General features: G+C 69.4%; 56 protein-coding genes and 1 pseudogene (1 of these 57 only partly in view). 29 read left to right on the top strand and 28 right to left on the bottom strand.

What is annotated here, in order from left to right; translation table 11 throughout:
- Positions 1-11: 11 nt before the first annotated feature.
- From KUTG_RS07530 to KUTG_RS07500, 7 genes are all read right to left on the bottom strand, one after another.
- Positions 12-710 (bottom strand): S1 family peptidase, encoded by a 699-nt coding sequence (locus KUTG_RS07530; protein ID WP_043715922.1) that lies wholly within the window; start codon positions 708-710, stop codon positions 12-14.
- Complete coding sequence (locus KUTG_RS07525) at positions 710-1,417, bottom strand: S1 family peptidase (protein WP_043715920.1); 708 nt, start codon at positions 1,415-1,417, stop codon at positions 710-712. The genes KUTG_RS07530 and KUTG_RS07525 overlap by 1 nt, the downstream gene beginning before the upstream one ends.
- 108 nt (positions 1,418-1,525) lie before the next feature.
- A complete protein-coding gene (locus KUTG_RS07520) occupies positions 1,526-1,981 on the bottom strand; it encodes a pyridoxamine 5'-phosphate oxidase family protein (RefSeq protein WP_043715918.1) in 456 nt (151 codons plus the stop codon).
- Positions 1,945-3,033: an NAD(P)H-dependent flavin oxidoreductase gene (locus KUTG_RS07515; RefSeq protein WP_043715915.1), complete on the bottom strand. Its 1,089-nt coding sequence runs from the start codon at positions 3,031-3,033 to the stop codon at positions 1,945-1,947. Before KUTG_RS07515 ends, KUTG_RS07520 begins: the two co-directional genes overlap by 37 nt.
- On the bottom strand, positions 3,020-3,694 hold the full coding sequence (locus tag KUTG_RS07510; protein ID WP_043715913.1) for a CoA-transferase subunit beta: 675 nt from the start codon (positions 3,692-3,694) through the stop codon (positions 3,020-3,022). The genes KUTG_RS07515 and KUTG_RS07510 overlap by 14 nt, the downstream gene beginning before the upstream one ends.
- The gene (locus KUTG_RS07505) at positions 3,691-4,536 is read right to left on the bottom strand and encodes a CoA transferase subunit A (RefSeq protein ID WP_043715910.1); all 846 of its coding nucleotides are present in this window, start codon (positions 4,534-4,536) and stop codon (positions 3,691-3,693) included. The genes KUTG_RS07510 and KUTG_RS07505 overlap by 4 nt, the downstream gene beginning before the upstream one ends.
- 1 nt (position 4,537) lies before the next feature.
- Positions 4,538-5,278 (bottom strand): enoyl-CoA hydratase family protein, encoded by a 741-nt coding sequence (locus KUTG_RS07500; protein WP_043715908.1) that lies wholly within the window; start codon positions 5,276-5,278, stop codon positions 4,538-4,540.
- A gap of 68 nt (positions 5,279-5,346) precedes the next feature.
- Here KUTG_RS07500 and KUTG_RS07495 point away from each other — a divergent pair, with 68 nt between their 5' ends.
- The 3 genes from KUTG_RS07495 (at position 5,347) to KUTG_RS60880 (ending at position 7,965) form a co-directional block, all read left to right on the top strand.
- Entirely contained in the window at positions 5,347-6,105 is a 759-nt protein-coding gene (locus tag KUTG_RS07495) for an SDR family oxidoreductase (RefSeq protein WP_084579013.1), read from the top strand.
- On the top strand, positions 6,102-6,956 hold the full coding sequence (locus KUTG_RS07490; RefSeq protein ID WP_043715905.1) for an SDR family oxidoreductase: 855 nt from the start codon (positions 6,102-6,104) through the stop codon (positions 6,954-6,956). Before KUTG_RS07495 ends, KUTG_RS07490 begins: the two co-directional genes overlap by 4 nt.
- A gap of 112 nt (positions 6,957-7,068) precedes the next feature.
- Positions 7,069-7,965, top strand: a complete 897-nt coding sequence (locus tag KUTG_RS60880) for a hypothetical protein (protein WP_043715903.1) — start codon at positions 7,069-7,071, stop codon at positions 7,963-7,965.
- Here KUTG_RS60880 and KUTG_RS07480 read toward each other — a convergent pair whose 3' ends face one another.
- From KUTG_RS07480 to KUTG_RS07450, 7 genes are all read right to left on the bottom strand, one after another.
- On the bottom strand, positions 7,966-8,811 hold the full coding sequence (locus KUTG_RS07480) for an SDR family NAD(P)-dependent oxidoreductase (protein ID WP_043715901.1): 846 nt from the start codon (positions 8,809-8,811) through the stop codon (positions 7,966-7,968). It abuts the gene before it with no gap.
- Between the two features lie 60 nt (positions 8,812-8,871).
- Entirely contained in the window at positions 8,872-9,510 is a 639-nt protein-coding gene (locus KUTG_RS07475) for a class I SAM-dependent methyltransferase (RefSeq protein WP_043728598.1), read from the bottom strand.
- Between the two features lie 60 nt (positions 9,511-9,570).
- Positions 9,571-10,515 (bottom strand): erythromycin esterase family protein, encoded by a 945-nt coding sequence (locus KUTG_RS07470; RefSeq protein ID WP_043715899.1) that lies wholly within the window; start codon positions 10,513-10,515, stop codon positions 9,571-9,573.
- A gap of 93 nt (positions 10,516-10,608) precedes the next feature.
- Positions 10,609-11,682 (bottom strand): ABC transporter ATP-binding protein, encoded by a 1,074-nt coding sequence (locus tag KUTG_RS07465; RefSeq protein WP_043715897.1) that lies wholly within the window; start codon positions 11,680-11,682, stop codon positions 10,609-10,611.
- Positions 11,679-12,509 carry an ABC transporter permease gene (locus KUTG_RS07460; protein WP_052394170.1) on the bottom strand — a complete coding sequence of 277 codons (831 nt, stop codon included), beginning with the start codon at positions 12,507-12,509 and terminating at the stop codon, positions 11,679-11,681. The genes KUTG_RS07465 and KUTG_RS07460 overlap by 4 nt, the downstream gene beginning before the upstream one ends.
- Positions 12,506-13,357 carry an ABC transporter permease gene (locus KUTG_RS07455; protein ID WP_043715894.1) on the bottom strand — a complete coding sequence of 284 codons (852 nt, stop codon included), beginning with the start codon at positions 13,355-13,357 and terminating at the stop codon, positions 12,506-12,508. Before KUTG_RS07455 ends, KUTG_RS07460 begins: the two co-directional genes overlap by 4 nt.
- Before the next feature lies 1 nt (position 13,358).
- Positions 13,359-14,495 carry an ABC transporter substrate-binding protein gene (locus KUTG_RS07450; RefSeq protein ID WP_043715892.1) on the bottom strand — a complete coding sequence of 379 codons (1,137 nt, stop codon included), beginning with the start codon at positions 14,493-14,495 and terminating at the stop codon, positions 13,359-13,361.
- 163 nt (positions 14,496-14,658) lie between these two features.
- Between KUTG_RS07450 and KUTG_RS07445 the strand changes: the two genes are divergently transcribed.
- Positions 14,659-15,402: a GntR family transcriptional regulator gene (locus KUTG_RS07445; RefSeq protein WP_043715890.1), complete on the top strand. Its 744-nt coding sequence runs from the start codon at positions 14,659-14,661 to the stop codon at positions 15,400-15,402.
- On the top strand, positions 15,399-16,037 hold the full coding sequence (locus tag KUTG_RS07440; protein ID WP_043715888.1) for a hypothetical protein: 639 nt from the start codon (positions 15,399-15,401) through the stop codon (positions 16,035-16,037). Before KUTG_RS07445 ends, KUTG_RS07440 begins: the two co-directional genes overlap by 4 nt.
- A gap of 42 nt (positions 16,038-16,079) precedes the next feature.
- On the opposite strand, the gene KUTG_RS60875 is transcribed toward KUTG_RS07440, so the two are convergent.
- Entirely contained in the window at positions 16,080-16,970 is an 891-nt protein-coding gene (locus KUTG_RS60875) for a TauD/TfdA family dioxygenase (protein ID WP_198047053.1), read from the bottom strand.
- A 47-nt stretch (positions 16,971-17,017) separates the two neighbouring features.
- Entirely contained in the window at positions 17,018-18,136 is a 1,119-nt protein-coding gene (locus KUTG_RS07430; protein ID WP_043715886.1) for a steroid 3-ketoacyl-CoA thiolase, read from the bottom strand.
- 129 nt (positions 18,137-18,265) lie between these two features.
- Between KUTG_RS07430 and KUTG_RS07425 the strand changes: the two genes are divergently transcribed.
- The 4 genes from KUTG_RS07425 to KUTG_RS07410 all read left to right on the top strand — a co-directional run bounded on the left by KUTG_RS07425 (position 18,266) and on the right by KUTG_RS07410 (position 22,319).
- Positions 18,266-19,480 carry a cytochrome P450 gene (locus KUTG_RS07425; RefSeq protein WP_232240696.1) on the top strand — a complete coding sequence of 405 codons (1,215 nt, stop codon included), beginning with the start codon at positions 18,266-18,268 and terminating at the stop codon, positions 19,478-19,480.
- 138 nt (positions 19,481-19,618) lie between these two features.
- Positions 19,619-20,176: an RNA polymerase sigma factor gene (locus KUTG_RS07420; protein WP_043715881.1), complete on the top strand. Its 558-nt coding sequence runs from the start codon at positions 19,619-19,621 to the stop codon at positions 20,174-20,176.
- 340 nt (positions 20,177-20,516) lie between these two features.
- Positions 20,517-21,458: a CU044_5270 family protein gene (locus tag KUTG_RS07415; protein WP_043715879.1), complete on the top strand. Its 942-nt coding sequence runs from the start codon at positions 20,517-20,519 to the stop codon at positions 21,456-21,458.
- Between the two features lie 9 nt (positions 21,459-21,467).
- Positions 21,468-22,319 carry a phosphotransferase gene (locus tag KUTG_RS07410; protein WP_052394168.1) on the top strand — a complete coding sequence of 284 codons (852 nt, stop codon included), beginning with the start codon at positions 21,468-21,470 and terminating at the stop codon, positions 22,317-22,319.
- Here the strand turns inward: KUTG_RS07410 and KUTG_RS07405 are convergent.
- The 5 genes and pseudogenes from KUTG_RS07405 to KUTG_RS07385 all read right to left on the bottom strand — a co-directional run bounded on the left by KUTG_RS07405 (position 22,302) and on the right by KUTG_RS07385 (position 26,791).
- The gene (locus KUTG_RS07405; protein WP_043715876.1) at positions 22,302-22,736 is read right to left on the bottom strand and encodes a nuclear transport factor 2 family protein; all 435 of its coding nucleotides are present in this window, start codon (positions 22,734-22,736) and stop codon (positions 22,302-22,304) included. The genes KUTG_RS07410 and KUTG_RS07405 overlap by 18 nt on opposite strands.
- Entirely contained in the window at positions 22,733-23,608 is an 876-nt protein-coding gene (locus tag KUTG_RS07400; RefSeq protein WP_043715873.1) for a TIGR03619 family F420-dependent LLM class oxidoreductase, read from the bottom strand. The genes KUTG_RS07405 and KUTG_RS07400 overlap by 4 nt, the downstream gene beginning before the upstream one ends.
- Positions 23,605-24,768 carry a thiolase domain-containing protein gene (locus KUTG_RS07395; RefSeq protein WP_043715871.1) on the bottom strand — a complete coding sequence of 388 codons (1,164 nt, stop codon included), beginning with the start codon at positions 24,766-24,768 and terminating at the stop codon, positions 23,605-23,607. The genes KUTG_RS07400 and KUTG_RS07395 overlap by 4 nt, the downstream gene beginning before the upstream one ends.
- Positions 24,768-25,819: pseudogene (locus tag KUTG_RS07390) on the bottom strand (thiolase domain-containing protein). Before KUTG_RS07390 ends, KUTG_RS07395 begins: the two are co-directional and overlap by 1 nt.
- A gap of 9 nt (positions 25,820-25,828) precedes the next feature.
- Positions 25,829-26,791 (bottom strand): Zn-ribbon domain-containing OB-fold protein, encoded by a 963-nt coding sequence (locus KUTG_RS07385; protein ID WP_043715868.1) that lies wholly within the window; start codon positions 26,789-26,791, stop codon positions 25,829-25,831.
- Between the two features lie 41 nt (positions 26,792-26,832).
- On the opposite strand from KUTG_RS07385, the gene KUTG_RS07380 reads away from it, so the two are divergent.
- Both KUTG_RS07380 and KUTG_RS07375 read left to right on the top strand, forming a co-directional pair.
- Positions 26,833-27,891 (top strand): LLM class F420-dependent oxidoreductase, encoded by a 1,059-nt coding sequence (locus KUTG_RS07380; protein WP_043715866.1) that lies wholly within the window; start codon positions 26,833-26,835, stop codon positions 27,889-27,891.
- Positions 27,892-27,896: 5 nt separating this feature from the next.
- Entirely contained in the window at positions 27,897-29,441 is a 1,545-nt protein-coding gene (locus KUTG_RS07375; RefSeq protein WP_043715863.1) for an acyl-CoA synthetase, read from the top strand.
- A gap of 120 nt (positions 29,442-29,561) precedes the next feature.
- Here the strand turns inward: KUTG_RS07375 and KUTG_RS07370 are convergent, their stop codons facing one another.
- Complete coding sequence (locus KUTG_RS07370; protein ID WP_043715861.1) at positions 29,562-30,362, bottom strand: crotonase/enoyl-CoA hydratase family protein; 801 nt, start codon at positions 30,360-30,362, stop codon at positions 29,562-29,564.
- A gap of 51 nt (positions 30,363-30,413) precedes the next feature.
- Between KUTG_RS07370 and KUTG_RS07365 the strand changes: the two genes are divergently transcribed.
- Positions 30,414-32,060 carry an acyl-CoA synthetase gene (locus tag KUTG_RS07365; protein ID WP_052394167.1) on the top strand — a complete coding sequence of 549 codons (1,647 nt, stop codon included), beginning with the start codon at positions 30,414-30,416 and terminating at the stop codon, positions 32,058-32,060.
- Complete coding sequence (locus tag KUTG_RS07360) at positions 32,041-33,135, top strand: NAD(P)H-dependent flavin oxidoreductase (protein ID WP_043715859.1); 1,095 nt, start codon at positions 32,041-32,043, stop codon at positions 33,133-33,135. Before KUTG_RS07365 ends, KUTG_RS07360 begins: the two co-directional genes overlap by 20 nt.
- On the opposite strand, the gene KUTG_RS07355 is transcribed toward KUTG_RS07360, so the two are convergent.
- From KUTG_RS07355 to KUTG_RS07345, 3 genes are read right to left on the bottom strand one after another with little or no spacing between them, the layout of a single operon-like run.
- A complete protein-coding gene (locus KUTG_RS07355; RefSeq protein WP_157494380.1) occupies positions 33,132-33,548 on the bottom strand; it encodes a hypothetical protein in 417 nt (138 codons plus the stop codon). The genes KUTG_RS07360 and KUTG_RS07355 overlap by 4 nt on opposite strands.
- An 18-nt stretch (positions 33,549-33,566) precedes the next feature.
- Positions 33,567-34,592: an acyl-CoA dehydrogenase family protein gene (locus KUTG_RS07350; protein WP_052394166.1), complete on the bottom strand. Its 1,026-nt coding sequence runs from the start codon at positions 34,590-34,592 to the stop codon at positions 33,567-33,569.
- Between the two features lie 13 nt (positions 34,593-34,605).
- Positions 34,606-35,787: an acyl-CoA dehydrogenase family protein gene (locus KUTG_RS07345; protein ID WP_043715855.1), complete on the bottom strand. Its 1,182-nt coding sequence runs from the start codon at positions 35,785-35,787 to the stop codon at positions 34,606-34,608.
- Between the two features lie 96 nt (positions 35,788-35,883).
- Here KUTG_RS07345 and KUTG_RS07340 point away from each other — a divergent pair, with 96 nt between their 5' ends.
- The 15 genes from KUTG_RS07340 to KUTG_RS07270 all read left to right on the top strand — a co-directional run bounded on the left by KUTG_RS07340 (position 35,884) and on the right by KUTG_RS07270 (position 49,022).
- On the top strand, positions 35,884-36,075 hold the full coding sequence (locus tag KUTG_RS07340; RefSeq protein ID WP_043715853.1) for a ferredoxin: 192 nt from the start codon (positions 35,884-35,886) through the stop codon (positions 36,073-36,075).
- An 80-nt stretch (positions 36,076-36,155) separates the two neighbouring features.
- The gene (locus KUTG_RS07335) at positions 36,156-37,016 is read left to right on the top strand and encodes a 3-oxoacyl-ACP reductase (RefSeq protein WP_043715850.1); all 861 of its coding nucleotides are present in this window, start codon (positions 36,156-36,158) and stop codon (positions 37,014-37,016) included.
- A gap of 9 nt (positions 37,017-37,025) precedes the next feature.
- A complete protein-coding gene (locus tag KUTG_RS07330; RefSeq protein ID WP_043715848.1) occupies positions 37,026-37,778 on the top strand; it encodes a glucose 1-dehydrogenase in 753 nt (250 codons plus the stop codon).
- A complete protein-coding gene (locus tag KUTG_RS07325; protein ID WP_043715846.1) occupies positions 37,775-38,536 on the top strand; it encodes an MlaE family ABC transporter permease in 762 nt (253 codons plus the stop codon). Before KUTG_RS07330 ends, KUTG_RS07325 begins: the two co-directional genes overlap by 4 nt.
- 1 nt (position 38,537) lies before the next feature.
- Positions 38,538-39,344 (top strand): MlaE family ABC transporter permease, encoded by an 807-nt coding sequence (locus KUTG_RS07320; protein ID WP_052394165.1) that lies wholly within the window; start codon positions 38,538-38,540, stop codon positions 39,342-39,344.
- Positions 39,341-40,612, top strand: coding sequence for an MCE family protein (locus KUTG_RS07315; protein WP_043715844.1), 1,272 nt, complete (start codon positions 39,341-39,343; stop codon positions 40,610-40,612). The genes KUTG_RS07320 and KUTG_RS07315 overlap by 4 nt, the downstream gene beginning before the upstream one ends.
- Positions 40,609-41,643 (top strand): MCE family protein, encoded by a 1,035-nt coding sequence (locus tag KUTG_RS07310; protein ID WP_043715841.1) that lies wholly within the window; start codon positions 40,609-40,611, stop codon positions 41,641-41,643. Before KUTG_RS07315 ends, KUTG_RS07310 begins: the two co-directional genes overlap by 4 nt.
- Positions 41,640-42,650 carry an MCE family protein gene (locus KUTG_RS07305; protein WP_043728586.1) on the top strand — a complete coding sequence of 337 codons (1,011 nt, stop codon included), beginning with the start codon at positions 41,640-41,642 and terminating at the stop codon, positions 42,648-42,650. Before KUTG_RS07310 ends, KUTG_RS07305 begins: the two co-directional genes overlap by 4 nt.
- Positions 42,647-43,789, top strand: coding sequence for an MCE family protein (locus tag KUTG_RS07300; RefSeq protein WP_043715839.1), 1,143 nt, complete (start codon positions 42,647-42,649; stop codon positions 43,787-43,789). Before KUTG_RS07305 ends, KUTG_RS07300 begins: the two co-directional genes overlap by 4 nt.
- On the top strand, positions 43,786-44,838 hold the full coding sequence (locus KUTG_RS07295) for an MCE family protein (RefSeq protein WP_084579007.1): 1,053 nt from the start codon (positions 43,786-43,788) through the stop codon (positions 44,836-44,838). The genes KUTG_RS07300 and KUTG_RS07295 overlap by 4 nt, the downstream gene beginning before the upstream one ends.
- Positions 44,835-45,995, top strand: coding sequence for an MCE family protein (locus KUTG_RS07290; RefSeq protein ID WP_043715838.1), 1,161 nt, complete (start codon positions 44,835-44,837; stop codon positions 45,993-45,995). Before KUTG_RS07295 ends, KUTG_RS07290 begins: the two co-directional genes overlap by 4 nt.
- Complete coding sequence (locus KUTG_RS07285; protein WP_043715836.1) at positions 45,992-46,474, top strand: hypothetical protein; 483 nt, start codon at positions 45,992-45,994, stop codon at positions 46,472-46,474. The genes KUTG_RS07290 and KUTG_RS07285 overlap by 4 nt, the downstream gene beginning before the upstream one ends.
- A complete protein-coding gene (locus KUTG_RS07280) occupies positions 46,471-46,944 on the top strand; it encodes a hypothetical protein (protein WP_043715834.1) in 474 nt (157 codons plus the stop codon). Before KUTG_RS07285 ends, KUTG_RS07280 begins: the two co-directional genes overlap by 4 nt.
- A gap of 87 nt (positions 46,945-47,031) precedes the next feature.
- A complete protein-coding gene (locus KUTG_RS07275; protein WP_043728581.1) occupies positions 47,032-47,604 on the top strand; it encodes a PadR family transcriptional regulator in 573 nt (190 codons plus the stop codon).
- On the top strand, positions 47,604-49,022 hold the full coding sequence (locus KUTG_RS07270) for an FAD-dependent monooxygenase (RefSeq protein ID WP_043715833.1): 1,419 nt from the start codon (positions 47,604-47,606) through the stop codon (positions 49,020-49,022). The genes KUTG_RS07275 and KUTG_RS07270 overlap by 1 nt, the downstream gene beginning before the upstream one ends.
- A 147-nt stretch (positions 49,023-49,169) precedes the next feature.
- Here KUTG_RS07270 and KUTG_RS07265 read toward each other — a convergent pair whose 3' ends face one another.
- Positions 49,170-49,796: a DUF4360 domain-containing protein gene (locus tag KUTG_RS07265; RefSeq protein WP_043715831.1), complete on the bottom strand. Its 627-nt coding sequence runs from the start codon at positions 49,794-49,796 to the stop codon at positions 49,170-49,172.
- Positions 49,797-50,115: 319 nt separating this feature from the next.
- On the opposite strand from KUTG_RS07265, the gene KUTG_RS53065 reads away from it, so the two are divergent.
- Positions 50,116-50,472 (top strand): hypothetical protein, encoded by a 357-nt coding sequence (locus tag KUTG_RS53065; protein ID WP_052394163.1) that lies wholly within the window; start codon positions 50,116-50,118, stop codon positions 50,470-50,472.
- On the opposite strand, the gene KUTG_RS07255 is transcribed toward KUTG_RS53065, so the two are convergent.
- Together KUTG_RS07255 and KUTG_RS07250 are read right to left on the bottom strand one after the other, a co-directional pair.
- A complete protein-coding gene (locus KUTG_RS07255) occupies positions 50,462-50,740 on the bottom strand; it encodes a DUF3052 family protein (protein WP_198047052.1) in 279 nt (92 codons plus the stop codon). The two genes, KUTG_RS53065 and KUTG_RS07255, sit on opposite strands and share 11 nt — an antisense overlap.
- A gap of 543 nt (positions 50,741-51,283) precedes the next feature.
- Positions 51,284-51,463, bottom strand: the end of a protein-coding gene (locus tag KUTG_RS07250) for a glycoside hydrolase family 5 protein (protein WP_043715829.1). It continues 1,560 nt past the right edge of the window; the window shows 180 of its 1,740 coding nt (coding positions 1,561-1,740); its start codon lies off the right edge, out of view; its stop codon occupies positions 51,284-51,286.

The raw sequence follows: 51,463 nt of genomic DNA, 5'->3' as shown, positions 1-51,463 counted from the left end.
CGTCGACGTTCTCACACTCCGGTCGTCGACCGGATCCAACTGCGGCTGGACGCGATGGAGGCGTAGTTCTGCGTGCCGTGGGTGTTCGACCCGCTGTTGCCCGCCGTCGACGCGACGCCGACCTCCGCCCCGTTGTAGACCTCGGGCCCGCCGGAATCACCGTGCCAGGCCGCGCCGTTCACGCCCTGGCTGGCGATGGCCCGCCCGCCGTAGGCGTCGGTGCTGCGCCCGGTGACCCGGACGTTCGCCGTGCGCAGCACCGAAGCCGGCGGGCTCTGGTTCAGCGTCCGGCCCCAGCCGTAGATCTGGTTGGTCGACCCGGTGGGCGGATCGGCCGACGCCAGCGGCATGTACGACGTCTGCACGGCCGTGGCCAGGTGCAGCAGTGCGATATCGCCGTTGGGCGAGGTGTACTGCCGGTCCACGGCCACGTTCGTGCCCTGGTCGAAGTTCACGTTGCCGATCTTCACGTGCATGCCGGAACTGCTCTGGCAGTGGTGCGCGGTGACCACCCACTGCGCCGCGATGATCGTGCCGGAGCATTCGAATCCGTCGAATTCGCTGCCCCCGCTGTTCCAGTAGATCTGCGCGCCCCACGGGGCCGAACTCACCTGCGTGCCGCCGATGATGTTCGGGCTCGCCGACGCCGCCGCCGGCGCGACCGCCATGGCCACGCCGACGAGTGCGGCCGCCACCGCACTGCCGCGCATCAGACCCCCGCGGTGCTGCGGATGAAGGAGCGGCTGGTGGCCACGCTGGCGTAGTTCTGGGTGCCCTGCGGGTTGGAGCCGCTGTTGTTGCCGGTCGAGCAGACGCCGACCTGCTGGCCGTTGTAGACCTCGGGGCCGCCGGAGTCGCCGTGCCAGGCCGCGCCGTTGATGCCGGTGCTGGCGATGGCCCGGCCGCCGAAGGCGTCGGTGCTGTGGCCGGTCACCCGCACGTTGGCCGTCTTCAGCACGGGGGAGGGCGGGTTGCTGCCCTGGGTGCGGCCCCAGCCGTAGATCTGGTTGGTGGTCCCGGTCGCCGGGTCGGCGCTGGCCAGCTTGCTGAACGTGGTGTTGATGGCGGTGCTCAGGTGCACCAGCAGGATGTCGCCGTTGGGCGAGGGGACCTGGCGGTCGACGGTGGCGCGCGTGCCCTGGCCCAGGTTCAGGCTGCCGACCAGGACGTACATGCCGGGGTTGTTCTGGCAGTGCTGCGCGGTCAGCACCCACTGCGGCGCGATGATCGTGCCGGAGCACTCGAAACCGTTGCCGGAGCCGGCGTTGGTCCAGTAGATCTGGGCGCCGTAGGGGATGTTGCTGGCCGCTCCGCCACCGATGATGTTCGGGCTGACGTCGGCCTGGGCCGGGGCCGCGACCAGGCCGGCCGCGAGGGCGGCACCGGCGATCGTGGCCGCGACAAGTGACTTGCGCATGGGAAATACACCTTTCGGCGACTGGCAGGGACAGTCGTGCGTAACCGAAAGCTAGCCCTGTGCGCACACCGGGAACACCCGACGATCGTCGGTACCTTTTCCGCCGTTTTACCCCAGTTTGCGGAAGTCCCAGGAGACTACGGTGTGCGGCCGCAGCCGCATCCACCCGTGCCGGCCGTCGTGGAACATCTGCTCGCCGCCGAAGTACTTGCGGGCGAACAACTTCTCCGGTTCGACCAGCTCAGCCACGGGTTCGCCGGTGCGCGGCGCCTCGCCGACGAACTCGACCTCGCCGCGCAGCTCCACCCCGTGCAGCTCGCCGTATTCCCGGCCGCCGTCGACCAGAACCGCCACCTTGGGATCCCGCTTCAGCTGGGCCCACCGCTTGGCCCGCGTGATCGAGGTGAGCCAGAGGGTCTTGTCGTGCCACAGAAACCACAGCGCCGTCAGGTGCGGGCCGTCCGGGCCGGCCGTCGCCACCCGACAGGTGCGTTCCGCGCCGAGGAACTCGTCGAGTTCCTCGGCGCTCAGGGCGATGCGTCGGCCACGCCGCTGTTCTGCCATCGTCGTCCTCCGGCCAGTCCGTCGATCACCGCGGTCGCCTGCGCGACGATGCCGGTGATCAGTTCCTCGCAGCTTGGCAGATCACTCAGCACGCCGACCACCTGTCCGGCGGCCAACACGCCGGCGTCGGTGTTGCCCTGCACCAGCCCGGACCGCAGCAGCATCGGCGTGTTGGCCGCCATGATCACCTGAGACCAGCTCAACTCGCGGCCGTGCTTCATGCGCAGGCCGTCGCCGATCATGGTCTTGAGGCTCATGCCGGTCAGCGCCTTGAACTTGCGGGCATTGGCCAGCGCGCCGAGCAGCGACCGGAACCGGCCGGACCGTTCCAGCTGGTTGACGAGATCGGTGCGCAGCACCCGGTGCGGCATGCCGTCGACCTTGGTCGTGACGACCGTGCCGTCCAGACCCCCTGCCAGGTAGAGACGTTTGACTTCCTCCGGCACCGGACTGTCGCTGGTCAGTAGAAACCTTGTGCCCATGGCGATGCCGGCCGCGCCGTAGGCCAGCGCCGCCGCCAGGCCGCGCCCGTCGTAGAAGCCGCCGGCTGCCACGACCGGGATGTCCACGGCGTCGACCACGCTCGGTAGCAGCAGCGTCGTCGCCACCGCGCCGGTGTGGCCGCCGCCCTCGCCGCCCTGCACGACGACGGCGTCGACACCCCACGCGGCGACCTTCTCGGCGTGGCGGACCGCGCCGATCGACGGCATCACCACGATGCCGTGGTCCTTCAGCTTCGTGATCAGGTCCTTCTTGGGGGCCAACGCGAAGGACGCCACCTTGACACCGTGCCTGATCAGCAGGTCCACCCGGTCGGTCGCGTCGGAGGCGTCCGAGCGGAGGTTGACGCCGAACGGATTCTCGGTTCGCCGCTGGGTTTCCGTGATCGCGTGGTCGAGCTCTTCGAGGGTCATCGTGGCCGAGGCGATGATGCCGAGGCCGCCCGCGTTCGCCGTGGCCGACACCAGGCGTGGGCCGGCGACCCAGCCCATGCCCGTCTGCACCACCGGATGCCGCACGCCCGTGAGGCGCGTGAGCTCAGTCTCGAGCATGATCCGGGTCCAGCTTGTCGATCAGCTCCAGCTCCTGTGGCGACGGCTCGCGGGTCGTGCCGACCTGGTCGGTTTGCAGCGGGAAGCCGGTGTTGTCCAGGACTTCCTCGACCGTCACGCCGGGATGCGTCGACACCAGCCGCATCGAGCCGTCCGGGGTGGCGAAGTCCAGCACGCACAGGTTGGTGACCACCCGGTGCACGTGGTGGAATCCGCGGTCGTGGCCGACACCGCTGACCACGTCCACCTGGGGCACGAAGATTCGCTTGCTGTGCTTGGGAACCCAGTAGCTGGTGCGGTGGTTGACGGTGTTGCCCGGTGCCCCGCGGAAGCCCAGCAGCTGCCGGGTCGGCTTGTCGTGGTCGCCGATGCACGAGATGTTCTGGTTGCCGAAGCGGTCCAGCTGGTTGGCGCCCATCACCACGTGCCGGCGGCCGCCGGCGACCACGTCGAACACCTTGCGGTAGGGCAGCCAGCCCTCAATCCCGTTCTCCCCCAACAGGTATGCCTCGCCATCGGACATCAGCAGGTCCGGCTCGGCCGTGAGGCGGGCCAGCTTCGCGCCCAGCTGGGGGATCAACCCCATGGGGCTGGCCAGGATCTCGCCTGCGCCGAGGAACAGATCGGCGCAGGCGGCCACGCACACGTCGATGCGGCTCATGACGACAACCCCTGCACGGCGAGTTGGTATCCGGTCTCGCCCCGTGACAGGAACTGGTCCACGAAGGACGGCCAGAGTTCCTCGTCGGCGGCGGATTTGGCGTAGTGGCGCTGGAACTTCTCGTCACGGCCGTAGTCGGGCACGCAGGAGGTGAAGTGCGCGCCGTTGGGCGTCTCCACCACGCCGTCGACCATCATCCGGTTGGTCAGCAGCGACTGCGGCGGCCCGTCCAGCTCGGAGGTGTCCACGATCCGTTCGCACGACAGGAAACGGCGCTTGGCCGCGAGGCAGAACAGGTCGTCGAAGTACGGGTCGGGGCCGAGGTACTGGCCGTTGCCGTGCCGGTCGGCCCGGTTGAGGTGGACCAGCGCCACGTCGAGGTTCAGCGCCGGCATGGCGACCAGTTCCTCGTCGTCGTAAGGGGATCGCACGGTCTTCAGCTCAGGGTTGACCCGCATGACGTCCGAGCCGAGGCCGGCGCGGATGGGCAGGAACGGCAGCCGGTGGGACGCGGCGAGCAGTCCGCTGTAGAACATGCCCTCGTCGTACTCGCTGACCTCGATGCCGCCCTGCTGGCGCACCCGCTGGAACCACGGGTCGTAGGCGATGCTGTCCAGGGAGACGAAACCGAACACCAGGCGGCGGACCTTGCCGGCGGCGCACAGCAGGCCGACGTCCGGGCCGCCGTAGGAGACCACGGTCAGGTCGCGCACCGGCGAGTCGAGAATGGCCCGCACCAGGGCCATCGGTTTGCGCCGCGAGCCCCAGCCGCCGATGCCGACGGTCATCCCGTCGGACAGCTCGGCGGCCACCTCGGCCGCGCTCATCCGCTTGTCCCGCATGTCATCCCTCCAGGAAGGCCCGACGCGCCTCGTCGGAAACACCGGACAGGTTCAGCTCGAAGGTGAAGCCCTGCTCGTAGCGGTAGCTGCGGTGCACGTGCTGCGGGTCGATGCCGTTGAGCGCCTCCTTGGCGCAGCGGATCACCCGGGTGTCCTTGGCGGCGATCTCCTCGGCCAGCGCCATCGCCGCCGCGTCGAGCTTGTCCGGCGACACCACCTCGTACACGGAACCGTGGTGGTGCAGCTGTTCCGCCGAGATCCGCCTTGCCGTGTAGTACAGGGTCCGCATCAGATGTGGCGGCACCAGCCGGGCCAGGTGGGTGGCCGCGCCCAGCGCCCCTCTGTCCACTTCGGGCAGTCCGAAAGTGGCATCCGTTGCGGCGACGACGATGTCCGCGTTGCCGACCAGTCCGATGCCGCCGCCGAGGCAGAAGCCGTTGACCGCGGCGATGACCGGCACCTCGCAGTCGTAGACCGCGGAGAACGCCGCCGCGCAGCCGCGGTTGGCGCCGATCAGCGCGTCGAAGCCCTCGGTGGCCTGGATCTCCTTGATGTCCACGCCCGCGTTGAAGCCGCGGCCCTCGGCGCGCAGCACCACGACGTGGGTTTCCGGCCGTCGTCCGGCGGCGACCAGCTGGTCGGCCAGGTCGAACCAGCCCTTCACCGGGACGGCGTTCACCGGGGGATAGTCGATCGTGATCACCGTGACGCCGGATCCGGTGTGGCTGCTGGAGATGCCCATCGGCACTCCTTCCCAACCTAGCGGTTGCTTGGTACGTTAACAGGCATCCGCTGACCTTGGAAGTGCCGATGAGACTGATCGATGAGGCCATGGGCGACCGTGTGGCTCTCGTGACCGGCGGCACCAGGGGAGTAGGGGCCGGGATCACGCGGGTTTTCCGTGACGCCGGCGCCACCGTCATCACCTGCGCCCGCCGCCCGCCGGACGTCCCCGATCCCGACTTCGTGGCCTGTGACGTGCGCGAACCGGCCGAAGTGGCGGCGCTCGTCGCCGGCATCGTCGATCGGTACGGGCGACTGGACGTCCTGGTCAACAACGCCGGCGGGGCGCCGTCGGTGCCGGTCTCCGAGGCGTCGCCGCGCTTCCACGCCAAGGTCGTCGAGCTCAACCTGCTGGCGCCGCTGCTGGTCTCGCAGGAGGTCAACCGGGTGATGCAGGAACAGCCCGGCGGCGGCGCGATCGTCATGGTCAGCAGCGTCAGCGGGCGGCGGCCGTCGCCCGGCACCGCCGGATACGGGGCGGCCAAGGCCGGGTTGGACAGCCTGACCGGCAGCCTGGCCGTGGAGTGGGCGCCCAAGGTGCGGGTCAACGCCCTGGCGGTGGGGCCCGTGCGCACCGAGCTGTCCGACCTGCACTTCCCGGACCTGGCGGCGGTGGCCAAGACCGTGCCGCTGGGGCGGCTGGCCGAGCCCGAGGACGTCGGCCACTGCGCGCTGTTCCTCGCCTCGCCGCTCGCTTCGTACGTGTCGGGCGCGACCCTGCTCGTGCACGGCGGCGGGGAATGGCCCGCCTTCTATACGGCCCAATCGGATCAGGGAGCACGATGAGTCGCGTAGCCATCGTCACCGGGGCCGGGCGCGGTCTGGGCCGCGCCCACGCCCTCGCCTTCGCCGCCGCCGGCTACTCGGTGGTCGTCAACGACCTCGATGACGCGGCCTCCGCCGTGGTGGCCGAAATCGGCGCGCAGGCCGTGGCCAACCGGGACGACGTCGCCGACTGGGACGGCGCCGCCCGCCTGGTCGACACCGCCCTGGACACCTTCGGGCGCTTGGACGTGTTGGTCAACAACGCCGGTTTCGTCCGGGACCGCATGCTGGTCAACCTCGGCGAGTCCGAATGGGACGATGTGGTCCGCGTGCACATGAAGGGCCACTTCGCGCCCCTGCGGCACGCCTCGGCCTACTGGCGTCAGCAGCACAAGGCCGGGCATCCGGTAACGGCACGCGTGATCAACACGACGTCAGGGGCAGGACTGCTCGGCAGTGTCGGCCAAGGCAACTACTCGGCCGCCAAGGCCGGCATCCTCGGCCTGACCTTCGTCGCCGCGGCCGAGCTCGATCGCTACGGCGTCACCGTCAACGCGATCGCCCCCGCGGCACGGACCCGCATGACCGCCGACACCTTCGCCGCCCAGATGGCCGCGCCTGTCGACGGTTTCGACGCCATGGCCCCGGAGAACGTGTCGCCTTTGGTGGTGTGGCTGGGAAGTGAGGACGCCGGCGACGTCACCGGCCGCGTCTTCGAGGTCGACGGCGGCCGCATCTGCCTGGCCGACGGCTGGCGTCGCGGGCCCACCGTGGAACGTGAAGAACGTTGGCCTGTCGACGAAGTCGGCCCCGCCGTGCGAGCACTGCTCGACAAGTCCGTGCCGCCCGAGCCCGTCTACGGTGCGGGGTGAGCCGGTCACGCACCGGCATTCGGCCTAACGAAGCGGCAACGAAACTGTCCATTGTGGTCGCAGCGGCGCATTCTCCGAGTGGAACTCCACTTCGCCGCCGCTGGAGGCTGCCATGGCCAGGTCGGTCATCCGCTTCTCACTCGCCGCCGCGCTGATCGCCGGCGGTGTGGCGCTGTCCTTCGCCGGGGCCGCCTTCGGCGCGCCCCCGACGCCGCCCCAGTCCGGCGACCCCCGTGCCGTCGTGCACGCCGGGAACGTCACCACCTGCGCCGCCGCCGGCCTCGCCGGCGGGATCATCAGCGTGACTGCCACCGTCGTCTCCAACACCTACATCACCATCACCGCCGTGCCCGCCGGCACCACCGTGACCGGCGTCGTCGTCAAGGGCGCGCCGGCCTACAACGTGTACCTGCCCGGCTCGCTCGGAGCGCTGCCGTGGACCGCCCTGCACCCGCCCCTGGCCGGCAACAGCGGCATGCCCGCGACGCTCAGCCACTGGTTGGTGTGCGGCACCGAGACCACGACCACTCCGCCGCCGACGACCACCACGACGGTCCCGACCACCACCACGACCACCACTGTGCCGACGACGACCACGACGACGTCCACGACCACGACGACCACCACTGTGCCGACCACGACCACCACGAGCACGACCGTGCCGACGACGACCACTACCACCACCATGCCGCCGAGCACGACCACCACGACCAAGAAGCCGCCGGTCACCACCACGACGACGCCGTGCCCGACCACGACGACTACCACCGTGCCGATGACCACCACCGGGACCACCACGACCACGATGGTTCCCACCGGCACGACGCTGCCGCCCACCACGACCGCCGCCCCGGTCGTGCCGGTCGACGTCCCGCCGATCGACACCGGCGGCCAGGCGCTGGCCTACACGGGCTTCAACGGCGGCTGGCTGATCGTCCTGGCCCTGGTCCTGATGCTCGCCGGACTGTCGCTGCTGACGATCCCGAGCCTGCTGGTCCGGCGGCGCTGATCAGCCGATCTGGGCCGACAGCGGCGGCGTCGCGCCGTCCACGTCGGTGAACCCGTAGCGCACGGCCAGTCCGGCGGTCGTCTCGATGCCGCCGGACCGGTCGAGCCGGGTCGGGTCGGTGGCCAGGCCGACGATGCCGCGGCCGATGAAACGCGGCGTCTCGGCCTGCCCCACCTCGAACATCCGGCCGTCCGGGAAGTCCAGCACCTTGCGGCCGTCGGCGGTGGTGCGGGCGGCGGCGAGCAGGAACTCGGTGCGGACCAGGCCCGGCCAGATCGAGAACACCGACACGCCACGGTCCTTCAGTTCGACGGCCATGTCCGAGGACATCTTGTCGGTGGCGGCCTTGCCCACGCCGTAGGCCACGTTGTTCTGGTACACGGCCGCGCCCGGCGACGACAGGTTGGCGATCACACTGCCGGCCGGCATCAGCGGCACGGCGTGCACCGCCGCCACGTAGTGCGCGCGGGTGCCGAGGCCGACGATCTGGTCCCACACGCCGACCGGCAGGTCCCAGAACGAGTGGCCCATCGTCGGCGCCATGTCCGGCGCCGAGAAGACGTTGTTGACCAGGATGTCCAGCCCCGACTGCTCGTCGGCGACCCGGGCGAACAGGGCCGCGATCTGCTGGTCGTCCCGGTGGTCGCAGGCCACCGCGATGCCCGTGCCGCCGGCCTGCGTCACCTCGTCGGCCGTGTCGCCGATCGTGCCCGGCAGCCGGCCCGGCTTGGTGCTGCGGCCCGTCACGTACACCGTCGCGCCGGCCGCGCCCAGCTCGATGGCGATGCCCTTGCCCACGCCCCGGCTCGCGCCGGTGACCACGGCGACCAGGCCCTTGAGATCCATCCCGCCACGCTACCCCGATCGGTGTGGACGATGCGGACGACGCTGTCCACAAGGGAAAGCTCACTTGCGCGCCCGCACCGAGAACGTGATCGGGGCCGCCTCGCCGCCCTCGCCGAAGCGCTCCATTCGCAACCCCGCGTCCGTCACCGCGTTCAGGAGCTCGTGCAGCGGATAATGCTTCGCCCCCACCCGGTTGCGCACCCCCTTGTCCGTCCACGACTTCTTCGTCCAGCTGCCGTCGTGATAGCCCGGCGTGATCACGATGCTGTCCGGATCCGACCGGTCGGCGAAGTGCCCGCAGAAACAGGGATGCACCCCGACGTGGACAAAAACCCCACCCGGCCGCAGAACCCGGCGCACCTCCCGCAGCACCTTCGGATAGGCCGGCATGTCCGTGTGCACCATGACCGAGACCACCGCCGGCACCGAGTCGTCCGCGAACGGCAGGCGCTCGGCATTCGCCCTCGCCACCGGCAGCCGCTCAATGGCGTACCCCAGCATGCCGGTCGACAGGTCGATGCCGACCGGCGTCCAGCCGAGGCCCCTCACCGTCTCCGCATGCGCCCCGGTCCCGCAGCCCACCTCAAGGCACACGCCGTCACCCGCGCCCAGCAGCTCCCCGAGCTGCCGGTACAACCCGGGCAGCGGCTCGAAGTCCTGCTCGTACCAGTCAGCGATCTCGTCGTAGGCAGCTTCCACCCCGTCCACGCTGGCGTGAACGGGGTGGAAGCGGCAAGCCTGTTCGCTACCGGATGACCATCACCGGTAGCGGGCGGGCGTGACCTCGCGCCAGTGCACGATGACGTCGAACCACTCGGCGAGCGAGCCGCCGGACAGGTGGTAGGCGGCGTTGTCGTCGGGGTCGTAGCTCGGGCCGATCAGCCGGGTCATGGTCGGGCGGTCGAGCCAGGTTCGAACCTCGGCCGGGCCCGGGTCACGCAGATCCAGCAGAAAGGCGTCCAGGCCGGCGGCGCCGAGCGTGGTCTCGGCGAACTCGGCCGGTGGCGCGGGAATGTCGTACGACGTCGAGCCGTGGTGGAAGGTCAGGCCGACGGAGAGGTGACCGGATCCGAAGGATTCCCGGAGGTAGCTGCCGGCGCTTCGATGGACGGCCGGCGGCGTCGATGGTGAGACGGTGCGGGTACGGCTGTTGGCGGTATGCCCGATGCCGCCCCAGTAGACGATCTTGTGCCCGGTCTGCTCGTGCCACCGGATGACGTTCTCGGCCAGCAGCCGCTCGATGTCCGCAAGACTGTCCTGTGTGGACACAGCTCGCCCGCCGGCCGGGTGGACGATGCGGACCGCGTCGGCCGGATGCCGCTGATTGTGTCGACGAACCCAGTTGACGGCATCGAGCAGCTCCCCGGTCCGCAAGAACGGCCGCGCGTTGGCCAGTAACGCTCCTGGATCACGGGTGCCCGTGACCACGTACTCGTCGAGCAGGGCGCTCGTCGCGTCGTCGCCTTCGATCGCCAGCGACCGGAAGCCCAGCTCCTCGACGAGAAACCTCAGTATCCGGTGGGAGACGCCCGCGAGCTCATGCGTGTCGCGGAGCGAGACACCGAGGACGGCCAGGCTCGCGTCACCGACCATCACCCGCAAAGGTGACAGATCAGTGAGCGCGCTGCCGGGATCGGCGGTGGTCAGCGGGTGGGCGTGGTCGTTGATCCACTGTGTCAGGGTGTCGGTGGTCGAGGCGGGCATGTGATCACTCTCGCGCCTCCACCTTGCTAGAGGTCAAGCGAATATGCCGGTACCCCGTCCACACCGGCGTGGACGGGGTACCGGCGTGCAGCGCTACCGGATGACCATCACCGGCTCGGGGGCGAAGCGGATGTCGGCGAGGGCGCCGGGGCGGAGGTCGACGGCGGCGGAGCTGGGCAGGTCGCTGTCCACCTCGGTGCCGTCGGGGAGCTCCACGGTGACCCGGGTGACGGGCCCGCGGAAGCTGCTGCGGGCCACGCGGACGGTGCCGGCGACGGCGGGCGAGATCAGCACGGACTCGGGGCGCACCAGGGCGGTGACCTTGGAGCCGGCCGGGACCTCGGGCGGCTGGGTGACCGACAGGCGCTGGCCGAGGATCTCGACCTCGGTGCCGGAGGCGATGCCGCCGATGCGGTTCATGGCGCCGACGAAGGCGGCCACGAAAGGCGTGGCGGGGCGGGTGTAGACCTCGTCGGGGCTGGCGCACTGCTCCAGGCGGCCGTCGTTCATCACGGCGACGCGGTCGGACATGCTGAGCGCCTCCTCCTGGTCGTGCGTGACGAACAGGGTGGTGATGCCCAGACGCTGTTGCAGGCCACGGATCTCGTCCCGCAGCTGCACGCGGACCTTGGCGTCCAAAGCGGACAGTGGCTCGTCCAGTAGCAGCACCTTGGGCTCGATGGCCAAGGCCCGGGCCAGGGCCACGCGCTGCTGCTGACCGCCGGACATCTGGGTGGCGTAACGGTCGTAGTGCTGGTTGAGGCCGACCAGCTCCAGCAGCTCGCCGGACCGCTTGCGCCGCTCGGCGGGGGAGACGCCGCGCAGGCGGAGGCCGAAGGCGACGTTCTCGCCGGCCGTGAGGTTCGGGAACAGGCTGTAGGACTGGAAAACCATGGCCATGTCCCGCTTGTTGGCCGGCACCTTGGTGATGTCCTGGCCGTCGACGAACACCGCGCCGGCGTCGCTGTGCTCCAGCCCGGCGACGATGCGCAGCGCGGTGGTCTTGCCGCAGCCGGACGGCCCGAGCAGGCTGACCAGCTCGCCGGGCGCGATGTCCAGGTCGAGGCCGTCCAGAGCGGTCACCTGGCCGTAGCCGCGGCGCAGCCCGGCCAGCCGGACGGGACTGCCGGGCCGGGCCTCGGTGCTGGTGTCGATGGTCGCGGTCATGAGGACCTCCCGGTGCGGCGGGCGCCGCGCTGACCGAACACGGACATCAGCAGCAGCAAGGCCCAGGTGACGATGAGGATCAGCATGGAGGCCGCGGTGGCGACCTCGCCGTCCTGCTGACCGGCCTGGACCGTCCAGACCGGCAAGGTGTTCAACAGCAACAGGTTGGCGATGGTGAACTCGCCCAACACCATGGCCGCGCTGAGAATGGACGCGTTCAGGATGGACGTGCGCAGGTTGGGCACGACCACCCGCATCAGCACAGTCAGCCAGCTGGCCCCGAGGTTGCGGCCGGCCTCGACCAGCGTGGTCAGCGGGATCGAGGACAGGCCGGCGTCGAGCGTGCGATACGTGAACGGCAGCGCCAGCACCACATACTCCAGCGCCAGGATCACCGGGCTGCCGGTGATCCAGCTCGGGCCGCCGCGGAACGCCACCAGCACGCCGTTGGCCAGCACCACGGCCGGAATCACCAGCGGCAGCACGCAGATCGCCTCGATCAGGCGGCGCATCCGGGGCAGCCGCAGGTGCACCCACGCGGTGGTGGGCACCATCAGCACCAGCGTGATCACCACGGTGCCGGCGGCGAGCTCCAGCGAGGTGATCAGGTTGTCCAGGAAGCCGGGCTGCCCGAACAGATTCTCCCAGGTGGACAGATCGTGCGTGTCGTGCACGCCGCGCAGGCTGAACTCCACCGACGCCACAATGGGAATCAGGAAGAACAGCGCGGAGACGATCAGCACCAGCCACGCGACGACACGGCTGCGACCCAGCTTGCGGCGGGTCGCGGCGCGCGGCGCGGTGGTCAGGTCGACAACTGCGGTCATCGCAACCACCTCGACGTCCGGCGCTGCATCCAGGCGTAGCCGGCCAGCGCGAGCCCGACGATCAGGATCATGCCCAGCCCCAGCGCGTTGCCCAGGTTCTCCTGGCCCACGGCCACGTTGCCGGACATCACGGCGGCAATCTGGATCGGCACCAGCGGAATGATGCCGTTGGTCAGCGCGGCGGCCGTCGCGTAGGCGGCGAAGGAGTTGGCGAACAACAACATCAGCGCGCCGAGGAACGGCGGCAGCAGTAGCGGCCCGCCGACCAGGCGCCAGTACTGCCAGCGGCTCGCGCCCAGGTTGCTGGCCGCCTCCTGCCACTGTGGGCGCAGCCCCTCCAGCGCCGGGAAGATCACCAGCACCATCAGCGGGATCTGGAAGTACAGGTACACCACCGTGATCCCGGCGAAGCCGAACAGGCTGAAGCCGGAGATGTCCAGACCCAGCGCGCCCAGCCACCGGGTCACGAGGCCCTGGCTGCCGATGGCCGCGATGAAAGCGAAGGCCAGCGGCACACCGGCGAAGTAGGCCAGCACACCGGACGCCGTCGACACCACCTGGCGCAGCACGCCGCCGGGCGGCGACGCGCTGACCGCGAAGGCGATGGCCAGCCCGACGAGCGCGCCGATCACCGCCGTCAGCGCGGAGATCTCCGTGCTGACCACAAAAGCGTGCAGATACGGGTCGCCGGCAGCGGCGCCGATGTTGCTCAGCGTCCAGCCGCCGGTGTCGTCCTGGAACGCGCCGACGACCACGGAGACCGTCGGCACGCCCAGGAACACCACGACATAGGCCAGAAACGGCAGCAGCCCGAGCACATCGAGCCGCTGCCGGTTCCGGAACTTCATGTCAGCCAACGGTCTTCGCCCAGCTGTCGGCGATGACCTTCTTGGCCGCGTCCAGCTGCGCCTCGGTCGGGAACGGCGACTTGCCGTCGACCTGCGGCAGTGCGGCCAGCTCGGTCTTGTCCACCGTGCCGGCGGCCTGCATGGCGGCCAGCTCGACCGGGCGGGCCCAGCCCTTCAGGAAGCCGTTCTGGCCCTCGGCGGAGTACAGGTACTCCTCCCACAGCCGCGCGGCGGCCGGGTGCGGGGCGGTGGCGCTGATGGCCTGGTTGTAGTAGTTGGCGTACAGGCCGTCCTTGGGCACGACGACCTTCCAGTCCACCTTGCCCTTGAGCGTGTTGGCCGCCGACACCTGGAGGTAGTCCCAGTCGATGGTGATCGGCGTCTGGCCGGACTGGATGGTGGCCTGGGTGGCGCCGACCGGGATGAAGTTGCCGGACTTCTTGAGCCCGCCGAAGAAGTCGATGCCCGGCTGGATGTTGTCCACGCTGCCGCCCTTGGCCAGCGCCGCGGCGTACACGCCGGCGAAGGCCGCGCCGGCCTTCTGCGGGTCGCCGTTGAGCGCGACCATGCCCTTGTAGTCGGCCTTGGCCAGGTCGGCGATCGAGGTCGGCGGCGTCTTCACGCGCGCGGCGTCGTAGCCGATGGAGATGTAGCCGCCGTAGTCGTTGAACCAGCGGCCCTGGGCGTCCTTCTGCGCGTCCGGGATGTTCTTCCAGGTCGCCACCTGGTAGGGCGCGAGCAGGTTGGACGCGGCGGCCGACAGCGCGAAGGAGGAGCCCAGGTCGAGCACGTCCGGGGCACGGTCCTGGCCCTTGAGCTGCTTGACCGCGTTGATCTCGTCCTGGCTGCTGCCGTCCGGGTTGGCGTCGTTGATCTTGATGCCGTACTTCTTGGTGAAGCCGTCCATCAGATCGCCGTAGCCGGCCCAGGTGCGCGGCAGCGTGATCACGTTCAGCGTGCCCTCGGCCTTGGCCGCCGCGACGAGGGCATCCATGCCGCCGAGGTCGGCGGCGCTTTTCGCGGTGGCGGCCTTGGTGTTGGACGCGCTGTTCGCGCCCGACGAGGAGCCGCATGCGGTGGCGGCCAGCGCGACGACGGCCAGCAGACCGGCCGCGAGGGCGGTACGGCTTCTGTTCACGGGGTGACTCCAGGGAGTGCGGGGAACGACTGTCGGCAGACTTGTTCACCGAGACGACCACTTGGCCAGATAAGTCGGAACATGGTCGGACACCAAGGTGAACTCCCGATGTCTTGTTCCCCTCACACCGGGTGACCGACCGGTTGCGGGTTACGGTGCTGGCATGGGGACGACGCTCTACCGCCGAGTGGCCGAGGACATCAGGGCAGCCATCGTTTCCGGCGCCTACCAGGCGGGGGCCCGGCTTCCGTCGGAGGCGGAGCTGGCCGCGCGGTACAGCGCGTCGAGGGGAACGATCCGGCAGGCCTTCGCGGCGCTGGTGGCCGACGGGGTGATCTCGTCACGGCAGGGCGCGCGCCGGGTGGTGCTGGGCGGGCCACGCCTGCAGACGTTCAACGAGCTGGTGAGCTTTTCCCGCTGGGCCAGGGCGATCGGCGAGGAGCCGGCGGGCCGGGTGGAGCGGCTGGAGCTGCGCGCCGCCAACGAGGACGAGTGCGCGCACCTGGAGGTGCCGCTGGGCAGCCGGGTCTATCACCTGACCCGCGTGCGCTACCTGTCCGGCCGGCCGGTGATGATCGAGCGGACGGCCTATCGCGAGCCGGTGGGGGCCATGGTCGCCGGCATGTCGCTGGACGTCGTGTCGATCACCGAGCGGCTGGAGGACCTCGGCGTGATCTTCGCTGACGCCGAGCACCAGATCGACGCCGTGGCCGCCTCGTCGGAGGACGCGCGGCTGCTGGACATCCGTCCTCGGGTGCCGCTGCTGCGGGAGCGGCGGCGCACGGCCGACCCCAACGGCCTGCTGCTGGAGTGGTCCGACGACCGCTACGTCGGCAATGCCGTGGCGTTCACGGTGCGGAATTCCGCGGGCGCCAAGGCATTGTCCCGGCTACCGTCGCAACGGTGAAGAACTGGGTGGAGTGGCACGCGGCGTACGACGATCCTTCCTCCGGCCTGACCCGCCGGCTGGCCCACGTGCGGCGGCGGGTCCTGACCGCCTTGCGGCAAGCGCCTTCCGGCGAGATCCGGCTGATCAGCATGTGCGCCGGGCAAGGCCTGGACGTCTTCGGCGCGCTGGCGGAGTTCGACCGGGCCGCCGATGTGGTGGGCCGCTTGGTGGAGCTGGATCCGGCCAACGTCGCCGCCGCGCGGGCGCAGGCCGTCCCGGGTATCGAGGTCGTGGAGGGGGACGCCTCCGTCACCTCGGCCTACTACCCGGCGGATGTCGTGCTGGCGTGCGGGGTTTTCGGCAATGTGCCCGACGAGGACGTTCACCGCACGGTGTCGCTGCTGCCGATGCTGTGCCGTGAGGGCGCGACCGTGGTCTGGACCCGCCACCACGAGGCCCCGGACCTGACGCCGACCATCCGGAAGTGGTTCGCGGAGGCCGGTTTCGAGGAGCTGGGCTTCGACACCGAGCCCGGCTACTGGTACTCGGTCGGCACCCACCGCCTCGTCGGAAAGCCCTTGCCCTTCGAGGATCGGAAGATGTTCGAGTTCCTGGGCCAGCCCTTCGACGGCCGCCGCAGCCCCAAGTCGTAAACCCCCCGCGAGTCACGCTCTCCGGCACACCGAAATGCGGTTTCAGGCAGGCAGCGTCGGCCGGATCACCCGCTCCAGCAGCGGGGCGAAACGTGAAAAGGCTGGTACGGCGGCGTCGGGGTCCTTGGCGGCCTCATCCCAGCGGCGCACGGTGACGGCGTCCTCGGCGTAGGGCCCGGCGGCGAACTCTTCTGCCTCGTCAGGGGTCATGGGCCCGCCCTGGAAACCCAGGGTGCGGACGGAGGCGGGGGAGAGGGCCTCCAAGTACCCCGGTTCGGTGGCGCACAGGTACCGCTTGGCGGTGTCATGGTGCTTCTCGTTGGCGACCAGGTGCCCGATGTCGTGCAACAACGCAGCGGCGACAAGGTGATCGGGGGCCTGCGCCCCGTAGAACTCTGGCCCGTGCTCGCGGCCGGGCTGCATGGACCGATTGTTGTTGCGGACCTCGCGGATGCGGCCGGCGGGGTCGACATCGATGATCGGCCGGAACGCGCTCAGGAACGTGGTGGCGTCGGAGAAGGAGAACGTCACGGGTATGCGGGTTAGCACCTCGAACGCCCCGGGATCCACGGTTCGCAGCTTCGACGCCACGGCGAAGCCTTCGACCACGTTGGTGTCGCCGCCGGCGGTGGCGTTCTCCAGGCAGTGCAACAGCTGTAGCGTCGGCACGGGATCGCGATACGGGTTGTCGGTGTGCGGGGAGATCGCCTTGCTGGTGAAGGCCAGGTTGTTGGGGGAGTTGACCACCCGCACGTCAAACAGCCGCCCATAGTTGTTCTCCCGCACGAACCCGAACGTCTCGGCGACCTTCAGTACCGTGCGGGGCCGGGTGGGCACGTCCCGGAGCAGGACGAAGCCGTTACGCAGCAAGGAGTCGAGGCACCGCAGCCACTCGGCGGAAACTCCCAGACTTGTCTGCGCAAGTCCCAACATGGTCGGACAGGGTGGCTACCGGCCGACCGCAGCGCGAACGTGGGATGTCAGATGCGTTCCAGGATGCTGCCGGTGGCCAGCGCACCACCCGCGCACATGGAGATCAACGCCGTCGAGGCGTCCCGCCGCTCCAACTCGTGCAGGGCGGTCGTGATCAACCGCGTTCCGGTGCTGCCGACCGGGTGCCCGATGGCGATCGCGCCGCCGTTGACGTTGACCTTCGCGGGATCGGGCTGGTGCACCGACTGCCACGACAGCACCACGGAGGCGAAGGCCTCGTTGACCTCGAACAGGTCGAGGTCGGCGATTCTCATTCCGCTGCGCTCCAACACCCGGTTGGTGGCGGCGACGGGACCGTCGAGGTGGTAGTACGGCTCCGCGCCGACCAGGCACTGCGACACGATCCGGGCGCGGGGAGTGAGCCCCAGTTGCCGGGCCCGTTCCTCCGACACCAGCAGCACCGCGCTGGCCCCGTCGGAGATCTGCGACGAGGTGCCGGCGGTGTGCACGCCGTCCTCCAGCACGGGCTTCAACCGCGCCAACGCCTCCATGCTGGTCTCGCGCAGACCCTGATCGATGTCGACACCCTTCACGGGCACGACTTCGTCCCGGAACCGCCCGGCATCCCAGGCGGCACGGGCGAGTTCCTGCGAGCGCAGCCCGAACCGGTCCACGTCCTCGCGTGTGATGCCGCGCCGCTGGGCGATCCGCTCCGCAGCCAGGTACTGGTTGGGCAGGTCGATGTCCCACGACTCCGGCCGCGGCGTGCCCGCGTCGGCGCCCACGTTGCTGCGCAACGGAACCCGGCTCATCGCCTCCACGCCGCAGGCGATGCCGACGTCGATCGCGCCGATGGCGATCAGGCCGGCGATCAGGTGCGTCGACTGCTGCGCGGAGCCGCACTGGCAGTCGACGGTCGTGCAGCCGGCGCCCTGCGGCAGGCCCGCGTGCAGCCAGGCCGTCCGGGTGATGTTGTTGGACTGCTCGCCCGCCTGCGTCACGCAGCCGCCGATCACCTGCTCCACCAGCGCCGGATCGATGCCGGCGCGGTCCACGACGGCCTGCTGCGCGGCGCCGAGCAGTTCGGCGGCGTGCAGACCGGACAGCCAGCCGCCGCGCTTGCCGATCGGCGTCCGCGCCGCTGCCACGATCACCGGGGTGCCCATACCCCAAAACTAGAACAGGTTCTCGTTGGTCGCAATGGCCAGTTGAGCAGCAGGGTTCCGCAAGTTAACGCCGTATGCTAGGAATGCCGTAGAACCCGTTCCACGCACGACGAGGTGCTTGGAGGCAACGTGGTACCCGACGGCTACGACTTCACCGATCCCGACATCTACGCCAATGGCGTGCCGTACGAGCACTTTGCCGAGCTGCGCCGCACCGCGCCCGTCTGGTGGAACGCGCAGGACGGCCACTGCGGCGGCTTCCAGGACGGCGGCTTCTGGGTGGTCACCCGGCACTGTGACGTCCGCGAGATCTCGCGGCGCAGCGATGTGTTCTCCTCGTGGGAGAAGGGGGCCATCGTCCGCTTCGGGCAGGAGATGCCCCCGGAGCGCATGGAGGCCCTGCGGCTGATCATGCTCAACCAGGATCCGCCGCAGCACACCAAGGTCCGCGGCATCGTCTCCCGCGGCTTCACGCCCAAGTCGATCAACTCGCTGCGCGAGACGCTGCGCGACCGGGCCGAGCGCATCGTGTCCGAGGCGATCGCCCGCGGCCAGGGCGACTTCGTCACCGACGTGGCGTGCGAGTTACCGCTGCAGGCCATCGCCGAGCTGCTGGGCGTGCCGCAGGAGGACCGGCTCAAGATCTTCGACTGGTCCAACCAGATGATCGCCTACGACGACCCCGAGTACGAGATCGAGCCGGACGTCGCCAGCGCTCAGCTGCTCGGCTACGCCTGGAACATGGCCGAGCAGCGCCGGGCCTGCCCGATGGACGACATCGTCACCAAGCTCGTGCAGGCCGACGTCGACGGCGAGTCCCTCGGCTCCGACCAGTTCGGCTTCTTCGTGCTGCTGCTGGCCGTGGCCGGCAACGAGACCACCCGCAACGCCATCACCCACGGCATGGCGGCGTTCCTGGACCACCCCGAGCAGTGGGAGCGGTTCAAGGAGGAACGCACGGCCACCGCCGCCGACGAGATCGTGCGCTGGGCAACACCTGTTGTCGCCTTCCAGCGGACGGCCACTCAGGACGTCGAGCTCGGCGGCGTCGAGATCAAGCAGGGGCAGCGGGTCGGCATGTACTACAGCTCGGCCAACTTCGACCCCGAGGTCTTCGACAACCCACACGCGTTCGACATCGGCCGCGACCCCAACCCCCACCTCGGCTTCGGCGGCAGCGGCACGCACTACTGCCTCGGCGCCAACCTGGCCCGGCTGGAGATCGAGCTGATCTTCAACGCCATCGCCGACCGCATGCCCGACATCCACAAGCTGGCCGAGCCGGAGCGCCTGCGCTCGGGCTGGCTCAACGGCATCAAACACTTCAAGGTCGCCTACGCCTGACCCTTGAACCCCCGCGAGTCCCGTCCAGCGTCACACCGAATGCGTGAATCGGATTCGGTGTGACGCTGAGCGGGACTCGCGGGGTTTGTTCTACTGGGGCGTGAACACGAGTGGGGGCAGCGACCAAGTAGAGATGTGATGACAGCAATCGACGAGGCGGCGCCACCAGGCAGCCTCGCGGATTTCGAGCAGCTGTTCGAGGCGCACGCCGACGATCTGCACCGCTACCTGGGCAGACTCGTGGGCGGCGTGGCCGACGACCTGGTCGCCGACACGTTCGTCGCCGCCCTCAAGGGCCGCGACGGCTTCGACCCGGCCCGGGCCTCGGCCCGCGCCTGGCTGTTCGGGATCGCCAACAACCTCGCCCGCAACCACCTGCGTCGACGTCAGCGTGAGCACGCGGCCACGGCCCGGCTCACCGACGCCTCCCGGGCCGAGAGCCACGAGAACCGCGTCGTCGAGCAGGTGGACGCGCAGCTGCGCGCCCGTCAGCTGGCCACCGCCATCGCCGAGCTGGACGACGCCGACCGCGATGTGCTGCTGCTCACCAGCTGGGCCGGCATGGACTCGAACGAGATCGCGGAGGCGCTGGGCGTGCCGGCCGGCACCGTGCGATCCCGCCTGCACCGTGTGCGCCGACACCTGCGCGTGGCCGCGCCTCAGATCGATCTTGGGGGTACCGAGGATGTGGACTGACAGCGAGCTCGACCAAGCCCTGGCCGACCAGCCGGCCGGCCCCGCCTTCAGCCCGGAGGCCCGGGCCCGCGCGCTGGCCGCGAAAGGATGGCGCGCAACGAGCCTACTACGCCCCAGACGTCGAACAGAGAGTATTATAGTATCGAGAATTGACACACCCGAGTTAGCTTGGGGGCTGAGGCCGAGATGAGTAGAGAGGACTTAGTACTGATCTGATTATATGCCCTTCGAAAATCTCATCACATGTTGAAGGCCCTCGACACTACATATGAAGATTGTAGGAACAGTTGGCTTGCAAATGTAAGCATAATCCTGCATACGGGCGGACCAGCCGAGATTGGTGTTGCGCACCGGCAAGGCCTGGTGGCTGGCCGCCGCGGCGGCGGTCGCGGTCGCCACCGGCGTCTCGGCCACCTTTCTCACCGGCGGACCGGCTCCGCAGGCCAGCGCCGCGGCAGTGCAGAGCCTCGAACAGGCGTCCACGGTAGTCGGCGACGTGCACGTCGGCCCCGGCCAGTACTACTACACCGCCTCCCATGACTGGAGCCTCGGCGCGGCCCAGACCCGCACCGGCAAGCAACTGGACGCGATGGAGGAGAACGTCAACGAGGAGTGGATCCCGGCCGACCGTGCCGACGACTGGCTGCGCCGCAGCGGCTACACCGGCCGCCACACCTGGATCGTCGGCAGCGACGAGCTGGTCAAGGCCGAAGGCGACGGCGGCCTGTTCGAGTCGACCAAGGTGTCCGAGCAGCGCGGGGCCTGCGGCGACTGGGGCGGCCGGCAGACGCCCGAGCTGGGCGGTTCGCCGGACGACGGCAAGCCGTGCGACCAGCGGATCGGGAACTTCTACGAGCCGACGCCGCGGTTCATCGCCCAGATGCCGACGGATCCGGCCCAGCTGTACGACAAGCTGCTGACCGCCGCCCACGGTGACAAGTCCACCGTGCTGAAGGAGGCCGCCGGCGTCCTGGCGTCGGCCGACGCCGACCACACCGTCCGGTCCACTGTGTACAAGGCGCTGATGTTGATGCCCGGCCTGGACGTCACCGACAACGCGGCCAATCTGGACGGTCAGCGCGGGGTGGCCCTCGGGGTGTCCAACGGCACCCTGCGGCAGGAGATCGTGATCGACCCGGGCACCGGCCGGTACATCGGCGACCGGCTCACGCTCGTGGTCGACGGCAGCGAGTACTGGGCCGGCGTGAAGGCCGGCAGCGTCGTCGAGTTCAACTCGATGCGCATCGGCGTGGCCGAGAAAATCGGTGTCGCGCCTCGGTAATCTGTTCTCATGGTGACGGAGCGACTCACGCGGGCGATCGGCAGGCCGGTCGCCCGCGTGATGCCGTTCGTCGGTCGGGGTTACACGCCGGCGCGGCGGATGATCGTGGAACTGGCCGACGGCAGCAAGGTCTTCGCCAAGCAGGGCATGAACGAGTACACGGCCGGGGAGCTGCGCCGCGAGCACGAGAACTACCTGCGGCTGCACGGATCCTTCATGCCGCGGCTGCGGGGCTGGGACGACGACGGCGGTCTTGAGCCGATCCTCGTGCTGGAAGACCTGTCCGGCGCGCACTGGCCGCCGCCGTGGCGGCTGGACCAGGTGCACAAGGTGCTGGACACCATCACGGCGATCGCCGAGCAGCCGGTCCCGGACGACATGCCGGCCCTGATGGTGGAATGGGTCGGCGGCGGCTGGAATGCCGTCGCCAAGGACCCGGAACCCTTTCTGTCACTGGGATTGTGCACGGCTCGGTGGCTGGACCGGGCGCTGCCGCCACTGACCGCGGCCGCCGAATCGGCCCGGTTGAAGGGCGATTCCGTGCTGCACCTGGACGTGCGCAGCGACAACCTGTGTTTTTCCGGCGACCGCACGGTGTTGGTCGACTGGAATCACGCCTGCCTGGCCAATCCGGAGATCGACCGGGCGTTCTTCCTGCCCAGCATGCACGCCGAGGGCGGGCCCGCGCCTGAGGAGGTGGCGACGATCGACCCCGCCATGGTCGCGGTCGTGGCCGGGTTCTTCGCCTGCCGGGCCGGGTTGCCGCCGGTGCCGGACGCGCCGGGGGTGCGACCGATCCAGCGCACGCAGCTGGAAGTCGCGCTGCCGTGGGCGATTCGGGCGCTAGGCCTTGGGGCGTAGCGTCTTCATCGCGCGTTCCATCTCCCAGTGCGCACGGACCGACTTGACCAGGCCGTCCTCGTTGATGCGATAGACGAAAACGCCGTCGGTGTCCATGATGTTGTTGCCGGGCAGGTGAATCGTGATGGTGCCGACGTTGGCGCACTCCAGGCCGTTGGCGTACGAGTCGGTCATGGTGAAGTCGAAGCCCTCGGCCAGCGCGATCGCCTTGTCCCAGAACGCCGCGATGGCCTCGTGCCCGTGATGGCCCACGCCCTCGGGATCGAACGGGGACGGCCCTACGGGATCCTCCACGCTGCCGTCGAGGGCGAACAGCGAGATCCACTTCTCCTTCTCGCCGGCCACCACGGCCTCCATGGACCGCCAGGAGGCCATCCGTGCCGGGTGCTCGACCTTGGACGCCCGCCAGTCGATCATGCCGTCACCTTCTCGATCACCTCGTGCTGGAAGCGCCGCAGCGCGTCCTGCTTCGCGGCCAGCTCGCCGTCGAAGCCGACGCCGTAGAGCAGCCACGGCATCACGATGGCGTCGGTGACGCCGGCCCCGGCCAGGTCCTGGTAGCCGTCGACGCCGAACTTGTCGATCGACACCGCCTGGATCTCGAACGGCTCGTCGGCCCGCCCGTACTCCTCGCGCAGCTCGCCCAGCCGGCCGACGATCTGGCCCAGGTCGCCGAACTTGATCACCGCCGAGGTCCAGCCGTCGCCGATGCGGGCGGCCCGGCGCAACCCGGCCTCGGTGTGCCCGCCGACATAGAACGGCACCGGTTGCCGGGGCGCCGGACTCATCTGGAGCCGGTCGAAGTCGTAGTACTTGCCGTGATACTCGACCATGCCGCCGCCGAGGATCAGCTTCAGCACGTCGATCATCTCGTCGCTGCGAGGCCCGCGGTGCGCGTATTCCGTGCCGCACCAGGCGAATTCCTCCGGCGACCAGCCGAGACCGACGCCGAGCCCGAACCGGTCGCCGGTCAGCGCGGCCACCGAGCCGACCTGGCGCGCCAGCAGCACGGGGTTGCGGGAGCCGAGCTTGAGCACCTGGGTGTAGAACCGGATCGTGCTGGTGCCGGCGCCCATCGCCGCCGCCGCGATCAGCGGATCGGCCCACGGCGTCTCGGCGTTCCAGAACCGCGAACCGTCCGGCGTGTACGGATAGTCCGCCGACACCTTTTCCGACCAGAACAGGGAATCCGGCAGCGCGATGGACGCGAAGCCGCACTCCTCGGCCGTCTTGGCCAGCTCGACCAGCTGGTCGAGCGGGTTCATGGCAATCGCCAGCGTGAACTTCACCGCGCACCCGGCCTTTCCGATCCGACCACCCAGAGCGAGAAGTACTGCGAGCCGCCGCCGTAGGCGTGGCCGAGAGCGACCCGGGCCCCGTCGACCTGGTGGTCGCCGGCCCGGCCGAGCACCTGCATGGCGGCCTCGGCGTAGCGGAGCAGGCCCGAGGCGCCGATCGGGTTGGACGACAGCACGCCGCCCGACGGGTTCACCGGCAGCCGGCCGCCGATCGCGGTCTCGCCGGCCTCGGTGAACTTCCAGCCCTGCCCCTCCTCGGTGAAACCGAGGTTTTCCAACCACATCGGCTCGAACCAGGAGAACGGCACGTAGATCTCGGCGACGTCCACCTCGGACACCGGGTCGGAGATGCCGGCCTGCTTCCACAGCGCCGCCGCCGCGTCCTTGCCGGCCTGCGGGCTCACCTGGTCGCGCCCGGCGAACGTCGTGGGCTCGGTGCGCATGGCCGTGGCGTGGATCCACGCCGCCGGGCGGCCCTTGGCCGTCTGCTCGTCGGCGATCACCACCGCGGCCGCGCCGTCCGAGGACGGGCACGTCTCGTCGTAGCGGATCGGGTCCCACAGCATCTTCGACGCCTGCACCGATTCCACCGTGATGTCGGCCTGTTGGAGATGCGCGTACGGGTTGAGCGCGCCGTTGCGGCGGTCCTTGGCCGCGACGATCGCGCCGATGTGGTTCGGTGCGCCAGAACGCCGGATGTAGGACCGGACGTGCGGCGCGAAGTAGCCGCCCGCGCCCGCGCCGACCGGCATGTGGAACGGCGGCATGACCGACAGCGCCCACATGGCGTTGGACTCGGACTGCTTCTCGAACGCCACCGCCAGCACCCGGCGGTGCACGCCGGACTGCACCAGACTGGCCGCGACATTGCCGGTCGAGCCGCCGACCGAGCCGGCGGTGTGCACGCGCAGCAACGGTTTCCCGGTGGCGCCCAACGCGTCGGCGAGGAACAGCTCGGGCATCATGACGCCCTCGAACAGATCGGGCGCCTTGCCCAGGACCACCGCGTCGATGTCCGCCCAGTCCGTGCCGGCGTCGGCCATCGCACGGTCGATCGCCTCCCGGCACAGGCCGGCCATGGACACGTCCAGCCGTTTGGCGGTGTGATGCGTCTGGCCGGTCCCGATCACGGCCGCGAGTTGCCCGCCCATCAGCGTCCCTCCAGCACACACACGAGGTTCTGTTGCAGCAGCGGGCCACTGGTGGCGTGGGCCAGGGCCTTGTCGGCCCGGCCGGCGCTGATCTCGGCGGCCGCGGCGCCGATGCGGATCAGGCCGGCGGCGAACATCGGGTGCCCGGCCAGCACACCGCCCGAAGGGTTCACCCGCACCTCTTCCCGAGCCCGAGCGCTTGGCGCAGCAGGATGTTCTGGTGCGTGAAGGGCGCGTGCAGCTCGGCCACCTGGACGCCGTCCACGCCGGCGGCCTTGGCCGCCGCGATGGTCGACGGCGAGGTGGTGAGATCGCGCGCGCCGATCAGGGGAGTGTCGACCCGGTGCTCGAAGCCGGTGATCCACGCCGGCCGCTCGCTGAGCTCACGAGCCTTGTCGCCCGAGGCCAGGATGATCGCCGCCGCGCCGTCGGTGATCGGCGCGCAATCGTGTGCGCGCAACGGATCGGCCAGGTACGGCTGTTTGAGCAACTCCTCGGCCGTGGTCTCACCGGACAGCTGGGCGTCCGGATTGGACAGTGCCGCGCGGCGGCTGCTCGCCGCCACCTCGGCCATGTCCGCCTCGGTCCACAGCCCGGCGTCGATGCCCAGCCGCGCCTGCAATCCCGCCACACCGACGGAATCCGGCCACAGCGGTGTCGTCAGGTACGGGTCCATCTGCATGGCCATGATCCGCCGCAGCTCGCCGGCCGAGGACTTGCCGAAGCCGTACACCAGCGCGGTCTCCACCTCGCCGGTGCGGATCTTCACCCACGCCTCGTACAGCGCCCACGCGGCGTCCATCTCCACGTGCGACTCCATGATCGGCGGGAACGCGCCGATCGCGTCCACCGCCGCGATGAAGGAGAACGCCCGCCCGGCAAGGTAGTCCGACGATCCCGAGCACCAGAATCCGATGTCCTGTTTGGACAGTCCGGTGTCGGCGAGCAGCCGGTGGAACACCGGAACCAGCATCTCGACGCCGTTGGTGGTGCCGGGTGTGCGGCGCACGTTCGGCGCCTGCGCGAAGCCGACGACCGCCACCTCGCTCACGAGGGCCTCCTACAGGTGCTGGCTGAAGGTTTCATAAGCCGCGTCCGGCTCCCCGGTCGGCTCGAAGTGGTCGATGTTCTCCAGCGTGGTGCCCCACTGGTCGCGCGGCCGCCACTGCGCCCGCACCCGCATGCCCATGCGGACCTCGCTGGCCTCACAGCCCAACACGAGGTGGAGGAACGGAATGTCCGCGCCCTCCAAGAGGATGTACGCGGCCACGTACGGCGGCTTGATGCGCTGGCCCAGGAACGGCACGTTGACCACGCAGAACGTCGTCACGATGCCGTGGTCGGGCAGCTCGATCTCGTCCTCGGTCGGCACGCCGTCGGTGGGGCAGGAGCCGCGCGGCGGGATGTAGACCTTGTCGCAGGCCGGGCAGCGCTGGCCGACCAGCTTGCCCTCGGCGAGCCCACGCAGGTAACGGCTTTCCTCCGGCGACGCCGTGTGCTGGTAGGTGAGATGGATCGGCGTCGTCACCATGGTGACGGGATCGCCCTCGCCGGGCGCGCGTTCGGTCGGCTCCACGTCCAGCGGCTCGAAGCACTCGATGTCACGGATGCTGCCGACCGGCTCGGCGGCCCAGCGGACGCGGACCCGCATGCCGGTGCTCATCCGGTCCGGCGAACCGGCGTCGACGGCGTGCAGCAGACCCGTGTCCGCGCCGTCTAGCTTGACCAGGGCCCAGGCGAAGGGGTGCTGGAGTGGTTGCCCGGCAAGCGGTTGCGCGATCCAGGACCACGTCTGCACGACGCCTTCCGTGCCCACGTCGACGAACTCGGTGAGCTTCTCGGCGGTCACCGGGTCGTATTCGGCCGGCGGCACCAGAACCCGGCCGTCCGAGCCGCGGATGCCGGCGATCGTGTGCGCGCGCAGCCCCGTGGCGAACCGGCCCAGCACCGGCCCGAGCGAGCGGGTGTAGTCGAACCCCACGTTCAGCGGGGCGCTCAACGGTTCCGAGCTGATCGTCACCATCGAAGTGAAACACGTTCTCGTTTTTGCGGCAAGATGAGGGCATGAGGCTTGGACTGCAACTCGGCTACTGGACCCCGGTGCCGGCCCCCAACACGCCCGAACTGGTCGCCGCGGCCGAGCGCTTCGGTTTCGACTCCGTCTTCGCCGCCGAGGCATGGGGCTCGGACGCCTTCACCCCGCTGGCGTGGTGGGGTTCTCGCACGTCAAGGCTGCGGCTGGGGACCTCGGTCGCCCAGCTGTCGGCGCGCACGCCGGCTGCCTGCGCCATGCACGCGCTCACCCTGGACCGGCTCAGCGGTGGCCGTTTCATCCTCGGTCTGGGCGTGTCCGGGCCGCAGGTCGTCGAGGGTTGGTACGGGCAGCCGTTCGCCCAGCCGCTGGCCCGGACCAGGGAATACGTGTCGATCGTGCGGCAGGTGCTGGCCCGTGAGGCGCCGGTCGTGAACAACGGTCGGCACTATCCGCTGCCGTACCAGGGACCCGGGGCGCTGGGGCTGGGCAAGCCGTTGAAGCCGATCGCCCATCCGCTGCGGCCGGACGTGCCGATCATGCTCGGCGCCGAGGGGCCGAAGAACGTGGCGATGACCGCGGAGATCGCCGATGGCTGGCTGGCGATCTACTACACGCCGCGGCTGGCCGGGATGTACAACGAGTGGCTGGACGAGGGCTTCGCGCGGCCGGGGGCGCGGCGGTCGCGCGAGGACTTCGAGATCGTCGCGAGCTGCCAGATCGTGCTCACCGACGACCGTGCCGCGGCAATCCAGGCGATGAAGCCGGTGCTGGCGCTGTACATCGGCGGCATGGGCGCGTCGGACATGAACTTCCACGCCGACGTGTTCGCCCGCATGGGCTATCCCGAGCAGGTCGAGGCCATCGGCCGGCTGTTCCGGGCCGGGAGCAAGGAGGAGGCCGCCGCCGAGGTGCCGGATGCCCTGGTCGAGGACGTTGCGCTGATCGGCGACGTCGAGGAGGTGCGGGCCCGGGTGGCGGAGATGGAACGGGCCGGCGTGACCACCCTGTTGGTCGGTTGTGGCAGCGTCGAGCAGATCGAGCAGCTGTCCTCGGCCCTTGTCGTCGAAGTGGAACACGTTCTAGATTGAGGCGTATGACGGCGCCTGGACTGTGGAACATCGCGGCTGCGGAACCCGGGTTGACGGCTGTCGTCGACCCCGACGGCGGAGAGGTCGGCTACGGGGCCCTGGCCGCCGCGGCGGACCGGTACGGGCGGGGGCTGCAGGCCATGGGCCTGCGCCCCGGCGACAGCATCGTCGTGCTGCTGCCCAACGGGTCCGATCTGATGGCGATGTACTTCGCCGCCATGCAGACCGGGCTGTACATCGTGCCGGTGAACTGGCACCTGATCGGACCGGAAATCGCTTACCTGGTCGCCGACTCCGGGGCCAAGGCCTTCGTCGCCTCCTCCCGGTTCGCCGACAACGCCGTCATCGCGGGGGAGTCGCTGGGCCCCGAGGCGCGGTTCTCGGTCGGGGAGATCCCCGGTTTCCGCCCGCTGGCGGAACTCGGGGCCGACGAACCCGTTGGGCGGCCCGATATTCGCACCGCCGGCGCGCCGATGCTCTACACGTCCGGCACCACCGGCCGTCCCAAGGGCGTCCGGCGCGCCCTGACCGGCGCCGACCCCGACGCCGTGCCCGCCGCCGGCATCTGGTTCTTCGGCATCTTCGACCTCAAGCCGTTCGACGGGCACGTGCACCTGTGCGGTTCGCCGCTCTATCACACGGCCGTGCTGAACTTCGTGGCCCTGTCCATCCAGTTCGGACACACGTCGGTGCTGATGGACCGTTGGGACGCAGCGGAAATGCTCCGTCTGATCGAGAAGCACCGTGTCACGCACTCCCACATGGTGCCGACCCAGTTCCGCCGTCTGCTGGCGCTGCCCGAGGATGTGCGATCGTCGTTCGACGTCTCCTCGCTGCGCGCGGCCATCCACGGCGCGGCGCCGTGTCCGCTAGAGGTGAAGCGCCGGATGATCGACTGGTGGGGGCCGGTCGTCACCGAGTACTACGCCGCCACCGAGGGTGGCGGCACCGTGATCACCGCGACCGACTGGCTGCGCAAGCCCGGCTCGGTCGGGCTGCCCTGGCCCGGCTCGGTGGTCAAGGTCCTCGACGACGAGGGCGCCGAGCTGCCGCCCGGCGAGATCGGCACCGTGTACATGCGGATGGGCGCGTCCACCTTCGAATACCACCGGGACAAGGCCAAGACCGACGCCGGCCGCGTCCGCGACCTGTTCACCCTCGGCGACGTCGGCTATCTGGACGAGGACGGCTACCTCTTCCTCCGCGACCGCAAGGCCGACATGATCATCTCCGGTGGCGTGAACGTCTACCCGGCCGAGATCGAGGGCGAACTCGCCTGCCACCCCAAGGTCGCCGACGTCGCCGTCTTCGGCATCCCCCACTCTGACTGGGGCGAGGAGATCAAGGCCGTCGTACAGCCCATCGACGGCGTCGCCGGTGATGCCGCGCTGACCGAGGAGCTGCTGGCCTTCGCCTCCTCGCGCCTGGCCAAGTTCAAGCTGCCGCGCACCATCGACTACGTCCCCGAGCTGCCCCGCGACCCCAACGGCAAGCTCTACAAGCGCCGCCTCCGTGACCCGTACTGGGAGGGCCACGAACGGGCCATCTGAACCCCCGCGAGTCACGCTCTCGGAACCACCGAAATACGGTTTCGGGCAGAACTGAGCCTCCAGGTTCAGTTCTGCCCGAAACCGACATTCATGGTGTCTGAGAGCGTGACTCGCGGGGGTTCACTTGCCCTTGAACTCGGGCTTGCGCTTGGCGGCGAAGGCGGCGGGGCCCTCCTTGGCGTCCTCGCTGAGGAAGACGCGCATTCCGTGCTGGGCCTCGATCTTGAACGCCTCGTTCTCGGGCAGGCCCTCGGTCTCGCGGATGGTGCGGAGGATGGCCTGCACGGCCAGCGGGCCGTTGGCGGCGATGGTGTCCGCCAGCTCCAACGCCTTGGTCAGCGCCTGTCCGTCGGGGACGACGTGACCGATCAAGCCGAAGCTCAGCGCCTCGGCCGCGGTGATGTGGCGGCCGGTGAGCAGCAGGTCGGCGGCGACGGTGTAGGGAACCTGGCGCGGCAGGCGGACGGCGGAGCCGCCGAGGGGGAACAGGCCCCAGCGGGCCTCGGACACGCCGAACCGGGCGCTCTCGCCGGCGACGCGGATGTCGGTGGCCTGGAGGATCTCGGTGCCGCCGGCGATGGCCGGGCCCTCGACCGCGGCGATGAGCGGCTTGGTCAGCCGGCGGCCCTTGAGCAGCGGCTCGATCACCGACAGGTCCCAGCCGCCGCCGGAGAAGGAATCGCCGGGATGGCTGGCGGTCATGGCCTTGAGGTCGGCCCCGGCGCAGAACGCGCCGCCGGCCCCGGTGAGCACGCAGACCCGGACGCTGTCGTCCGAATCGACGCGGTCCCAGGCCTCGCGCATGATCGCCATCATCGGGCCGGACAGGGCGTTGCGCGCCTCCGGGCGGTTCATCGTCACCACGAGCACGCCGCCTCGTTGGTCTACCAGGCAGTGCTCGGACTCCTGCGTCGCCGTCATCAAGCCTCCCAGGGGATTGCCGAAAACAGTAACACGTTCTAGTTTGCAGGGGTGGCCCTGAACATCGCAGACCTCGTGGAGCACGCAGTCGATCTCGTCCCCGAGCGCGCCGCGGTGGTCTGCGGCCCACGCCGGGTGACCTACGCGGAGTTGGACGAACGCGCCAACCGGCTGGCCAACCACCTCGCGGCCGCGGGCGTGAAGCCCGGCGACCACGTCGGGGTGCACTCGCGGAATTCCATTGAGATGGTGGAAAGCATGCTCGCGGCGTACAAGCTGCGGGCCGTCGCCATCAACATCAACTACCGCTACACGAGCGCCGAGCTGCGCTACGTGTTCGACAACTCCGACCTCGTCGCGCTGGTCCACGAGCGTCGCTACGCGCCCTTGGTGGCCGAGGTGCTGCCGGACGTGCCGGGGCTGCGGCATGTGGTCTACACCGAGGACGGCACGAACGAGAACGTGTCCTATTCCGCGGTCGAGTACGAGACCGCGCTGGCCGGCGCCAGCCCGGCCCGGGACTTCCCGGAGCGCAGCCCGGACGACATCTACATCCTCTACACCGGCGGCACCACCGGCTACCCCAAGGGCGTGCTGTGGCGTCAGGAGGACGTCTGGCGCGTGCTCGGCGGCGGCATCGACTTCATCACCGGCGTCCCCGTCGAGGACGAGTGGCAGCAGGCCCGCGCCGGCCAGGCCTACGGCCTGGTCCGGCTGTGCGCGCCGCCCATGATCCACGGCGCCGCCCAGTGGGGCGTGTTCGGCGCGCTGTTCACCGGCAGCACCGTCGTGCTGCTGCCGCAGTTCGACGCCGACGAGATCTGGCAGGCCGTGCAGCAGCACAAGGTGCAGGTCATGATGATCGTCGGCGACGCCATGGCGCGGCCGTTGATCGAGTCCTATCGGGACGGTGACTACGACGCGTCGTCGCTGGCGGCGATCTCCAGCAGCGCGGCCCTGTTCTCCAAGGCCGTCAAGGAGGAGTACGTCTCCGCCTTCCCGAACGTCGTGATCACTGACGCCATCGGCGCGTCGGAGACCGGCTTCACCGGCATCGGCGTCGTCCAGAGCGGCGCGCCGCAGACCGGCGGCCCGCGCGTGAAGGCCGATCCCTCCAGCATCGTGCTCGGCGACGACGGCAAGCCGGCCCCGGTCGGCGTGATCGGAAAGCTGGCCCGTGGCGGCCACATCCCGATCGGCTACTACAAGGACGAGGAGAAGTCGGCGTCACTGTTCGTCGAGGTGGACGGCAAACGCTATGCCGTGCCGGGAGATTTCGCCCGGCTGGAGGAGGACGGCACGGTGACGCTGTTGGGGCGCGGCAACATGTGCGTCAACACCGCGGGGGAGAAGGTGTTCCCCGAAGAGGTCGAGGGCGTCCTGAAGTCGCATCCCGACGTCTTCGACGCGCTGGTTCTCGGCATCCCCGACGACCGCCTCGGCCAGCGGGTCGCCGCCGTCGTGCAGACCCGCCCCGATCGGACGCTGTCCTTCGACGACCTGGATGCCCATGCGCGGCACCAGATCGCCGGCTACAAGGTGCCACGCAGCATCTGGCTGGTCGACGAGATCAGCCGGCTGCCCAGCGGCAAGCCCGACTACCGCTGGGCGAAGGAACTCGTCGCCAACCGCGCGCCGAGCGTCGAGGTGCAGACCACCGCCGGCCTTGGAGGCTCCCGTGCGCACGGAACTGTGTGACCGCTTCGGCATCGAGCACCCGATCTTCGGCTTCACGCCGTCCGAGCACGTCGCCGCGGCCATCAGCCGCGCCGGCGGGCTCGGGGTGCTCGGCTGCGTCCGGTTCAACGACCCCGCCGAGTTGGACGCCGCGCTGACGTGGATGGACGAACACACCGACGGGCGGCCGTACGGCGTCGACGTCGTCATGCCGGCGAAGGTCCCCACCGAGGGCACCGCCATCGACCTCGACGCCCTGATTCCGCCGGGGCACCGGGATTTCGTCGAGCGCACCCTGCTCGAACTCGGCGTGCCACCCCTGGACTCCCACAGCACCGGCGTCCTGGGCTGGCTCCACTCCGTCGCACGCTCCCATGTGGACGTCGCCCTGCGGCATCCCATCCGCTTGATTGCCAACGCCCTCGGCTCCCCGCCGGTCGACGTCATTGAGCTGGCCCACAGCCACGACGTCCCCGTCGCCGCCCTCGCCGGCAAGGCCGAGCACGCCCGCCGGCACGTCGACAACGGCGTCGACATCGTGGTGGCCCAGGGTTATGAGGCCGGCGGCCACACCGGCGAGATCGCCTCCATGGTCCTCGTGCCCGAGATCATCGACGCCGTCGGCTCAGACGTTCCCGTCCTCGCCGCCGGCGGCATCGGCAGCGGCCGTCAGCTCGCCGCCGCCCTCGCCCTCGGCGCCTCCGGCGGGTGGCTCGGCTCGTGCTGGCTGACCACCGCCGAGTACGCCGAGGGCCTGCCCGTCTCCGCCACCCAACAGGCCCTGCTCGCCGCCGGCTCCAGCGACACCGTGCGGACCCGCATCTACACCGGCAAACCGGCCCGGCTGCTCAAGACCCGCTGGACCGAGGCCTGGGCCCGCCCCGACGCCCCCGAGCCGCTGCCCATGCCGCTGCAGAACCTGCTCGTCGCCGACGCCCACCAGCGCATCACCCGCTCCGGCGATCCCAGCGTCGTCTCCATGCCCGTCGGCCAGATCGTCGGCCGCATGAACGAGATCCGTCCCGTCGCCGCCGTCATGGCCGATCTGCTTCGGGAGTTCGACGAGACCCTGACCAGGCTCGACAAGCTGCGCTAGCGCCCGCCCACCCAGTCGGCCAGCCGTTCCAGCGACTCCTTGCTGTGCGGGTCGTGTCGCCCGCTGCGGGATCGCCCGAACGCGTGGACCCGGGTCCGCCGCTCGACGCCGTCCGGGTCCGTCCAGAGCAGCGTGTTGCGGCGTTGGTCCACGCCGGTGACCGCGCTGGTCGGGATGGACACCGTCCGGACCCAGCCGCGCACCCTGATCGTGTCGGGCGTGCAGTCGACGCCGCACTCCGTGCCGCGCACGCTCAGCGTGATGGCGACCAGCAGCGCCGCGACCAGCGCCGGAATCTCCGGCGCGCCGGAAAGCAGCGGACCGGCGAGCACAAAAACCCCGAACGGCAGCATCCAGCTGGCCACGATGATCGCCACCTGCGACAGCACGCTCATCCGAAGTCTCAGTGGCACAGCGTGATGATAGCGGCCCTACACGGGCGTGGCCGCCAGGGCGGATCCGATGTGCCGCAGCTGGGTGGTCGCGCCGCCGAGGGCGAACTCGTGACGTTTGGCGGCGGTGAAGTACCGGTGCAGGGGGTGGCTGAGGTCGATGCCCATGCCGCCGTGGACGTGCACGGCGGTGTGGGCGACGTAGTGCCCGCCCTCGGCCGCCCAGAACTTGGCGGTGGCCAGCTCGGTGTCGCAGGGCAGCCCCTCGCTGAGCCGCCACGCGGCCTGCCACAGCGTGAGCCGGATGGCCTCGACCTGGATATACGCGTCGGCGAGCCGCTGGGTGACGGCCTGGAAACTGCCGATGGGGCGGTCGAACTGCTGCCGCGTCCGGGCGTACTCGGTGGTCATCTCCAACGCCCGTTCCACGACGCCGAGTTGCAGCGCGCAGTGCCCGACGACGCCCCGGTGCAGGGCAAAGGAAACGGCCTCGCCGGGCAGAACGCGGTCGTCGTCGAGGTGCACGTCGGCGAGGTCGAGCAGGCAGCTGTCGTCGCCGTCGACAACTTCCTGCGGCAGCACGGAAGCCTCGTCGGCGCGGACGAGGAACAGCCGCAGGCCGTCGGAAGTGCTGGCGGGAACCAGGAAGACCTCGCCCGGCGGCACCAGCGACTTGGTCCCCGTGAGCCGCCAGCCGCCATCGACTTGCGAGGCCCGCGTAACCGGAGCCAGGGGATCGTCGTTGTTCTCTTCGGACAAGGCGACCGACAGCACGGTCGACCCGGTCAGCGCCGGCCGCACCCAGCGGTCGACGGCCTCGGCCGTGCCGAACCGGGCCACCGTCGACGCGGCCTGCACGATGGACGGCAGGTACGGCGCCGATGACATGGCACGGCCGAGTTCGACCAGGACACTGCACTGCTCCAACAGCCCGAAGCCGTTGCCGCCGGCGGATTCGGGCAGGGCGGCGGCCAGCACGCCGGACGCCGCCATGTCGGTCCACTGTGGACGATCACGCACCATGGCGGCGAGATCCCGCTGCGCTTCCGAAAACTCGAAGTCCACCGGAGGTTCCCTTTCAGCGCCGGCCGACGGGCAGGCCGAGGCCCACCGCGGCGATGATGTCCCGCTGCACCTCGTTGGTGCCGCCGCCGAACGTCAGGATCAGTGACGACCGATGCATCCGCTCGATCCGCCCGTGCAGCAGCGCGCCGGGCGATCCCTGGCGCACCACGGAGTTCGTGCCGAGCACCTCCATCAGCAGCCGGTAGGCCTCGGTGGCGAACTCGGTGCCGAAGACCTTGGTGGCCGACGCGTCGGCGGGGCTGGGCGACTGCTTGACGCCCCAGGCGATGCGCCAGTTCATCAGCTTGAGGAACTCGGCCTTCGCGTGCACGCGGGCGAGGTGCAGCTGCACCCACTCCTGGTCGATCACCCGGTTGCCGTCGGGCAGCTTGGTCCGCTGCGCCCACGCGGTGACCTCGTGCAGCGCGGTCAGGACGGGGGCGGCGGAGGTCAGGGCGACCCGCTCGTGGTTGAGCTGGTTGGTGATCAGCGGCCAACCCCGGTGCTCCTCGCCGACCAGCGCCGTGGCGGGGACCCGCACGTCCTGGTAATAGGTGGCGCTGGTGGTCGGGCCGGCCATGGTGTGCACGGGCGTCCAGCTGAAACCCGGCGCGTCGGTGGGCACGATCAGGATGCTCAATCCCTTGTGCTTCTGGGCATCCGGGTCGGTGCGGGCGGCCAGCCACACGTAGTCGGCGTACTGGATGAGGCTGGTCCACATCTTCTGGCCGTTGATCACGTAATCGTCGCCGTCCCGCACCGCGCGGGTGCGCAGCGACGCCAGGTCGGTGCCGGCGCCGGGCTCGGAGTAGCCGATGGCGAAGTGCACCCGACCGGCGGCGATCCGGGGCAGGAACTCGGCTTTCTGCGCCGGCGTGCCGAACCGCATGATCGTCGGCCCGATGGTGTTGAGGGTGAGGAACGGCACCGGCACGCCGGCCACGGCCGCCTCGTCGAGGAAGATCAGCTGCTCCAGCATGGACCGGTCCTGGCCGCCGTGCTCGGCCGGCCAGCCGATCACCAGCCAGCCGTCCCGGCCCAGCTGGGCGACGACCTCCTTGTAGGCGGCGCCGTCGCCGTACTCGCCGCTGGCGGTGGCCAAGGCCTCCCGCCGCTCCGGCGTCATCAGCTCCGCGAAGTACGCCCGCAGTTCGGCGCGCAGCCGCTCCTGCTCGGGGGTGTACGCGATCCGCATCCGCGGCCTCCCGGCTCGGCGAGGTGGAACGTGTTCTAGTAACCGTAGCACGGTGTTACCGTGAATCGCGCCCATCACAGGCAACGGGAGGCGGTCGTGGCGATCGAAGTCGATCGGAATCTGTGCGAGGCGAACGGCCTGTGCGTCGCGGCCGCTCCCGAGGTGTTCGCGCTGGACAAAGACGAGGAGCTGGTGATCGGCGAGGTGGTGGCCGACGCCGAGCTGGCCGAGCGGGTCAGGGTCGCGGTGGCCAGCTGTCCGCGCAACGCGCTGCGCGTGACCGGCTGACCGGTCTTGCCCAGAACGAGAACAGATTCTAGTGTGGCCTGGGTAACATCCCGGTGATCCCCGGCGACTAGGAGCGGCGAGTGGACTTGGCGGGCAAGGTCGCGATCGTCACCGGCGCGGCCGCCGGACTGGGCCGGGCCGAGGCGCTGGCCCTGGCCGCGGCCGGCGCGTCGGTGGTGCTGGGCGACGTGGCCGACGCAGCCGGTGTGCTGGCGGAGATCGAGGAGCTGGGCGGCAAGGCCGAGGTCGTGCCGGGCGACATTGCCGAGCGGTCCACGGCCGACGCGCTCGTGCAGGCGGCGGTGGAAGGCTTCGGCGGCCTGCACATCGTCGTGAACAACGCCGGCGTGCTGCGCGACCGCATGCTGTTCAACATGTCCGACGAGGAATGGGACACGGTGATCCGCGTGCACCTGCGCGGCCACTTCCTGCTGTCCCGCAACGCCTCGGCCTACTGGCGGCAGCAGTCCAAACAGGACGGCCGGCCGGTGTATGGCCGCGTGGTCAACACCTCGTCGGAGGCGTTCCTGCTCGGCTCGGAGGGGCAGCCCAACTACGCGGCCGCGAAGGCCGGCATCGTCGCGCTGACCGTGGCGACCTCGCGAGGCATGGCCCGCTACGGCGTGAAGGCCAACGCCATCTGCCCTCGCGCCCGCACGGCCATGACGGCGAACGTCTTCGGCGACGCGCCGGAGGGTGTGGATCCCCTTTCGCCGCAACACGTTGCCCCGTTCGTGGCCTATCTGGCCTCGCCGGCCGCCGACCACATCAGTGGGCAGCTCTTCGTCGTGCACGGCGGCATGGTGGCGCTGATCGCCGCCCCGGCCGTGGAACAGGTCTTCCGCGCGGCCGACGGCGATTGGGCCGCCGTCGGCGGCTACTTCGCCGACCGTGACCCGGCGCGCACCTTCGCCTGCACCGAAGTTCTGTCCCTCGGTTAGGAGACGGCCATGACGGGACGACTCGACGGCAAGACCGCGCTGATCACCGGCGCGGCCCGGGGCCAGGGCGCGGCCGCGGCGCGGCGGTTCGTCGCGGAAGGCGCCCGTGTGATCATCGCGGACGTCAACGACGACGCCGGCAAGGCGCTGGCCGACGAGCTCGGCGAGGCCGCCGACTACCGGCATCTCGACGTCGGCTCGGAAGAGGACTGGGCTCAGGTCGCCGGCGAGCTGGAACGGCTGGACGTGCTGGTCAACAACGCCGGTGTGCTGCACTTCTCGCCGCTGGGCAAGACCACCCTGGCCGACTACGAGCGGGTGATCCGGATCAACCAGATCGGCACGTTCCTCGGCATGCGCTCGGCGGTGCCGCTGATGAAGGAGCACGGCGGCTCCATCGTGAACGTGTCCTCCGTGGAGGGTCTGGCCGCGATGCCGCTGCTGGTGGCCTACTCCGCCTCCAAGTTCGCCATCCGCGGCATGACCAAGGTGGCGGCGGTGGAGTTGGGCCGCAAGAACATCCGGGTCAACTCGGTGCATCCCGGCGCGATCGACACCGACATGGTGAAGACCGCGTTGGGCGGCCACGAGATGGACATGACGCCGGTGCTCAAGAAGCTGGCCATCCAGCGCGCCGGCCGGCCCGAGGAGGTCGCCAACGTGGTGCTGTTCCTGGCCAGCGACGAGAGCTCCTACTGCACCGGCGGCGAGTTCTCGGTGGACGGCGGGGCGGCCGCGACCCACGCCCTGGCCCCGTCATGATCGTCGCGTTCCGTCAGGTCGGGCGGATCTCCCTGCTGGGCTGGGACGTCGTGCGGTCGGTGCCGCAGCGGCCCTTCCAATGGCGGGAGCTGATTCGCCAGTCCTGGTTCTTCGCCAGCGTCACCATCCTGCCCACGGCGATGGTGGCGATCCCGTTCGGCGCGGTCATCTCGCTGCACCTCGGCTCGCTGACCAAGCAGATCGGCGCCCAGTCGTTCACCGGCGCGGCCAGCGCGCTGGCGATCATCCAGCAGGCCAGCCCGCTGATCACGGCGCTGCTGGTGGCCGGGGCGGGCGGCTCGGCGATGTGCGCGGACGTCGGCGCGCGCACCATCCGCGAGGAGATCGACGCCATGCGGGTGCTGGGCGTGCCGCCGGTGCAGCGGCTGATCGTGCCCAGGGTGCTGGCCGCGATGTTCGTGTCCATCCTGCTCAACGGTCTGGTCAGCGTGGTCGGTGTGCTGGGCGGCTACTTCTTCAACGTGATCATGCAGGGCGGCACGCCCGGCGCCTACCTGGCCAGCTTCAACGCGCTGGCCCAGCTGCCGGACCTGATGGTCAGCGAGCTCAAGGCCGTGATCTACGGCTTCATCGCCGGCGTGGTGGCGGCCTACCGCGGGCTGAACCCGTCGGCCGGTCCCAAGGGCGTCGGCGACGCCGTGAACCAGGCCGTGGTCATCACCTTCCTGTTGCTGTTCCTGGTGAACGTGGTGCTGACCGGCATCTACCTCCAGCTGGTCCCGCCGAAGGGCATGTGACATGACCACGCCCGCAGTGCAACTGGAGAACCTCGGCCGCCAGATGGCGTTCTACGGCCGGGCCATCGCGTGGGTGCCGCAGGCGATTCGCCGCTACCCGCGCGAGGTGCTGCGGCTGCTCGGCGAGGTCAGCTTCGGCAGCGGGGCGCTGGCGGTCATCGGCGGCACGCTCGGCGTGATGATCGGCATGACCCTGTTCACCGGCACGATCGTCGGCCTGCAAGGCTATTCGGCCCTCAACCAGCTCGGCACCTCGGCGCTGACCGGGTTCATCTCGGCCTACTTCGACACGCGCGAGGTGGCCCCGCTGTCGGCCGGCCTGGCGCTGTCGGCCACGGTGGGCTGCGGCTTCACGGCTCAGCTCGGCGCGATGCGCATCTCCGAGGAGGTCGACGCGCTGGAGGTCATGGGTGTTCCCAGCCTGCCGTACCTGGTCACCACACGCATGATCGCCGGCGTCGCCGCGGTCATTCCGTTGTACGTCATCGGTTTGCTCTGCTCCTATCTGGCCTCCCGCGAGATCACGGTCCTGTTCTACGGGCAGTCCGCCGGCACCTACGACCACTACTTCGCCCTGTTCTTACCGCCGGAAGACGTGTTGTGGTCCTTCGGCAAGGTCATGGTGTTCAGCGTCGTGGTGATCCTCGTGCACTGCTATTACGGCTACACCGCGACCGGCGGGCCGGCCGGTGTCGGCGTCGCGGTCGGCCGGGCGGTGCGGGCGGCGCTGGTGTCGCAGACGGTGCTGGACTTCTTTCTCAGCCTGGCGATCTGGGGCTCGTCCACGACGGTGCGGATCGCCGGATGAACCGCTATCACGTGTTCGGCGCGGCCTTCCTGGTGGTCATCGTGGCCTTCCTGACGTTCACGGTCGCCGTCTACGAGAAGGCCTTCACACCGGCCGTGCACGTGACCCTGAAGGCCGACTCGGTCGGCAACCAGCTCACCCCCGGCGCGGACGTCAAGGTGCGGGGCGTGGTCGTCGGCGAGGTGCGCTCCGTCGGCACCGACGGCGGCGTGGCGTCGCTTGACCTTGCGCTGCAACCGGATCTGGTCGATCAGGTGCCGGCGAACGTGACAGCCCGGCTGCTGCCGAAGACCCTGTTCGGCGAACGCTATGTGGCGCTGCAGATTCCTACCCGCCCGGCCGCGCCGATCGAGGCCGGGGCGGTGATCGGGCAGGACCGGAGCAGCTCGGCCATCGAGATCAGCAAGGTGCTGGACGACCTGATGCCGGTGCTCCAGGCCGTGCAACCACAGAAGCTCGCCGGCACTCTGACCGCGCTGTCGCAGGCGTTGGACGGTCGCGGCAAGCAGCTCGGCGAGGTGTTGACCCAGGCCGACTCCTACCTCAAGCAGCTGGCGCCGTCGCTGCCCGACCTGAACGCCGATCTGGCCGCCCTGTCGCAGGTCGCCGACACGTATTCGACGGCGGCGCCGGACTTCCTGCACGCCCTGGCCGATCTGACCACCACCAGCCGGACCCTGGTCGATCAGCGAACCCAGCTGGACACGCTGTACTCCGTGGTCACGACCACGGGCGTGGACCTGGACAGCTTCCTGCGGGTCAACCAGGCCAACGTGATCGGCCTCGCCGCCTCGGCCGCGCCGACCCTGGCCGTGCTGGCCAAGTACGCGCCGGAGTATCCCTGTGTGCTGGGGCAGCTCGCCGACCAGCTCGCCAACGCCGACTTCACCTTCGGCAAGGGCACGGATCACCCGCAGATGGGCAAGTTCACGCTGTCGATCACCGCCAGCCGCGGGGCGTACAAGCCGGGCGTGGACACACCGAAGTACCTGGACACCCGCGGGCCGCAGTGCTACCAGAAAGCCAGTGCCGGCAACCTTTTCCCGCAGTACCCGCCCGGCGGACCCATCCAGGACGGCTCCACCCATCCGCCGGCCGGCACCACCGTGCAGGCCGCCGCCGGGTCCGTCGCCGGTTCGCCGGCTGAGCAGCAGCTGCTCAATCTCCTGATGGCTCCCCAGCTCGGCGTGATGCCGCAGGACGCGCCCGGCTGGAGTTCGCTGGTGGTCGGCCCGCTGTTGCGCGGCTCGGAGGTGACGCTGAAATGAGATCCACCCTCGGCGCCGGTGTGAAGATCACCCTCTTCACGGTGGTCACCGTATTGCTGACCGGCATGCTCGCGGCCACCATCGTCAATGCCAGCCTCGGAAACACCGCCCGGTACCACGCGGTCTTCACGGACGTCAGCGGCCTGAACAAGGGTGACGACGTCCGTGTCGCCGGTGTCCGAATAGGACAGGTCGACGACATCGCTCTGGTGGACAACAAGAACGCCGAGGTGACCTTCGAGCTGGCCGCCGACCGCAAGCTGCCGGCGTCCTCCACGGCCACGATCAAATACCGGAACCTGGTGGGGCAGCGCTACATCTGTCTCGACACCGACGTCGGCGACCCGAACGCGGTCCTGGAGCCGGGCACGACGATCCCGCTGAGCCGCACCCAGCCGGCGCTGAACCTGACCGCGCTGTTCAACGGGTTCAAGCCGCTGTTCCAGGCGTTGTCGCCCAAGGACGTCAACCAGCTGTCGTACGAGATCATCCAGGTGCTGCAAGGCGAAGGCGGCACCATCAACGACCTGCTGGCCCACACCGCCTCCGTCACCTCGGCCATTGCCGGGCGGGACAAGGTGATCGGCCAGGTGATCGACAACCTGACCGCCGTGCTGGCCACCATCAACGGCCGTGGGACCGAGCTGTCGAGCCTGATCTCGACCGTGCAGCAGCTGGTCAGCGGCCTGGCCGAGGACCGCCAGCCGATCGCCGACGCGATCACCGCGCTGGACGGCCTGACCGCCGCCACCTCCGACCTGCTGGCCCAGGCCCGGCCGTCGCTGCAACAGGACATCGGCAACCTCGGCCAGGTGTCGACCCTGCTCAACCACGCCGATCCGACGCTGGACAAGTTCCTGCAGAAGCTGCCCGGCGATCTCCAGGCCTTCACCCGGACCGCCAGCTACGGCGGCTGGTTCAACTACTACCTGTGCCGGCTGTCCGGCTCGATCAGCGTCGGTTCGCTGGGCGTGGCGCTGCCGATCGTGCCGTTCCCGGTGTCCCAGATGCCGGCGAGGTGTGGCCCATGAGGCGGGAAGCGCTGGTCGGGTTGGTCACGGTGGTCGTGCTGGCGCTCGGTGTGCTGGCCGCGTTCAACGCCGACGACCTGCCGATCATCGGCGGCGGCACCACGTACTCCGCCTATTTCAGCGAGTCGGCCGGCTTGGTCGCCGGCAACGAGGTCAGCGTGGCCGGCGTGAAGGTCGGGCAGGTGCGGCGGGTGTCGTTGGCCGGCAACAAGGTGCTGGTCGAGTTCCGGGTCAGCGACGTCTTCCTCGGCGACAAGTCGAGCGCGTCCATCCAGATCCGGACCGTGCTCGGCGACAAGTACCTTGCGCTGCAACCGGATGGCACCCAGGCGCAGGATCCGCGGCAGACCATTCCCAAGGACCGCACGCTGTCGCCGTTCGACGTCACCGACGCGATCAACCAGCTCGGCAGCACCGTCGGCCAGATCGACCCGACCCAGCTCGCCGCCAGCTTCCAGGTGCTGTCCGACGCCCTGAAGGACACGCCGGAGCCGTTGAAGCAGGCCGCCGCCGGGCTGTCGTCACTGTCCATGACGATCGCGTCCCGTGACGATCAGATCGCCGGAATGTTGGCCGGCACCAACCAACTGAGCGCCACGGTGGCCTCCCGCGACACCGAGATCACCAAGCTGCTCGACGACGGCAACCTGCTGCTCGGCGTTGTGCAGCAACGCAAGCAGGCCATCGCCCAGCTGCTCACCGGCACCCAGCAGCTGGCCAAGCAGCTCAGCGGCCTGGTCACCGACAACCAGAACCAGCTCAAGCCGGCGCTGGACCAGTTGGACGAGGTCACCGCCGTCCTCGCCCGCAACCAGGACAACCTCAACCAGGCCCTGGCCTCGCTGGCCCCGTTCGTCCGCGTCTTCAACAACACCATCGGCACCGGCCGCTGGTTCGACGGCTACATCTGCGGCCTGCTGCCACCCGCGCAGACCACCGCCGGCCTGGAGTTCAACCCCGGCGGCTGCTCCACGCCGCTGGCCGATCCGAGCCTGGGGTCGAAATGACGCGCATCCTCGCCATCGCCTGCGTCGTCGCCCTGGTGCTGGCCAGCGGCTTCCTGTGGCTGGCCCCGACTTCCGGCACCGTCGTCACCGCGTACTTCGACAAGACCATTGGTCTGTACTCGGGTTCGGCCGTGCGGGTGCTCGGCGTGAAGGTCGGCACCATCGACTCCGTGACGCCGGTCGGCGGTCAGGTCAAGGTTCGGTTCACTGTGGACCGTGACGTGCGGATCCCGGCCTCCGTGCACGCTGTGGTCATCGCTCCCAGCCTGGTCAGCGACCGCTACGTGCAGCTCACGCCCGCGTACGACGGTGGCCCTGAGCTGCCGCCCAATTCCACGCTGTCCCGTGACCGCACCGCCAGCCCGGTCGAGCTGGACCAGTTGTTCACCAGCGTCGATCAGCTCAGCCAGGCTCTCGGCCCGTCCGGCGCCAACAAGAACGGCGCCCTGTCCAACCTCGTCGACACCGCCGCCGCCAACCTCTCCGGCACCGGCGATTCCCTCAACAACACCCTCAAGCAGCTCTCTTCGGCCGCCAGCACCCTCGACCACTCCAAGGGCGACCTGTTCGGCACCGTCAACAACCTCAGCCAGATCACGTCGACGCTGGCGTCCAGCGATCAGCAGGTCCACGACCTCACCGGCCGTCTCGCCGACACCACCGGCTTCCTCGCCGACAACCGCCAGCAACTCGCCGCCGCCGTGTCCTCGCTGGCCGCCGCCCTGACCAAGGTGCAGGGTTTCCTGACCGACAACAAGGGCCTCATCCAGACCAACGTCGACAACCTCGCCGCCATCACCAAGACCCTCGTCGACCAGCGGGCCGCCCTGGCCGAGGTGCTCGACGTGGCCCCCACCGCCGCCACCAACTTCGTCAACGCCTACGACGCCAAGTCAGGCTCCATCGCGGTTCGCGGCAATATCAACGAACTCACGTATCCGCCCGTGATGATGGTCTGCCAGCTCCTCCAGCGCAGCACCCCCACCCAGATCCCCGCCACCCTCGCCGACCTGTGCAAGCAGATCGCGCCGCTGTTGGACGGCACACTCCATCTGCCGTCGGCGGCGGACGTGTTGTCGGCGTTGCAACAGGGAAAGCTGCCTCCATTGCCGCTGCCGCTGCTGGGGGGAGGAAAATGAGAGTGGGGCCCGCCGTCCGTTCGCTGCCCGCCGGCAATGGTGGCGGCGTAGGGCGGCGCTCGCTGGCGATCGTCGTCGTTCCCCTACTCCTCCTGACCGGCTGCAGCCTCTACGACACACCCCTGCCCGGCGGCGCGGATCTCGGAGATCACCCCTATCACGTGACCGTGGAGTTCACTGACGTCCTCGATCTGGTGCCGCAGTCGAGCGTGAAGGTCGACGACGTGCCGGTAGGGCGGGTCGACCGCATCGACCTCGCGCCGGACAACAAGACCGCGCAGGTGGACGTGCTGATCAACGGCACGGTGCGGTTGCCCGCGAACACCGGCGCGCAGCTCGGCCAGTCCAGCCTGCTGGGGGAGAAGTACGTGCAGCTGACCGCGCCGGCGCAGGCCACTGGCGAGCTGCGGGACGGCGCGGTGATCACGAAGGACCGGACCGCCCGCAGCGCGGAGATCGAAGAGGTGTTGGGGGCGTTGTCGCTGCTGCTCAACGGGGGTGACATCGGGCAGGTGCAGAACATCGTCCGTGAGCTCAATGCGGCCATGACCGGCAGCGAGCCGCAGATCAGGTCCTTTCTGTCCCAAGTGGACAACCTGGTGCGGGACCTGGACGGGCAGAAGGACAACATCGTCAAGGCCATCGACGCCATGAACCGGTTGACGACCACATTGGCCGGGCAGCGGGACAACGTGGCCACGGCGCTGGACGGGCTGGGGCCGGGGCTGAAAGTCGTCACGGAGCAGCGCACCGAGCTGACCAGCATGTTGAACGCGCTGGACCACTTGTCTTCGGTGGCAGTGGACACGATCAACCGCAGCCGCGACGACCTGGTCGGTGATCTCCGGCAGTTGCAGCCGGTGTTGCAGAAGCTGGCCGAGACCGGGTCGAAGCTGCCGACGGCGCTGGAGTACCTGGCCACCTACCCGTTCAGCGACTACGCGGCCAACGACGTGAAGGGCGACTACTTCAACTCGGACATCCGGTTCAACCTGGACCTGAGCTCCCTGCTCGGCCCGCAGTCGCCGATCATCGGGGGTGCGGGATGAGGCTCCGTGTCCAACTGGCCGTATTCCTCGTGGTCGCGCTGGCCGGCATCGTGGGGCTGTACCGGTTTCTGGAGACACCGGGCTACCAGATCTCCGTGCAGCTCAGTGATTCCGGCGGGGTGTTCCCCAACGCGGAGGTGTCCTACCGGGGCGTGACGGTGGGGCGGGTCAACCAGCTCAAGCTGTCGAGTGCGGGCGTGCAGGCCGTGTTGACCATCGATGCCGCCGCACCGCAGATTCCGGCCAGTGCCAAGGCGGTCGTGGCCAACCGGTCGGCGGTGGGGGAGCAGTACATCGACCTGGAGCCGCAGGACGACAAGGGGCCCTATCTGAGCCAGGGATCGGTGATACCGCAGGAGCGGACGACGCTGCCGCCGAGCCCGGACCAGGTGCTGTCCAATTTGGACGCCCTGGTCAAGAGCGTGCCGGCGGACAAGCTGAAGGTCGTGGTGGACGAGCTGGACAAGACGTTCACCGGGACGGGACCGGACCTGCAGAAGCTGCTGGACGCCAGCAGCAGCCTGACGACCGAGGCGGCGAAGAACCTGCCGCAGACGAAGGCGTTGCTGAGCGACGGCAAGACCGTGCTGGAGACGCAGAACAAGGACGCGGCGGCGATCACCTCTTTCGCCCAGTCGCTGAACAAGGTTGCCGCGCAGCTCAAGGGATCCGACGCCGACATCCGGTCGCTGATCAGCGCGGCGCCGGCGGCGGCGCAGCCGGTGGACGACATCCTCCGGTCCTCGGGGCGGAATCTGAGCGTGGTGCTGGCCAACCTGTACACGACAACGGCGATCACCTCGTCGAGGACGGCCGGTATCGAGGAGCTGCTGGTGGCCTACCCGGTGATCACGGCGTTCACGCCGGGGCTGTCGCCGGACGGCACAGGGCACCTGGGACTGGTGCTGAACTTCTTCAATCCCTTCCCCTGCACCAAGGGCTACGAGACGACGCAGGAGCGACCGGCCAACAGCACGGCGCCGAAGGCGGCCAACGCCCAGGCCTACTGCGCGGAGCCGCCCAACAGCCCGATCGACGTCCGGGGCTCGCAGAACGTGCCGCGCGGCAACACGCCGCGGCTACCGGGTGCCCTCGGCACGACCACGACCACGCCGTCGCCGACGAACATGGCGCAGCTGCTGGGATTGTCGGGATGAACCGGGTCCTCGCGGTTGTCGCGCTGCTGGCCGTGCTGGGTGCCGGCTGGGCGGGCTGGAACTGGTGGCAGTCCGACCACTCCGACGACGTGACCTACGGGCAGACCCGGGACCTGGTGCTGGCGACCGCCTCGGACCAGATCAAGACCCTCAACACGGTCGACTACCGCAAGGCCGAGGACGATCTCACGCAGTGGCAGCGGGTCACCACCGGCAATCTGCTCAACCAGCTGACCAATCAGCACGACAGCGACGTGAACGCGACCAAGCAGCAGAAAACCGTGTCCACGGCCAAGATTGTCGACGCGGCGGTGGACACGGTGGACACTCGCGCCGGCACGGCGACCGTGCTTGTGGCAGTCGAGGTGACGATCAGGCAGGCTGACGGTCAGCCCTCCGTACGAAAGAGCCGCGTGGACGCGGTGCTGTCCCGGACCGAGGACGGCTGGAAGACCGGGACCGTGCAGGTGATCGAGTGAGGGCCGCGGCGGCGGTCATCGTCGTGGCCATCGCCGCGGCGGTCTGGTTCTGGGTCGACCAGGCGCCGCCGATGGCCAACACGGCGCTGGTCGACACGGCGACCACGAGCCAGGTCAAGGACCAGGTGAGGAAGGCGGTCGAGAACTCCTTCTCCTACGACTACACCGACACCGCCCGCACCGAGAAGGCGGCGCGAAGCGTCCTCGTCGGGGATGCCATGCGGCAGTACGAGCAGCTGTTCGAGCAGGTCCGCACGCAGGCGGCCGCGCAGAAACTGGTCCTGGTCAGCACCGTCCGCGCGATAGCGGTGCGGGAGCTCCACACCGACGACGCGACGCTGCTGGTGTTCGTGGACCAGCAGGCCGTGCGGACGGGAGACAACGGCAACACCTCGACATCGGCCCAGCTCAGGGTGGTCGCGCACCGGACCGGGGACACCTGGCGGGTGACCGGCCTGACCGTGCTCTGAACCGGCAACTCAGGTGCCCGAGAGCGGGACTCGCGGTTGACAGCGGTCATATAGTCGGTTCCGAATAGTCGGATCCGAGGAGTGGCCGTGGGCAGGAGAAGCCGCAACACGCTGGCGCTGGCGGTGCTGGGGCTGTTGATGGAGCAGCCGTCGCACCCGTACGAGATGGCGCAGCGACTGCGGGAGCGGAACAAGGAGACCAGCTTCAAGGTCACCACGGGCTCCCTCTACGACGTGGTCGAGGGGCTGGAGCGGGACGGGTGGATCCGTGCGGTGGAAATCGTGCGGGACGGCAACCGGCCGGAACGCACCGTCTACGAATACACCGAGCTGGGGCTGGCCGAGTTCCAGAAGTGGATCGACGAGCTGATCCGGGTGCCGGTCAACGAGTACCCGAAGTTCATCGCCGCCGTCAGCTACGTCGGCGTGCTCGGCGTCGAGGGCGCCGTCGCCGCGCTCACCGAGCGGGCCGACCGGCTGGAGGAATCCGTCAGGCAGACCGACGACCAGCTGAAGGGGATCACCCTGCGGCGGCTGTTCATGATCGAGGTGGAGTACGCGCAGGCGATGCGCCGCGCGGAAGTGGAATGGCTGCGACAGGCCGCCGCCGAGATGACCGCCGGCACGATCGCGTGGCCGAAACCGGGGGAGGAGCAGTGATGGACACCGATGTGGTGATCGCCGGCGCCGGGCCGGCCGGGCTGACGCTGGCCTGTGAGCTGGCGATGGTCGGCGTGCGCACCGTGTTGCTCGAACGCGAACCGCGGAAACCGGGATTCTGCCGTGGTTTCAACCTGAACGCCCGCAGCCTGGACGCGTTCGACCGGCGGGGCATCGCCGACCGCTTCATCGCCGAGGGCCACAAGGTGCCGGTGACGTCCTTCGGCGGCCTGCCGGCGCCGCTGGACATCGGCAGTCTCGGCTGGGAGCACCCGTACACGCTCGGCATCGCGCAGACCCGCGTCGAGGAGATCCTCGAAGAGCACGCCGCCGAGCTCGGCGTGGACATTCGCCGCGGCCAAGCCGTGCACGGCTTCACCCAGGACGACAGCGGCGTCACCGTCAACGGCGAGATCCGGGCCCGGTACCTGGTCGGCTGCGACGGCAGCCGCAGCGCGGTGCGCAAGCTCGCCGGCATCGATTTCCCCGGCACACCAACCACTCGCTACGTCATGCTCGGCGACGTCGAGACCGATCTTGTCCCCGGTAAGCACCTGGGCGGCGTCTTCGTGATCCCGCGCCCAGGCTACGTCCGTGTCGTGGTGGCGGACCCCGTGTTCGACCGTGCCGAGCCGATCACCCTGGCCCAGCTCAATTCCACGGTGGACGAAGCGCTCGGCCGGCACGTCGAGATGGCCGAACCCCGCTGGCTCACCAGGTTCGGCAACGCCGCCCGGCAGGCGGCCCAGTACCGCAGCGGACGCGTGCTGCTGGCCGGCGACGCCGCGCACATCCACCCGCCGGCCGGCGCGCAGGGCGTCAACCTGGCCATCGCGGACGCGATGAACCTGGGCTGGAAGCTGGCCGCCGCCGTGCGGGGCTGGGCCTCGCCGGAACTGCTCGACACGTACCACCGCGAGCGGCATGCGGCCGGGGCGCGAGTCCTGCTGCACACGCAGGCACAGGCGTTGCTCGCCGGCGACGGGATCGGCCCCTTGCGCGACCTGTTCGCCGAACTGAGCGAGCTCGACGGCGTCGGCCGATACCTGGCCGAACTCGCGACCGGGGTGGAAACCCGGTACGAGATGGGCGAATTCGCCACTCATCCGTGGCTCGGGCGAATGGCTCCGGACATTCCGATCGCGATCGACGGGTGTCCGACCAGTGTCGCCAAGCTGCTGCGCGGCGGCTCCGGACTGCTGCTCGACTTCGGTGGGCTGGACCATCCGCCCCTGGACCGGGTCGACGTGGTGCGGGCCGAGCCGCTGGACACCGAGTCGATGGACGAGGGCCAGGTCGCGGCGATGCTGGTCCGGCCGGACGGCCACGTCGCCTGGCTGGCCACCGCCGACGGCCGGGCCGAGCCGGGGCCGCTGGCGGCGGCGCTGTCCCGCTGGTTCGGGCTGGTGCCGGCCTGAGGAGCCCACCGGCGCCCGGTTGGGCGGCTGGAACCGGGCGCCGGTGGGGCCTGACCGGGCGCCGCGTGCGGAGGACGCCGACGAGGCCGGGAAGCTGTCAGCGGGTCGGTGGCGCCGGGGGAGCGCCACCGATCCGGCCGAAAAAGATCAACATTCCTTCCAGGCGAAGCGATAAATGGTGTTAACACTTCCGTCCGTGGAGTCCATCGTCATGAAACTGGTGGTCGACGGGTCCGAGGTGCCGGCCGCGACGCGCAGCTCGGTGTTGACATTGAGGTTCCGGTCGACGCCGCAGGGCGCGAAGACCAATGCCGCGACATCGGTCCTGTCGACCGTCTCCCAGTCGTTGAAGAACGGACCCGAGAACCGGTGGGGGACGCGCGCCGTCGGCGACGTTCCCTGGAAGTAATAGTTGGCCTGTTCCATGCCGGAGGCGCCCGAGTGAAGATCGGCGAAGCCCCGGTAATCGGCCTCGGCGATCGCGTACGTGAACCCCTGGGGGACATGGACGCGCAGGGACAGCTGGCAGTTCTTCCTGATGTCCGTCGGCGCCGACTGCGGCCCGGCCTGGGCCAGGTATTGGCTGTAGGTGACGGTGAACGCGGAGTTGTCCGAGGCGACGGCCACGGCGGCGGTGCCGGCGGGGCACCCGGATCCGTTGACCGTCACGACGTTGACGGTGACCGGACCTGAAGGCGGGGCGGAATCGGGAGCGGAAACCGGGGCAAAGATCATCGATAATGCCATACCGGTAGCCGCCATCGTAGTAAGCATGGGTTTCCTTCCCAATACTTTTCACGACAGGATCGCACGCGTGGCTCACGGTAGCGCAGTCGTAACAACGGAGCACCCACTGAACGGTGGAACATGAAAACGGCCCGTTGTCCGATGGTGGGATGAATTGACCTCGGTTGCTTTACGCGTCGGAAACGGCTTTCCGTGTCTTGCTGCGTACGGGCTATCGGTAAACGCTCACGCCGATGCTGCGACTGCCCAAACCCGGCGACTCCGTTCGGCGCACGCGTTTGAGTCGGCGCCGAACGGGTAACCGCAGCCATCGGGCCGGACGGGCCCCCAGTGGAGGTGAACGGCCATGATCGTCGGACTCGTGTTGATCGTGCTGTCGGTCGCCGCAGCGGTGACCGCGGTGGCGTTCAACGGCTCCGGTGCCGGGCACGAGATCACCGCGTTCGGGCAACACGTGGCGAACGCCAACGATATGCAGATCTTTCTCGGCGGCATCGTGATCGCCCTGGTGTTCTGCCTCGGCGTGTGGATGGTGGCCGTGGCCGGCCGTCGCCGTCGGGCGGCGCGGGCCGACTACCGGACCGCGCGGCGGGAGGCCAACGACGCCGCCCGTGAGCGGGACCGGCTGGCCGAGCAGTTGAACGCCCAGGAGCAGCAGACGGCCGAGCTCGGCCGCCACCGCGACCACGAGGTCACACCCTGAGGTGACGAAGTTCCTTGCGCCACATGAACTTCAGGCCCGACCAGTCCTGTGACAGCGCGGCGACCTTGACGTCGACCAGCCCGGTCGGCAGCAGCAGTTCGCGCAGCAGGTTGTCGGTGATGTCACTGCGGTGACCACCGGCGCGGCGGGGCCAGCAGACCCACAGCGACGACGTCACCGCCAGTCCCGACACAAGGGTGGTGACGTCGTCACTGAGGTCGGCGTGGCGGCGGTAGAAGGCGAGGACGACGTCTGCCCCGGCGAACACTTTCGTGTCGCTGCACAGTTTCCGTCTGCCCGAAGGCTCCATGAACCCGCCAGTTATCCTAATCGTATGGGTGAGTGTTCTCCCACGTCATGCTATAGAGTCCGCGTAACACCTGATGTGGTCGTGGCGGCATGGACGAGTAGATAAATTCTAGTCTATCGGCGAAAGGTAGACAGAATTTGAGGGCGCCTTCCGCCAGTTGGCCTTAAATATCAAAAGGTCATTCTGATACAGCAGGATCCAGATCGAACAGGTAATCGGGTTTTTGAGTGCACCTAATGGACCATCAGGGGATAGATGCGATAAATCGTAATCTTAGCTGGGCGATTACCCTGCGGTACTGATCAGAAGCATCCTAGCGCTAATCCAACCTCTCAATGTGTGAATCCACCATGGTATGAACCAGCCACGCCGGGGGTCGCCTTCCAGCACTGTCACGTCCGGGAACATCCACCCCGGCGGGGCATGCCGCAGCGTCACCAGGTGGCCCGGCTTGATGCCGAGCTTGCGATCGAGCGGCGTGGCCTCGGCCATGCGGCGATTCTAGGAGTTCCCGGCAGTGGCTGAGGGCGCCCAGCGGGCGAGTTCGGCACGGGCGGCGGCGAGCTGGGCATCCGACGGCGTCGCCGACGGCTCGGCCACGAGCGCGTAGTGCAGGCCCGGCGTGGCCGGCAGCAGCAGGCGGTCGCCGGCGCGGGAGGCCGTCAGATCCGAGACCACCAC

This window comes from Kutzneria sp. 744, from assembly GCF_000568255.1.
Lineage (GTDB): Bacteria > Actinomycetota > Actinomycetes > Mycobacteriales > Pseudonocardiaceae > Kutzneria.
This window is presented reverse-complemented; position numbering and strand designations above follow the sequence as displayed.

Coding starts and splice junctions, on each gene's coding strand:
- KUTG_RS07270 (WP_043715833.1), top strand. CDS start 47,604: ATGGACACCGATGTGGTGATCGCCGGCGCCGGGCCGGCCGGGCTGACG.
- KUTG_RS07405 (WP_043715876.1), bottom strand. CDS start 22,736: ATGATCGACTGGCGGGCGTCCAAGGTCGAGCACCCGGCACGGATGGCC.
- KUTG_RS07490 (WP_043715905.1), top strand. CDS start 6,102: ATGAGTCGCGTAGCCATCGTCACCGGGGCCGGGCGCGGTCTGGGCCGC.
- KUTG_RS07295 (WP_084579007.1), top strand. CDS start 43,786: ATGAGAGTGGGGCCCGCCGTCCGTTCGCTGCCCGCCGGCAATGGTGGC.
- KUTG_RS07290 (WP_043715838.1), top strand. CDS start 44,835: ATGAGGCTCCGTGTCCAACTGGCCGTATTCCTCGTGGTCGCGCTGGCC.
- KUTG_RS60880 (WP_043715903.1), top strand. CDS start 7,069: ATGGCCAGGTCGGTCATCCGCTTCTCACTCGCCGCCGCGCTGATCGCC.
- KUTG_RS07345 (WP_043715855.1), bottom strand. CDS start 35,787: ATGCGGATCGCGTACACCCCCGAGCAGGAGCGGCTGCGCGCCGAACTG.
- KUTG_RS07500 (WP_043715908.1), bottom strand. CDS start 5,278: ATGGGCATCTCCAGCAGCCACACCGGATCCGGCGTCACGGTGATCACG.
- KUTG_RS07430 (WP_043715886.1), bottom strand. CDS start 18,136: ATGGGCACCCCGGTGATCGTGGCAGCGGCGCGGACGCCGATCGGCAAG.
- KUTG_RS07505 (WP_043715910.1), bottom strand. CDS start 4,536: ATGCGGGACAAGCGGATGAGCGCGGCCGAGGTGGCCGCCGAGCTGTCC.
- KUTG_RS07495 (WP_084579013.1), top strand. CDS start 5,347: ATGAGACTGATCGATGAGGCCATGGGCGACCGTGTGGCTCTCGTGACC.
- KUTG_RS53065 (WP_052394163.1), top strand. CDS start 50,116: ATGATCGTCGGACTCGTGTTGATCGTGCTGTCGGTCGCCGCAGCGGTG.
- KUTG_RS07395 (WP_043715871.1), bottom strand. CDS start 24,768: ATGGGCGGGCAACTCGCGGCCGTGATCGGGACCGGCCAGACGCATCAC.
- KUTG_RS07465 (WP_043715897.1), bottom strand. CDS start 11,682: ATGACCGCGACCATCGACACCAGCACCGAGGCCCGGCCCGGCAGTCCC.
- KUTG_RS07445 (WP_043715890.1), top strand. CDS start 14,659: ATGGGGACGACGCTCTACCGCCGAGTGGCCGAGGACATCAGGGCAGCC.
- KUTG_RS07305 (WP_043728586.1), top strand. CDS start 41,640: ATGAGGCGGGAAGCGCTGGTCGGGTTGGTCACGGTGGTCGTGCTGGCG.
- KUTG_RS07455 (WP_043715894.1), bottom strand. CDS start 13,357: ATGAAGTTCCGGAACCGGCAGCGGCTCGATGTGCTCGGGCTGCTGCCG.
- KUTG_RS07325 (WP_043715846.1), top strand. CDS start 37,775: ATGATCGTCGCGTTCCGTCAGGTCGGGCGGATCTCCCTGCTGGGCTGG.
- KUTG_RS07380 (WP_043715866.1), top strand. CDS start 26,833: ATGAGGCTTGGACTGCAACTCGGCTACTGGACCCCGGTGCCGGCCCCC.
- KUTG_RS07470 (WP_043715899.1), bottom strand. CDS start 10,515: ATGCCCGCCTCGACCACCGACACCCTGACACAGTGGATCAACGACCAC.
- KUTG_RS07310 (WP_043715841.1), top strand. CDS start 40,609: ATGAGATCCACCCTCGGCGCCGGTGTGAAGATCACCCTCTTCACGGTG.
- KUTG_RS07520 (WP_043715918.1), bottom strand. CDS start 1,981: ATGGCAGAACAGCGGCGTGGCCGACGCATCGCCCTGAGCGCCGAGGAA.
- KUTG_RS07375 (WP_043715863.1), top strand. CDS start 27,897: ATGACGGCGCCTGGACTGTGGAACATCGCGGCTGCGGAACCCGGGTTG.
- KUTG_RS07300 (WP_043715839.1), top strand. CDS start 42,647: ATGACGCGCATCCTCGCCATCGCCTGCGTCGTCGCCCTGGTGCTGGCC.
- KUTG_RS07460 (WP_052394170.1), bottom strand. CDS start 12,509: ATGACCGCAGTTGTCGACCTGACCACCGCGCCGCGCGCCGCGACCCGC.
- KUTG_RS07525 (WP_043715920.1), bottom strand. CDS start 1,417: ATGCGCAAGTCACTTGTCGCGGCCACGATCGCCGGTGCCGCCCTCGCG.
- KUTG_RS07530 (WP_043715922.1), bottom strand. CDS start 710: ATGCGCGGCAGTGCGGTGGCGGCCGCACTCGTCGGCGTGGCCATGGCG.
- KUTG_RS07265 (WP_043715831.1), bottom strand. CDS start 49,796: ATGCTTACTACGATGGCGGCTACCGGTATGGCATTATCGATGATCTTT.
- KUTG_RS07420 (WP_043715881.1), top strand. CDS start 19,619: ATGACAGCAATCGACGAGGCGGCGCCACCAGGCAGCCTCGCGGATTTC.
- KUTG_RS07330 (WP_043715848.1), top strand. CDS start 37,026: ATGACGGGACGACTCGACGGCAAGACCGCGCTGATCACCGGCGCGGCC.
- KUTG_RS07385 (WP_043715868.1), bottom strand. CDS start 26,791: ATGGTGACGATCAGCTCGGAACCGTTGAGCGCCCCGCTGAACGTGGGG.
- KUTG_RS07480 (WP_043715901.1), bottom strand. CDS start 8,811: ATGGATCTCAAGGGCCTGGTCGCCGTGGTCACCGGCGCGAGCCGGGGC.
- KUTG_RS07410 (WP_052394168.1), top strand. CDS start 21,468: ATGGTGACGGAGCGACTCACGCGGGCGATCGGCAGGCCGGTCGCCCGC.
- KUTG_RS07285 (WP_043715836.1), top strand. CDS start 45,992: ATGAACCGGGTCCTCGCGGTTGTCGCGCTGCTGGCCGTGCTGGGTGCC.
- KUTG_RS07510 (WP_043715913.1), bottom strand. CDS start 3,694: ATGAGCCGCATCGACGTGTGCGTGGCCGCCTGCGCCGATCTGTTCCTC.
- KUTG_RS07370 (WP_043715861.1), bottom strand. CDS start 30,362: ATGACGGCGACGCAGGAGTCCGAGCACTGCCTGGTAGACCAACGAGGC.
- KUTG_RS07320 (WP_052394165.1), top strand. CDS start 38,538: ATGACCACGCCCGCAGTGCAACTGGAGAACCTCGGCCGCCAGATGGCG.
- KUTG_RS07315 (WP_043715844.1), top strand. CDS start 39,341: ATGAACCGCTATCACGTGTTCGGCGCGGCCTTCCTGGTGGTCATCGTG.
- KUTG_RS07515 (WP_043715915.1), bottom strand. CDS start 3,033: ATGCTCGAGACTGAGCTCACGCGCCTCACGGGCGTGCGGCATCCGGTG.
- KUTG_RS60875 (WP_198047053.1), bottom strand. CDS start 16,970: ATGTTGGGACTTGCGCAGACAAGTCTGGGAGTTTCCGCCGAGTGGCTG.